At 70.8% G+C, this 42,754-nt stretch carries 35 protein-coding genes; 13 read left to right on the top strand and 22 right to left on the bottom strand.

Going from position 1 to position 42,754, the window contains the following annotated elements:
* Positions 1–94: 94 nt before the first annotated feature.
* The 3 genes from AAHM41_RS15205 to AAHM41_RS15195 form a co-directional block, all read right to left on the bottom strand.
* Complete coding sequence (locus tag AAHM41_RS15205; RefSeq protein ID WP_342237399.1) at positions 95–367, bottom strand: DUF4242 domain-containing protein; 273 nt, start codon at positions 365–367, stop codon at positions 95–97.
* Between the two features lie 87 nt (positions 368–454).
* Positions 455–3,070: an ATP-binding protein gene (locus AAHM41_RS15200; RefSeq protein WP_342237398.1), complete on the bottom strand. Its 2,616-nt coding sequence runs from the start codon at positions 3,068–3,070 to the stop codon at positions 455–457.
* A gap of 195 nt (positions 3,071–3,265) precedes the next feature.
* The gene (locus AAHM41_RS15195; protein ID WP_342237397.1) at positions 3,266–3,868 is read right to left on the bottom strand and encodes a DUF938 domain-containing protein; all 603 of its coding nucleotides are present in this window, start codon (positions 3,866–3,868) and stop codon (positions 3,266–3,268) included.
* A 132-nt stretch (positions 3,869–4,000) separates the two neighbouring features.
* Between AAHM41_RS15195 and pcaD the strand changes: the two genes are divergently transcribed.
* Positions 4,001–4,777 (top strand): 3-oxoadipate enol-lactonase, encoded by a 777-nt coding sequence (gene pcaD / locus AAHM41_RS15190; RefSeq protein ID WP_342237396.1) that lies wholly within the window; start codon positions 4,001–4,003, stop codon positions 4,775–4,777.
* Positions 4,778–4,779: 2 nt separating this feature from the next.
* Here pcaD and AAHM41_RS15185 read toward each other — a convergent pair whose 3' ends face one another.
* Entirely contained in the window at positions 4,780–6,357 is a 1,578-nt protein-coding gene (locus AAHM41_RS15185; protein WP_342237395.1) for a calcium-binding protein, read from the bottom strand.
* Positions 6,358–6,461: 104 nt separating this feature from the next.
* Entirely contained in the window at positions 6,462–7,088 is a 627-nt protein-coding gene (locus AAHM41_RS15180; RefSeq protein WP_342237394.1) for a LysE family translocator, read from the bottom strand.
* A 227-nt stretch (positions 7,089–7,315) separates the two neighbouring features.
* On the opposite strand from AAHM41_RS15180, the gene AAHM41_RS15175 reads away from it, so the two are divergent.
* Both AAHM41_RS15175 and AAHM41_RS15170 read left to right on the top strand, forming a co-directional pair.
* The gene (locus AAHM41_RS15175) at positions 7,316–8,191 is read left to right on the top strand and encodes a hypothetical protein (protein WP_342237393.1); all 876 of its coding nucleotides are present in this window, start codon (positions 7,316–7,318) and stop codon (positions 8,189–8,191) included.
* A 109-nt stretch (positions 8,192–8,300) separates the two neighbouring features.
* On the top strand, positions 8,301–8,462 hold the full coding sequence (locus AAHM41_RS15170) for a hypothetical protein (RefSeq protein WP_342237392.1): 162 nt from the start codon (positions 8,301–8,303) through the stop codon (positions 8,460–8,462).
* Here AAHM41_RS15170 and AAHM41_RS15165 read toward each other — a convergent pair.
* Genes AAHM41_RS15165 through rnd form a run of 3 tightly spaced genes read right to left on the bottom strand, consistent with a single transcriptional unit; the run spans position 8,459 to position 11,225 of the window.
* Positions 8,459–9,091 (bottom strand): glutathione S-transferase family protein, encoded by a 633-nt coding sequence (locus AAHM41_RS15165; protein ID WP_342237391.1) that lies wholly within the window; start codon positions 9,089–9,091, stop codon positions 8,459–8,461. The genes AAHM41_RS15170 and AAHM41_RS15165 overlap by 4 nt on opposite strands.
* Entirely contained in the window at positions 9,088–10,062 is a 975-nt protein-coding gene (locus AAHM41_RS15160; protein WP_342237390.1) for a M23 family metallopeptidase, read from the bottom strand. The genes AAHM41_RS15165 and AAHM41_RS15160 overlap by 4 nt, the downstream gene beginning before the upstream one ends.
* 14 nt (positions 10,063–10,076) lie before the next feature.
* A complete protein-coding gene (rnd, locus tag AAHM41_RS15155; protein ID WP_342237389.1) occupies positions 10,077–11,225 on the bottom strand; it encodes a ribonuclease D in 1,149 nt (382 codons plus the stop codon).
* Between the two features lie 186 nt (positions 11,226–11,411).
* Here rnd and AAHM41_RS15150 point away from each other — a divergent pair, with 186 nt between their 5' ends.
* Entirely contained in the window at positions 11,412–11,801 is a 390-nt protein-coding gene (locus AAHM41_RS15150; protein WP_342237388.1) for a hypothetical protein, read from the top strand.
* 37 nt (positions 11,802–11,838) lie between these two features.
* Positions 11,839–12,285 (top strand): hypothetical protein, encoded by a 447-nt coding sequence (locus AAHM41_RS15145; RefSeq protein WP_342237387.1) that lies wholly within the window; start codon positions 11,839–11,841, stop codon positions 12,283–12,285.
* A 35-nt stretch (positions 12,286–12,320) separates the two neighbouring features.
* Here AAHM41_RS15145 and nadC read toward each other — a convergent pair whose 3' ends face one another.
* Genes nadC through nadA form a run of 3 tightly spaced genes read right to left on the bottom strand, consistent with a single transcriptional unit; the run spans position 12,321 to position 15,720 of the window.
* Entirely contained in the window at positions 12,321–13,184 is an 864-nt protein-coding gene (gene nadC, locus AAHM41_RS15140; RefSeq protein ID WP_446719451.1) for a carboxylating nicotinate-nucleotide diphosphorylase, read from the bottom strand.
* A complete protein-coding gene (locus AAHM41_RS15135) occupies positions 13,181–14,722 on the bottom strand; it encodes an L-aspartate oxidase (RefSeq protein ID WP_342237385.1) in 1,542 nt (513 codons plus the stop codon). Before AAHM41_RS15135 ends, nadC begins: the two co-directional genes overlap by 4 nt.
* Entirely contained in the window at positions 14,722–15,720 is a 999-nt protein-coding gene (gene nadA / locus AAHM41_RS15130; protein WP_342237384.1) for a quinolinate synthase NadA, read from the bottom strand. Before nadA ends, AAHM41_RS15135 begins: the two co-directional genes overlap by 1 nt.
* Positions 15,721–15,958: 238 nt before the next feature.
* Between nadA and AAHM41_RS15125 the strand changes: the two genes are divergently transcribed.
* From AAHM41_RS15125 to AAHM41_RS15115, 3 genes are all read left to right on the top strand, one after another.
* Positions 15,959–17,524 (top strand): sensor histidine kinase, encoded by a 1,566-nt coding sequence (locus tag AAHM41_RS15125; protein WP_342237383.1) that lies wholly within the window; start codon positions 15,959–15,961, stop codon positions 17,522–17,524.
* Complete coding sequence (locus AAHM41_RS15120; RefSeq protein ID WP_342237382.1) at positions 17,521–18,150, top strand: response regulator transcription factor; 630 nt, start codon at positions 17,521–17,523, stop codon at positions 18,148–18,150. Before AAHM41_RS15125 ends, AAHM41_RS15120 begins: the two co-directional genes overlap by 4 nt.
* 97 nt (positions 18,151–18,247) lie before the next feature.
* Positions 18,248–18,898 (top strand): hypothetical protein, encoded by a 651-nt coding sequence (locus AAHM41_RS15115; RefSeq protein ID WP_342237381.1) that lies wholly within the window; start codon positions 18,248–18,250, stop codon positions 18,896–18,898.
* 175 nt (positions 18,899–19,073) lie between these two features.
* On the opposite strand, the gene AAHM41_RS15110 is transcribed toward AAHM41_RS15115, so the two are convergent.
* Genes AAHM41_RS15110 through AAHM41_RS15100 form a run of 3 tightly spaced genes read right to left on the bottom strand, consistent with a single transcriptional unit; the run spans position 19,074 to position 23,496 of the window.
* Positions 19,074–21,368, bottom strand: coding sequence for an FdhF/YdeP family oxidoreductase (locus tag AAHM41_RS15110; protein WP_342237380.1), 2,295 nt, complete (start codon positions 21,366–21,368; stop codon positions 19,074–19,076).
* 28 nt (positions 21,369–21,396) lie between these two features.
* On the bottom strand, positions 21,397–22,221 hold the full coding sequence (locus AAHM41_RS15105) for a formate/nitrite transporter family protein (protein WP_342237379.1): 825 nt from the start codon (positions 22,219–22,221) through the stop codon (positions 21,397–21,399).
* A gap of 51 nt (positions 22,222–22,272) precedes the next feature.
* Entirely contained in the window at positions 22,273–23,496 is a 1,224-nt protein-coding gene (locus tag AAHM41_RS15100; RefSeq protein ID WP_342237378.1) for an oxalate decarboxylase family bicupin, read from the bottom strand.
* 534 nt (positions 23,497–24,030) lie between these two features.
* On the opposite strand from AAHM41_RS15100, the gene AAHM41_RS15095 reads away from it, so the two are divergent.
* Positions 24,031–24,984 (top strand): aldo/keto reductase, encoded by a 954-nt coding sequence (locus AAHM41_RS15095; protein ID WP_342237377.1) that lies wholly within the window; start codon positions 24,031–24,033, stop codon positions 24,982–24,984.
* 85 nt (positions 24,985–25,069) lie between these two features.
* On the opposite strand, the gene AAHM41_RS15090 is transcribed toward AAHM41_RS15095, so the two are convergent.
* Positions 25,070–26,083 carry an NUDIX hydrolase gene (locus tag AAHM41_RS15090; RefSeq protein ID WP_342237376.1) on the bottom strand — a complete coding sequence of 338 codons (1,014 nt, stop codon included), beginning with the start codon at positions 26,081–26,083 and terminating at the stop codon, positions 25,070–25,072.
* A gap of 81 nt (positions 26,084–26,164) precedes the next feature.
* Positions 26,165–27,592: an MFS transporter gene (locus AAHM41_RS15085; RefSeq protein ID WP_342237375.1), complete on the bottom strand. Its 1,428-nt coding sequence runs from the start codon at positions 27,590–27,592 to the stop codon at positions 26,165–26,167.
* Between the two features lie 172 nt (positions 27,593–27,764).
* On the opposite strand from AAHM41_RS15085, the gene AAHM41_RS15080 reads away from it, so the two are divergent.
* Entirely contained in the window at positions 27,765–28,130 is a 366-nt protein-coding gene (locus AAHM41_RS15080) for a winged helix-turn-helix transcriptional regulator (RefSeq protein WP_342237374.1), read from the top strand.
* A 36-nt stretch (positions 28,131–28,166) separates the two neighbouring features.
* On the opposite strand, the gene AAHM41_RS15075 is transcribed toward AAHM41_RS15080, so the two are convergent.
* A complete protein-coding gene (locus AAHM41_RS15075; protein WP_342237373.1) occupies positions 28,167–28,790 on the bottom strand; it encodes a YcxB family protein in 624 nt (207 codons plus the stop codon).
* 217 nt (positions 28,791–29,007) lie between these two features.
* On the opposite strand from AAHM41_RS15075, the gene aspS reads away from it, so the two are divergent.
* Positions 29,008–30,807, top strand: a complete 1,800-nt coding sequence (gene aspS, locus AAHM41_RS15070) for an aspartate--tRNA ligase (RefSeq protein ID WP_342237372.1) — start codon at positions 29,008–29,010, stop codon at positions 30,805–30,807.
* Between the two features lie 54 nt (positions 30,808–30,861).
* Positions 30,862–31,671 carry an EipB family protein gene (locus AAHM41_RS15065; protein WP_342237371.1) on the top strand — a complete coding sequence of 270 codons (810 nt, stop codon included), beginning with the start codon at positions 30,862–30,864 and terminating at the stop codon, positions 31,669–31,671.
* A 3-nt stretch (positions 31,672–31,674) separates the two neighbouring features.
* Here AAHM41_RS15065 and AAHM41_RS15060 read toward each other — a convergent pair whose 3' ends face one another.
* Both AAHM41_RS15060 and AAHM41_RS15055 read right to left on the bottom strand, forming a co-directional pair.
* A complete protein-coding gene (locus tag AAHM41_RS15060) occupies positions 31,675–32,376 on the bottom strand; it encodes a superoxide dismutase (protein WP_342237370.1) in 702 nt (233 codons plus the stop codon).
* A 131-nt stretch (positions 32,377–32,507) separates the two neighbouring features.
* Complete coding sequence (locus AAHM41_RS15055; protein ID WP_342237369.1) at positions 32,508–33,806, bottom strand: DNA polymerase IV; 1,299 nt, start codon at positions 33,804–33,806, stop codon at positions 32,508–32,510.
* Between the two features lie 196 nt (positions 33,807–34,002).
* On the opposite strand from AAHM41_RS15055, the gene AAHM41_RS15050 reads away from it, so the two are divergent.
* Positions 34,003–34,368, top strand: a complete 366-nt coding sequence (locus AAHM41_RS15050) for a response regulator (RefSeq protein WP_342237368.1) — start codon at positions 34,003–34,005, stop codon at positions 34,366–34,368.
* Positions 34,369–34,466: 98 nt separating this feature from the next.
* On the opposite strand, the gene rpmG is transcribed toward AAHM41_RS15050, so the two are convergent.
* The 3 genes from rpmG to AAHM41_RS15035 all read right to left on the bottom strand — a co-directional run bounded on the left by rpmG (position 34,467) and on the right by AAHM41_RS15035 (position 42,375).
* Positions 34,467–34,634, bottom strand: coding sequence for a 50S ribosomal protein L33 (rpmG, locus tag AAHM41_RS15045; protein WP_342237367.1), 168 nt, complete (start codon positions 34,632–34,634; stop codon positions 34,467–34,469).
* Between the two features lie 215 nt (positions 34,635–34,849).
* Positions 34,850–35,707, bottom strand: a complete 858-nt coding sequence (locus AAHM41_RS15040) for a hypothetical protein (protein WP_342237366.1) — start codon at positions 35,705–35,707, stop codon at positions 34,850–34,852.
* 137 nt (positions 35,708–35,844) lie between these two features.
* The gene (locus tag AAHM41_RS15035) at positions 35,845–42,375 is read right to left on the bottom strand and encodes a hypothetical protein (protein WP_342237365.1); all 6,531 of its coding nucleotides are present in this window, start codon (positions 42,373–42,375) and stop codon (positions 35,845–35,847) included.
* Between the last annotated feature and the right edge of the window lie 379 nt (positions 42,376–42,754).

Raw genomic sequence — 42,754 nt, 5'->3', positions numbered from 1 at the left:
GTGCAAATAAATTAATTTTTTTTTTTTTGGTTTGGGGGGGGGCGGCCCCCCCCCCCCCCCCCCCGCCGCGATGTGTTCGGGACCGTCCCGATCGCTAGAGATGGAAATACGGGTCGAGCACGCGGACCTCGGTGATGCGCTCGACCGGCAGACCGTTGCGGTTCGCCGCTTGGCGGATCGCCTCCGGCGAGGGCGCGTCGTAGATGCAATAGGTCCGCTTCTTGTCCGGGGTCACATAGGACTGCACCCAGGTGACCCCGTCCCGGGCATTGTTGGCGATGACGGCGGCTGCCGTCTGCCGGCCCTGCTGGTCAGGGACCAGACCGAGACCGTCGGGGAACTGGCGTTCGATCAGATAGCGTGGCATGGCGATGTCTCTCCCTTGCGCGGTCTGGAACCGCTTCACCTCGCCACGTTATGGCCCGGGCGAAGCCTGCGCATCGGGAGGCCCTCCCTATTTTGCGGCGGCCCTCTCCCCATGTTGCGGCAGCAGCTGCTGCTCCAGGGCGATGCGGGCGGCCTCGCCGCGCGTGCAGGCGCCAAGCTTGGCCAGCACCGACGAGACATGGTGGTCGACGGTCTTGGGCGAGACATGGAGCCGGGCGCCGATCTGGCCGTTGCTGAGCCCCTGGGTCAGGCAATCCAGGATCTCGACCTCGCGCATGGTCAGGCCGAGCGGGTTCTGGCGCGTCGCGGCCCTGGGGCCGCGCGGAACCCGGCGGATTCCTTCGACACGCATCCGCTGGCGCAGCGCTGCGGCGGCCGGGGCGGCGCCGAGCCGGTCGAAGATCTCGAGCGCCGCCAGCCTGGCCGGCATGTCGCCATCGGCCAGCGCGCGGGCCTGCTCGTAGGGGCAGCCCAGCCGCTCCCAGGAAGCGGCGGCGCCCTGCCAGTCGCCTTTGACCTGCAGCAGGAAGGGAGGCGCGGCCCAGCGCGGCGGGTCGCTCCGGTCGCCGGCCCGCCAGCGCCAGAAGGAGAACTCCCCCGCATGCCAGCGATGGCCATGCCGGACCGCGAGGTCGTAGACCGCGGCCGCTTCCGCCATGGTGCGCTCGGGCTGATCGGCCAGCCAGGCGGCTTCCGCCCGCGCGGCCCGTGCCGGCGCCAGACGCTGCAGCGTGTCGGTCTGCAGCGCCAGGTCGAGGGCCTCGTCCAGCACCGCGGACACTCCCGGATCGCCGCGCCGCGCCCGCACCCGCCCGAGCGCGACGAGCGCCATGATGCGGCTGACCATGGCGACATGCGGGCGCTCGACCAGTGCCGTCGCGATCTCGGCGGCCTCATCCCACCGTCCCTGATAGAGCCGCGTCAAGGCGAGCCAGGACCGCATGTAATGGTTGGAATGGTCCAGGTCGCGCTCGGCGGTATAGGCAATGCCGGAGGCGAGATGGCCTTCGGCCTCGGCGAAACGGTACTGCTCGCCATAGCAGGAGCCGAGATCGGAATAGGACTGGCCGACCAGCGCATCCAGCCCGGCCTTCCGTGCCAAGGCGAGGCCACGCTCCAGATGCAGCCGGCCCCGCTCATTGCCGAAGACCAGCATGGCCGAGCCGACGACGTTCTCGGCCGCGGCGACGATGGCCTCGTCGCCGAGCCGCGTGGCCAGGTCGATCGCCTTGCGGCCCCAGCGCACCGCCGGCCGGCGGTCGCGATGCAGCATCCGCAGATGCGCCTGGATCCGATAGGCGTTGGCCAGCTGGCGGGTCGGCGGCATCGCCTCCAGTGTCTCGATGGCACGCCGGCTGGCCTCTTCCGCGGCGGCGTTCCGGCCGCTGCGGACCAGGGGCCAGGCCAGGGCGGCCAGGTTCTCGCCCTCCTTCAGCCGGTCCCCGGCCCGGCGCCACAAGGCGATAGCTTCGTCGCGCGTCCGGCAGGCCTCGACGAGGTCGTCGACGATGGCACATTCCTCGGCATAGGCCTCGAGCAGCCGCGCCCGCTCGGTCGGCGCCCGATCGGCGGCGAAGGCCAGCACGCGCCGATACTGGCTGGCGGCCGCGCCATGGGCGCCGGCGGCGGCCGCGGCCCGCGCCGCGGCGGGGCCGAATTCGAGGACGGCTGCGCCATCGCCCGCCCCCTCGGCGAAATGGGCCAGCTGGGCTTGGTCGCCGCGCCCGGCCTCGGCGGATTTCAGGGCGTCGAGCGCCGCCCGGCAGATCTCGCGCCGCCGGCCGGGATCGAGGCCGGCCAGCACGGCGTCCCGCACCAGCTCGTGCCGGAAGGCGACGCCGGTCTCGGCCAGGGCCAGCAGCCCCGCGGCGAGGCAGTCGGACAAGCCGTCCACGGCGCCGCGCTGCACCCGTTCGAGCATCGCGTGCTCGACCCGGCTGCCGATCACGGCGGCCGTCTCCAGCGTTGCCCGTGCGGCCGGCCGCAGCTTCGTCGCGCGCGCCAGCACCGCGTCGTAGACCGTCTGCGGAATGCCCCGCCCGGCATGGGCCAGGACCTCGCCCAGGAAGAACGGATTGCCGCCGGTCTGCCGGTGCAGCGTGCGGGCGTCGAACGGCAAGTCGGCGATCAACTGGCGCACGGCGTCGACCGTCAGGCTTCGCAGCTCGATGCGGCGGACGATCCGCGACATCGCCAGATCTCCCAGGAGCACACGCAGCGGGGCGCCCACCTCGTCGTCACGATAGGTCAGGATGATCAGGACGGGATGATCGGCAATGCGGCGACCGAGATATTTGATCAGGTCGAGCGTCGCCTCGTCGGCCCAATGGACGTCCTCGACCAGCAGGATGACGGGCTGCGCCTGTCCACGCAGCAGGTCGAGCATGGTGGAGAACAGGGCGGCACGCGGCGCCTCGGCCTCGAGCTGGGCCAGCAGCCGCCCGCCGGTCTGGCGGGCGATGTCGTAGAGCGGGCCGAGCGGCGACGGGGTGAACAGCGAGTCGCACTGGCCCGTGAGCAGCCTGGCCGTCCGTCCGGCCGTGGCGATGAAGCGATCGACGAAGCTGGTCTTGCCGATGCCGGCCTCGCCGCTGACCAGCGCGATGCGGCCCTCGCCGGCCGTCGCCTCCCCGAGGGCGACCGCCAGCGCCTGCAACTCGTGGTCGCGTTCGAGCAGTTCCATGGGCACGGCCCCGGCGTGGAAGCGGCCACTGTGCCTGAACTTCTGGGCAGGATCACGTCGAAGGCTTGGGCGCCGCTGCCGTGATCGCAGGACAATCTTCCAGTGCCTGACCGATCCGGCACGGCCGGCATCCATCGTCGGAATCATGTCTGGCTGAGGGAGAGGAGTCCGTCCTGCAGGGTTGTGATCCGGCCGTCAGAGCCGGCGGAACACGACGCTCAGGTTGTTCGCCGGCATCTCGGTGACGGCGGGGCCTGAGAAGCCCGCCGCAGCGGCGAGGGCGGCGACGGCCTCCAGGCCCCGCAGGCCCCAGGCCGGGTCGCGTCCGCGCAGGTCGCGGTCGAACGCCTCGTTGCTCGGCGCCGTGGGAACGCCGGCACGGCGATACGGGCCGTAGAGATACAAGGGGCCGCTCGGCGGCAGGATGGCCGCGGCGCCGCGCATCAGCCCTTCTGTCGCGGCCCAGGGCGAGATGTGGATCATGTTGATGCACAGGACCGCGTCCGCTGCCGTGACCGGCCAGGGCGGCGAGGCGGCGTCGAGCGCCAAAGGCGGGCGCAGATTGGCCAGGCCGCTTTCCGCCGCCCAGGCGGCGATGCTGCGCCGCGCCTCCGGATTCGGGTCGGAGGGCTGGAACACCAGCCCCGGCAGCGCCGCCGCGAAATGCAGGCTGTGCTCGCCGGAGCCGCTGGCGATCTCCAGCACCGTGCCGGTCCGGGGCAGCACGCCGCGCAGCACGGCGAGGATCGGGTCCCGGTTGCGCGCCGCCGCGGGTGCGTGTTGACGGTGGTCGGTCATCATCCTCTCCGTCGCGCTTCGCCCGCACCCGGTCGATGCGGCGTCGTCGACTTCCATAGCCCATCCGGCCACACTGCGTCGCGCGGCTCCGCGCTGCGACTCGTCGACCGGCCCTGGCCAGGAGATTCGACCATGCCCCACGTCACCGTCGACGGATGCCGGCTGCACTATCGTTTCGACGGGCCCGGGGATGGGCCGCCGCTGCTGCTGTCCCATGCCCTCGGCGTCGATCTCGAGATGTGGGAGCCGCAGATGCCACGTCTCGCCCGGCGCTTCCGGGTGCTGCGCCATGACCATCGCGGGCATGGCGGCAGCGACGCGCCGGCCGGCCCCTACAGCCTGGACCGGCTGGGGCAGGACACCATCGGGCTGCTCGACGCGCTCGGCATCGCCCGCACCGACGTCGTCGGCCTATCGCTCGGCGGCATGCTGGCGCTGTGGCTCGGCATCCATGCGCCGGACCGGGTCGGCCGGCTGGTGCCCAGTTGCACCACCGCCTATGCCGGCGGCGCCGAGCTGTGGGACCCGCGGATCGAGGCGGTGCGGCGGGACGGCATGGCGGCGCTGGTCGACGGCGTGATCGGGCGCTGGTTCAGCCCGGGCTTCCGCGAGCGGGCGCCGGAGGCGGTCGGCGGCATCCGCCGCAAGCTCCTGGCGACCTCGCCCGAAGGCTATGCCGCCACCTGCGCCGCGATCCGCGACATGGACCAGCGCGACGCGATCGGCCGGATCCGGGCGCCGACTCTGGTGCTGGCGGGCGCCCAGGATCAGGGCACGCCGCCGGAGCGGGGGCAGGAGATCGCGGCCGCGGTGCCGGGCGCCCGCTTCCTGGCCCTCGACGCCGCCCACATCGCCAATATCGAGCAGGCCGAGGCTTTCACCGCGGCGGTCGAGAGCTTCCTCGACTGACGTCAGAGCACGAAATCGCTCGCCCGCAAGGCGTGGTCGGCGATGACGGCAATGGCGAAATCGGGCTGCTTATCGCCTGCGATATCGCCGTAGACGACCTGGTAGCCCCCCGAGACCACCACCCGCAGCTCTCCTCCCTTTCCCGTGAACGCGCCGGTGCCGAAGGTGAAGCCGTTGTCCGTCGTCGCGTAGTTGCCGTCGGATTCGATGGGCGAGAGATCGATCTTGTCCCCTTGAGCCGTGGAGAAGTCGGCGATCACGTCCCGGTAGATCGCTGCCGTCAGGCTGTCGATCTTGTCGGTGTAGACGAAGCGATCCGCGCCGGAGCCGCCTTTCAGCACATCGGCGCCCATGCCGCCCTGAAGCACATCGTTGCCGGCGCCGCCCCAAAGCGTGTTCTTGGCCGAGTCCCCCGTGATCCGGTCGGCGAAGCTCGATCCGATGATCTGCTCGACGCTCGTCAGCACGTCGCCCGCCGCCTCGCCGGTGTTGTGTGCCACCACGCTGAGATCGACGGTCATGCCGGCGGCGGCCCGTTCATAGATCGCGGTGTCGATTCCGGCACCGCCGTCGAAGCGGTCGGCGCCGGGACCGCCATAGAGCAGGTCGTTGCCGTTCTCGCCGTTGAGCTGGTCGTTGCCGCCCTCGCCGTCGAGCCGGTCGTCCCCGGCTCCGCCATGCAGGGCATCGGCGCCGGCACCCCCCTTCAGCGTGTCCACTCCGCCAGCGCCGGAAAGTGCGTCGTCCCCGCCGCGGCCCCACAGGACATTGTCACTGACATCGCCGGCCAACTGGTCGGCATGCTCCGATCCCAGCACCTGTTCGATCCCGGACAGCGTGTCGTCCCGCGCGTCGCCGCTGTAGCCGCGGCCGTTGACGAGATTGACGATCACGCCGGCACTGCTGCCGATGTAGCTGGCCGTGTTGATGCCCGCGCCGCCGTTCAGCGTATCCGCGCCGGCCGCGCCTTCGAGGATGTCGTTGCCGTCTTCGCCCCTGAGGACATCGTCACCGGTGCCGCCATAGATCGCGTCGTCGTCGCCTCCGCCCCACACCGAGTCATTGTCCGCCCCGGCATCGATCGAATCGGCGCCGCTGCCGCCCGTGATCACATCGCGGCCGGCGTCGCCGACTAGGCGGTCGTCCCCGTCGACTCCATGCAGGGTATCATTGCCGACACCGCCATAGGCACGGTCACCGCCCTTGGATCCGACGAGGAGGTCATCCCCGGCCATGCCGAACATCGTCGTTGGGACGGTCGCGCCGAAGTTACCCTCGATTCCATCATTTCCTGCGGATCCGATGAACGTTTCGACCAAGTACAACTCGAAAGTGATGCGCTTGCCGTCGACCTCGCTCGAATAGATGGCCATCCAAAGCTGTTCGCCCGGATATGGGTTGTATCCGATCAGGCCCGTCATGAATTGGAGGTCAGGCGGCAGGCGGCTGAAATCGACGGTGTCGTTGCCAGCCCCGCCATTGACCACATAGCGGTTCTCCGAGCCGTCGGAAGGATCAAGATTCGAAAAATCCAGCTTGAAGCTGTCGTTGTCGGCGGTGCCGGTCAGATTGACGTACATATGTCCCCCTTCGAAATGCCGAAGCCAAAAATACGATTCGTGACTAGACAGTATTCCTCACATCAACCGCGATATGGAGATCCGGCGTTGTCGGAACCGGCCGCCTAACCCGCCGGCTTGCGGGCGGCGGCGAGCAGCAGGCCGAAGCCGATCATCAGGCCGCCGGAGATCCGGTTGAACCAGCGGAACGGGCGGGCGCTGCGGACGTAGCGGCCGAGCCGGGCGCCGATCAGGGCGTAGATCGTGATCGCCACCCCCTCCAGCACCAGGAAGCTGGCGCCGAGCAGGGTGAAGCTGGCGGCGTAGTCCTGCGGCACCACGAATTGCGGGAAGAAGGCGGTGAAGATCAGGATCGCCTTCGGATTGCCGGCCGCGACCCAGAATTCCTGCCGGATCAGGGCGCCGAGCGGCTGGGACGGGCCGGCGGCGCCTTGGTCCGGCGCCGGGGCGTCGGCCCGCAGCAGCCTGATGCCGAGCCAGATCAGATAGGCGGCGCCCAGCCATTTCACCACTGCGAAGGCGAGCTCCGAGGCGGTGAGCAGCGTGCCGAGGCCGAGCCCGGCGACGGCGATCATGATGGCGAAGGCGACCAGCCGGCCCGAGGCGGCGGCCACGGCGCGCAGCGTGCCGTCGCGGGCGCCGTTCGACAGCGACAGCAGGTTGTTCGGGCCGAACGCCATGTTCAGCGCGAAGCAGGCGGGCAGGAAGAGCAGATAGTCGTCGAGCGTCATGGTCCAGATCTCCGCCGGCACGGCCGGCCGCGGCAGCGTGCCAGAGATCGGGCGGCCGGGAAACCGCGGAGCAGAGCGGAGCGTGGCGCTAGGATTCGATTCCGCAAATATTGCATTTTCCTAAAATTGGACTCGATAGTTTCGAGGTTCCGGACCGAATTCGTTGCTCGATGACAGAGATTGGCGCCATACTTGGATCGAACCTTAAGGATTCGATGTGAGGTTTCGTGGCGATCTCTGTCTCCGGCATGGCGATGCGGGCCTATCTCGGCGGGGTCGAGCCGGTGCTGTTCCGGTTGCGCAAGGAGCAGCGCCTGCGGATCTGGGGGCTAGGCCCCGCCGATTTGCCGGAAGCGGCGCTGCGGCTGCGGACCGAGGACTGCGCCGGCGGGCATCTCTGCCACCACATGGTGTCGGCGCATCACGACTATCTGGCGAAATACACGCGGCGCGGGCCGGACGGCGTCGCCCGGCTGTGGCAGGGCACGCCCTGCCTGCTCGACCTGACCCCTTTCGCCGATGCCGAGGCCTATGAGAAGGAGATCCGCAAGCACTCCTTCGGCTATATCCTGCGCGAGACCCGCAAGGCCGCGAAGGCGGGCTATCACTGCCGGATCTTCGACCGCTTCGCCCAGGGCGACGACATGCGCGACATCGAGGCGTCGAAGCTGTTCCGCTCCGGCGGGCCGGTGCCGCAGGCCTTCGCCCAGCGCTTCGGCCGCGGCAGCGGCGTGAAGGGCGACCCCTGGCTCGACGCCCCCTGCCCGGAGCATTGGGCGGTCGACTGGGGCGTGTTCATCGACGACGGCGGGCGCGACCGGCTGGTCGGCACCATCGTGCTGCGCCGGATCGGCAACATCATCCGCATCGTCAGCTTCCTCGGCCATGCGGACCACCTGTCGTCCGGTGCGATGAAGCTGCTGTTCGTCGAGATCGCGCGCTGGCTGCTGCGCCGCGAGGACCCGCGGGTGCGGGGCGTGCGCTTCGTCCTCTACGGCGCGCTGGAGCAGGGCGGGTTGGGGCTGCTGCACTGGAAGCGCCGCCTGCTGGTCCGGCCCTTCGTCTTCGCCGACCCCGCGCCGGTCGGCGCCGTCCGGGCCTGATGCCACGGCAGTTGGCGCCACGATTATGGCGAAGGGCGACGCCGGATCGACCTGATGACGCCACTTTCCCCAGCTGAACTGGCCGTGATCGACATCACCGGGGATGATCATGGACCAGGACAGTTCGGCTGCGGTGCGGCCGGGGACGGATAACGCAGCCTCGCGCCCGCCGGCGGGGCCGGCCAGCCGTTCTGCCGAGAACGAGGCGCGGATCGTCGCCCATCTGCGCGCTGTGCTGCTGGGCTGCGGCCGCTCGCCGGTCTGGAGCTAGCCGGGGCCCAGCACCTCGGCGCTGGGCCGGGCGGCGATGCGGTCCCACCAGGCGGCCAGCCGCTGGTGCCGCGCCAGCAGGTCGCGGCCTTCCGGCGCCATGCGGAAATAGTCGAGGATCGGCGCCGCGTGCAGGTCGGCCAGGCTGAGCGCATCGCCCAGCAGCCAGGGGCCGTCGCCGAGGAAGCCCTCGAGCACGTCGAGGCATAGCCCGGCCCGGGGCAGCGCGGCGGCGATCAGGGCCTCGTCGCTCGGCCGGCCCGCCTTCGGCTTCGACACCCGTTCGACATAGATGTCCCAGACCAGCGGGCGGTAGGCGTAGCTGTCCAGCACGCCGATGATCTGGGTCAGCCGGGCCCGGCCGCGAGCGTCGGCAGGCTGCAGCGCCGGCCCCGGAAAGGCCTCGTCGACATAACGGGTGATCGCCGAGGTCTCGTACAGTGCGAAACCGTCATGCTCGAAGGCGGGGATGCGGCCGAAGGGGTGGCGGTCGAGATAGCCCGGCGGCGGCCCCTCGGGTGCGAAGATGTCGACCTCGACCAGGTCGAACGCCACGCCCTTCTCCTGCAGTGCCAGCAGCGCGACGCGGACATAGACGCTGTAGCGGGCGCCGTAGAGGATCGCGGTCACGGCATCTCCACCGTCCGCTCGGTGTCGATCACCAGGGTGCTGTTTCGCTCCAACTGATAGCGGCCGGTGTAGGTCCCCGGCTTCCAGCCTTCGGGCGGAGCGCGCCGGCCGCTGAACGCGGACCAGAGATTCTTCGATTCCGCCAGCACCGTCCGGTCCCGATGCACCGGCTTCCCATCCGGGCCGATGATGGTGACGATCTGGATGTCGCCGCCCCGTACGCCGAAGCTTTCGGCCCACAGCACCAGCGGGGCGTTCCGGCCGCCCTTGATGTCGGCATAGTCGCCGCGGCGGGCGGTCTCCCAATCGGCCGGGCCGGCGGCGAAGCCGGCGATCAGCAGGGCGGTCGGGATGTAGGGGACGTCAGCGGCCCACAGCGGATTGCCGGTCTTCTCGCAGCCCGAGCCGATCGGCAGCGCGGTGAAGGGGTCGATGAAGGTCTCGCCCCTGAACACGCTGAACTCGACATGCGGGAACTCGGTGTTGCCGGACAGGCCGACCTGGCCCAGCTTCTGGCCGGTCTTGACCGTGTCGCCCGGCTTCACCTGGACGCTGCCCTGCCTCATATGGGCGTAGCGCGTATGCCAGCCGCCACCATGGTCGATGGTGACGCCATTGCCCGCCTCCTTGCCCTTGACCGCGTCGACCCCGCGTTCCTTGATCGAGATGTCCGGCTCGCCGTCGCGGATTCCGACCACGGTGCCGTCCGCCGCCGCCAGGATATCGACACCCTTGCGCATGGCGGCCAGGTCGCGCAGGCGGATGTCGGTGCCGTTGTCGCCGCTGTAGCCCAGGCGGTCGCAGCGGAAATTGCCGAAGCGCGGCCCGGGCACGGCGTCGACGTAGTTCTGGATGAAGCAGTCCTGCCCCAGGGTGCAGGCGACCGGCCAGGCGAAGCGCGGCTCGGTCTCCTGCGCCGATGCTGCGGGCGCGACGAGAAGGACAAGTCCGATCAGGGCGCTCCGCAACATCCGATTTCTCCGCCTTAGAGCGTCACCACCCGGATCCGCCGGCCTTGCACCGCCAGGGCGATGCCGCCGCGCTTCAGCGCCAGCGCAGCCTCGCCGAACATCTCGCGGCGCCAGCCGTGCAGCGCCGGCACCTGGGCGTCGTCGTCCATGGCGATGGCCTCCAGGTCGTCGCTGCCGGCGACCAGCTTCTGGGCCACGCCCTCATCCTCGCATTTCATCTTCAACAGCACGCGCATCAGCTCGACCAGCGGCGCGATGCCGGGCGGGGTCGGCGGGCGCTGCGCCAGCTTCGGCGCCTGATCGGGCGGCGTCGCCAGGCCGCGCTCGACCGCCGCGATCAGGCCTGTGCCCTGCCAGCCCTCGGCCATGTTGCGGCTCATGCCGCGGATCCGGGCCATGGCATCGAGGTCGCGCGGGGTGTGCGCCGCGATCTCCAGCAGGGCCTCGTCCTTCAGGATGCGGCCGCGCGGGATGTCGCGCTTCTGCGCCTCGCGTTCGCGCCAGGCCGCCACCTCGCGCAGGATCGCCAGGAACTTGCCCGAGGCGTTGCGCGGCTTCAGCCGCAGCCAGGCCTGGTCGGGCTCGGTGCGGTAGGTGGCCGGGTCGCACAGGATCGCCATCTCCTCGGCGAGCCAGGCTTCGCGGCCGGACTTGGTCAGCTGCTTCCGCAGCGCCTCATAGGCCGGGCGCAGATGGATGACGTCGGCCAGCGCGTACTCGATCTGGCGCTCGGTCAGCGGCCGGTGCGACCAGTCGGTGAAGCGCGAGGATTTGTCGATTCGGGCATTGGCCAGCTTGCCGACGAGGTTCTCGTAGCTGACCGATTCGCCGAAGCCGCAGACCATGGCCGCGACCTGGGTGTCGAACAGCGGCGTCGGCACCCGGCCGGTCAGATGGTCGAAGATCTCCACATCCTGGCGGGCGGAGTGGAAGACCTTCAGCACCTTCGGGTCGTGGACCAGCGTGAACAGCGGCGCCAGGTCGATGCCCGGCGCCAGCGGGTCGATCGCCGCGGCCTCGTCCAGCCCGGCGATCTGCACCAGGCACAGCTTCGGCCAGAAGGTGTGCTCGCGCATGAACTCGGTGTCGATGGCGATGTAGTCGGCCGCTGCCATGCGGTCGCAGAAGGCGGCGAGTTCGGCGGTGGAGGTGATCAGAGTCATCCCCAGCGTTGTAGCGGATGAAACCCCCAGTTGCCGAGTGCTTTACGACAATCCGCCGAACGGAATGCCGCCGGCGGCGAATCCGGCTAGTCTCGACCGTGAACCGGGGTGGGGCCGGGGCGAGAACGAAGCCATGCTTTCGCCATGGCCGTTCGGGAGCGTGGAGGCGACGGCAAGGAGGGCCGCATGAGACGATCCCTGGCATCCACGATGGCGGCCGCGGTCCTGGCGCTGACGGCGCCTTTCGCCGGCGCGGCCGCGCCGGAGGCACCATCCGGCCTGTTCCGGGTCGGCGACACCGGCGTGCGCTGCCTGAAGCAGCCCTGCCCGTGGCGCGGCGTGGTGCCGGTCGACGACGAGAGCGTCGCCGCCGGGACCGTCCCCCCGGCCTATGCCGGCGACGCGCCGCCGGTGATCGCGACACGGGCCGAGCTGCTGGACCAGGTGCGGCGCGAGATCTGGCGCGCCTGGGCCGCGGGCGGCTGCCTGCTGGTCCGCGGCCGCTTCGAGCGCCGCGGCGCCGCGGCGGTGCCGGTGCTGTCGGTCGACCGGGTCATCGGGCCGTGCGGCCGGTAGCGGAACATCCGATGCCCGACCGCAGACGGAGACGATCGTGCCGACGACATTGAGAGTGATCGCCGTCCTGGAGCTTCTGGCGGGCCTCGCCCTGACGATCTGGTGCTGGTTCGGAGTGTCGGAGGGCTTCCTGGGACTTGCTTTCCTGCTCTCTGGGCTGATCTCCGCCGCCGTGTTCGTGGCGCTGGCGCAGATCCTGGAGAACTCGAACCTGATGCGGGAGGAACTCGGCTCGCTGCGGGATGAGTTGCGGCGGGAATTCGGGACGCAGCAAGAGGCCATGCGGATGCCGGACCGGGCTTCTTCATCGTCATCGCTGCCGCCGTCGATGGAGGCGATCAGGGAATCGGCCGATCCGGCCACCGGTCGACTCACATACATCTACAACGGTGTGAGCTACGACAGCCGCTTCTCTGCTGTGGAACAGCTCACCAAGGATGAGTGGCGTGCGCGTCACTCCCCAGGATCGCCTCCGTCCGATTGAGGGGATAGCCGGAGCAACCTGCCCGGCCGCTGGTCCTACCCCTCCCAGTCCAGGCCGAGGTCGAGGATCGGGGCGCTGTGGGTGATCCAGCCGGCGGAGATCAGGTCGACGCCCGACGTGGCGATCGCCGGCACCGTCTCCGCCGTCACCCGGCCGGACGCCTCGGTGACCGCCCGGCCGTCGACCCTTCGCACCGCCTCGCGCAGCTGGTCCGGGGTCATGTTGTCCAGCAGCACGGCGTCGACGCCCTCGGCCAGGGCCTCGTCGAGCTGGCCGAGCGTGTCGACCTCCACCTCGATCTTCACCAGATGCCCGACCGCGGCACGGGCCCGGGCGATCGCCGGCCGCACCCCGCCGGCCACGGCGATGTGGTTGTCCTTGATCAGCACCGCGTCGTCGAGGCCGAAGCGGTGGTTGACGCCGCCGCCGGCCCGCACCGCGTGCTTCTCCAGCGCCCGCAGGCCCGGCGTGGTCTTGCGGGTGCAGGCGATGCGCGCCTTGTGCGGCTGGGCGGCGGCGACCAGCGCGGCGGTGGCGGTGGCGACGCCGGACAGGCGGCACAGCAGGTTCAGCGCCACCCGTTCCGCCGCCAGGATCGGCCGGGCCGGGCCGTCGATCCGGATCACCGCATCGCCCGGCACCACCCGGCTGCCGTCCGGCAGCAGGATGGCGACGGTGATGGCGGGGTCGAGCAGGCGGAAGGCCAGGGCGGCGGCATCGGTGCCGGCCACGGTGCCAGGCTGGCGCGCCGCGATCACGCCGCGCATCCGGGCCTCGGCCGGGATCACCGCGGCGCTGGTGATGTCGCCGGCGCGGCCGAGGTCTTCGGCCAAGGCGGCGCGGACCACCGGCTCGACCAGCAGGACGGGGAGGGAGGGGAGATCCATGGTCGGCCTCACGGGCGGGCGGTGCCGATGCGGGGGGCATCGCCCTCCAGCACATCGGCGAGGGTGAGGAAGGAGGCGGCTGAGGCCGGGTCGGCCTCGGGCCGGTCGCTGCGGCACTGGGCGCCGCGGCTCTCGCGCCGGCGCAAGGCGGCGGTCGCGATCAGCAGCCCGGCCAAAGCGCGGTCGGACAGGGCCGAGGGCGCGGCATCGGCGAGGGGGCGCAGGGCCGTGACCGCGGCGATCAGCCCGGCGCCGTCGCGAACCACGCCGACATGCCGCTCCATCAGCCCCCGCAGGGTGGCGACGATGCCGGCATCCGGGACGGGGCGGCGGGCGGCGCCGAGCGGCAGCGGGCGCAGCGGCGGCCGGGCATCGCCGCCGCTTATGTCCGCGGCGATCCAGCCGGCATAGGCCAGCGCCTCCAACAGCGAGTTGCTGGCCAGGCGGTTGGCGCCGTGCAGCCCGGTCGCCGCCACCTCGCCCGCGGCCCAGAGGCCGGGGACGGAGCTGCGGCCGCTGCCGTCCACCGCCACGCCGCCCATGTGGTAATGGGCGGCCGGGCGGATCGGGATCGGCTGCCGGGCCGGGTCCAGCCCCGCCTCGCGGCACAGCGCGGTGACCTTGGCGAAGCGCTGCAGCCGGTCGCCCAGCGGACGCACATCCAGGAACACCGGCTCGCCGGCCATGACCCTGTGGAAGACGGCGCGGGCGATCACGTCGCGCGGGGCCAGATCGCCCTGGGGATGATCGGCCATCACCCGTTCGCCCGCGGCCGTGATCAGCGTCGCGCCCTCGCCGCGCAGCGCCTCGGTGGCCAACGGCATCGGGTCCCGGCCGACGGCCATGGCGGTCGGGTGGAACTGCACGAATTCCAGATCGCGCAGCACGGCCCCGGCCCGCGCCGCCAGGGCCAGGCCGGTGCCGGCCGCGCCGAGCGGGTTGGTGGTATGGGCGTACAGGCCGCCGACCCCGCCGGTGGCCAGCACCACGGCCCGGGCCGGGATCGCCACCGGCGCGCCGTTCTCCCAGGCCAGCACGCCGCACACGCCGGCCTCGTCGCGCAGCAGGGCGGTGGCGCGGGCGGGGCGGAGGGCGATCCGCGGATCGGCCTCGACGGCCTGCGCCAGGGTGTGCAGCACCGCGGCGCCGGTGCCGTCGCCGCCGGCATGGACGATGCGGCGGCGGGAATGCGCGGCCTCCAGACCGAGGGCGAAGCCACCATCATCCGATCGGTCGAAGGGGGCGCCGAGCCCGGCCAGCCAGGCGATGCAGTCGGGCGCCGCTTCGGTGACGCGCCGCGCCACCTCCGGGTCGCCCAGCCCGGCCGCGGCCGCCAGCGTGTCGGCGGCGTGCAGCGCCGGGTCGTCGTCGGGGCCCAGCGCCGCGGCGATGCCGCCCTGGGCCCAGCTGGTGGCGGCCTCGGCCCCGACCGGCGCGGCGGACAGCAGCAGGACGGGCAACGGCGCCAGCCGCAGCGCCGCGGCCAGGCCGGCGATGCCGGCGCCGATCACCACGACCCGATCCTGCGGGCGGGAAGAGATCGCGTCCATCAGCGCACCTCGAGCATGCGTTCGACCGCGGCGCGGGCGCGGCCGGCGACGGCCGGGTCCAGCTCCACCGCCTCGGTCATCGTCTCCAGCGCGTGCCGGATCTTGGGCAGGGTGATCCGCTTCATATGCGGGCACAGGTTGCAGGGCCGGATGAAGTCGATCTCCGGGAACTGCACGGCGACGTTGTCGCTCATCGAGCATTCTGTCACCAGCACCACCCGGCCGGGCCGCTTGGTCGCGACATAGTCGCTCATCGCCGCGGTCGACCCGGCGAAATCGGCCTCCGCCACCACCTCCGGCGGGCATTCCGGATGGGCCAGCACGACCACGCCGGGATGGGCCTCGCGCAGCTGCCGGACATCGTCCGGGCCGAACCGTTCATGCACCTCGCAGGCGCCCTGCCAGGCGATGATCTCGACCCTGGTCTCGGCCGCGACATTGGCCGCCAGATAGCCGTCCGGGATGAAGATCACGCGCGGCACGCCCAGGTTCTCCACCACCCTCACCGCGTTGCCGGAGGTGCAGCAGATGTCGCTCTCCGCCTTCACCGCGGCCGAGGTGTTGACATAGGTCACCACCGGCACGCCGGGGTAGCGGCGGCGCAGCAGGCGCACATCCTCCGGCGTGATCGATTCGGCCAGGGAGCAGCCGGCGGCGGCATCGGGGATCAGCACGGTTTTGGCCGGGTTCAGCAGCTTCGCGGTCTCGGCCATGAAATGCACGCCGCACAGCACGATCACCGAGGCCTCGACCCGCGCCGCCTCCCGCGCCAGGGCCAGGCTGTCGCCAGTGATGTCGGCGATGCCGTGGAAGATCTCCGGCGTCTGGTAGTTGTGCGCCAGGATCACCGCGTCGCGCTCCCGCTTCAGCCGCAGGATGGCGTCGATGTCGGGGGCGAAGCCCGGCCAGTCGAAGGCCGGGATGACGCGGGACAGCCGGTCGTACAGCGGCGCGGTGCGCGCGGCGACGGCTTCGGTGTAGTCGGTGGAGGCGGACATCGGGTTCTGCTCACTTCGAGAATTACGAGGACAGGCGCGGCCCGAATCGGTGTCGCTTCAGTTACTCTAATTCTCAGAATAAGAAAATCAAGACGGCTTCGCGGAGGACGACCCTGCGTCCCGCCGGGAGGTGTTGTCGCCCGCCGGGGGCGTGATCATCTCACGGCCAGGACGGGCGACTCGATCCGGCCCGAGGACAGAGCACCATGATCGCGACCGATCCCAGGCAGCGGCCCCGATGCCGATGACCGCCACCCCGACCGCGGCATCGGGGGGCCGCCCGGGCGCCGCCCTGCGGGCCTGGGCCGGGCGCGACCGGCTGCTGCCGCTGCTGACCGCGGCCCTGGCCCTCGCCATCTTCCTGTTCGACACCTTCAGCCCGATGAAGATCGCGGTGGCGGTGCTCTACGCCATCGTCATCCTGATGTCGGTCGGCTTCCTCGACCGCCGCGGCGTCCTGCTGGCGGCGCTGGGCTGCGGCGGGCTGACGGTCGTTGGCTTCCTGGCCGGGCTGCGGCACACCGGCCTCGAAGCCCATCTCCTGCGCGGCGTCGTCAGCCTGTCGGCCATCGCCATCGCCACCGTGCTGGCCCAGCGCGGCCAGGCGGCGACGGCGGTGCTGCGCGACAGCGAGCGGCGCTGGCGCGGCATCTTCCAGTCGGTCGGCGTGGCGATCTGGGAGGAGGATTTCACCCGGGTCCACCGCCTCTTCGAGGACTTGGCGCGCCAGGGCGTTACCGACCTCCGGCGCCGGCTGGAGGACGATCACCGCCTGGTCGAGCGCTGCATCGCCCTGGTGCGCACCGTCGACGCCAACGACGCCGCCGTCCGGCTGGTCGGCGCCGCGGATGCCGCCCAGGCGATCGCCGGACGCGCGCGCATCTTCCTGCCCGAGACCGTGCGGACCTGGCGCGACCTGCTGATCGCCCTGGCCGAAGGCCGGCCGTCCTTCGCCGGCGAGACCGTGCTGCAGACCATCGGCGGCGATCGCCGCTCGGTCCTGCTCACCGCCACCTTCCCGGCCGACGGCGTGCGGTCCACCGGCCTTTTGAGCGCCGTCGACATCACCGAGCGCCAGGCCCTGGCCGAGGCCCGGGCCGAGCTCGCGCATGTCTCGCGCGTGGTCACGCTCGGCGAGCTGACCGCATCGATCGCGCATGAGGTGAAGCAGCCGCTGGCCGCGATCGTCACCGACGCCCAGGCCTGCCTGCGCTGGCTCGACCGGCCGGTGCCGGCGCTCGACGAGGCGCGGGCCTGCGCCGGCCGGATCGCCGGTCAGGCCAACCGCGCCGACCACGTCGTGCAGCGGCTGCGCGACCTGACCCGGAAGGCGGAGCCGGAACGGGTGCCGGTCGATCCCAACGCCGTCGTCGACGAGGTGGTCGAGCTGATGTGGCGCGAGATCGCCGATCATGGCGTGGCGCTGCGGACGCGGTTCGCGCCCGGGCTGCCGCCGGTGGCGGGCGACCGCATCCAGCTGCAGCAGGTGCTGATCAACCTCGTGGTCAACGCCATCCAGGCGATGGCGACGGCCCCCCGCCGCGAGCTCACGATCGAGACCCTCGGCGGCCCGACGGGGGAGGTCGTGATCCTGGTCGCGGATAGCGGCGTCGGGCTGGAGCCGGAGGCGATGGCTGGCCTGTTCACCCCGTTCCGCACCACCAAGCCCGGCGGCATGGGCCTCGGGCTGTCGATCTGCCGCTCCATCGTCGAAGCCCATGGCGGGCGCATCTGGGCGTCACGAAACGCCGAGGCCGGGCTGACCCTCCACGTCGCCCTGCCGGCGGATCGGAGGGCGGCATGACCGGTGCCGTTGCCGAGGCGCCGCTGGTGCTGGTGCTGGATGACGAGGCGCCCGTCCGCACCGCGCTGGACAGCCTGCTGCGCTCGGTGGGCTTCCGCGTCGCCTGCTTCGCCTCGCCGGAGGAGTTGCTGCATGACGACCAGCTGTCGTCGGCGAACTGCCTGGTGCTCGACATCCGGCTGCAGATGGCCAGCGGGCTCGATGTCCAGGCGCAGCTGACCCAGGCCGGTATCGGCATCCCGGTGGTGTTCATGACCGGCCATGGCGACATCCCGATGAGCGTGCGGGCGATGAAGGCCGGCGCCATCGACTTCCTGCCCAAGCCGTTCCGCGACCAGGACATGCTCGACGCCGTCGCTGCCGCGATCGAGCGCGACCGCGAGCGGCGTGCGGCGGAGCAGCGCGTGGCCGAGGTCGCGGGACGGTACGGGACCCTGACCCCGCGCGAGCGGCAGATCATGGCCCTGGTCACCACCGGGCTGATGAACAAGGAGATCGCCGGCCAGCTCGGCCTCAGCGAGGTCACGGTCAAGATCCACCGCGGCCAGGTGATGCGGAAGATGGCGGTGCGGTCGGTCGCCGATCTGGTCCGCATCGCCGACACGCTGGACGGCCGGCCCGGCTAGATCGGGATGCGTTCCGGCCGGATCGGAAGACCCTGACGGATCGCTCTCATCCTACTGTAAACACATTGTGCAATTGTATTAACTGGCGACCTCGTTCATGCTATGTTCCACGGACAAGGCGCAGACCGATTCGGTTTCGGAGGCCCCGGCCACTCCCCAGGAGGAGCGGGCGGCGCGGCATCTGCGCATGCTCGCCCGGGCGGCCGAGATCCATATGGAGATCATGGAGGCGACCCGCACCGAGGCGGTGGAGGCGCCGCAGCCCGGCGCCGACTATGGCCAGCGGATCGCCGTCGTCGCCAAGTCGCTGCGGCTGACCCTGCTGCTGGAGGACAAGTTCGCCGGCCATCGCGACGAGCGGCGCAAGGCCGCGGCCAGGCGCGAATCGGCCCAGGAGGACTGGCATGATCTGCGGGTCAAGCTGGCGATGCTGGCGGCCGCCTATGAGGTGTCAGAGGACGATGAGGAGGTCGACCGCCGCGTCGCCGAGGTGTGCGAGCGGGTCGAGCGGGTGGAGGTGGCCGAGCTGATCGCAGCCAGCCGGCCGGAGGTCGCGGTGGCCGCCTTGTGCCGGCGCTGGGGCTTCCCGCCGCAGGTGGAGCGCTGGCTCGAGATGGCTGACGAGGCCATGGAGCATTACGGCTTCATACCGCCGGAGGACGGCGAGGACGATGATCCGGAGGATCCGCCCGAGCCCCGCTCCGCCGGCGGGGGCCGCCGCAAGCCGAAGCCGCCGGACACCGGCTGAGCCGCCGGCGAACTCACCCGCTTCACCAACCTTCAGCATTCGCGAACGCAGCCTTCCACACTCCCCCTCCCCCTGCGGGAGGGGGAGAGTAGAAGGGATGGATCGGCTCGAACGGGCGGTATTCCGGAAGGGTCTCGCCAGGCGGGAGAGGCAAGGTAGATTGGGCCAGGAGGACCTACCCGGCGCGGCGGATGACCACCGGGATCGACTTGTAGGTCGGCGTGCCGCTGCGCTCGTCATAGGAGTCGAGCGCGACCAGGCCGTTGGCCTCCGGGTAGTAGGCCGCGGCCGAGCCCCGGGCGATGTCGTAGGCCACGGCGGTGACGCCGCGCAGCACCCGGGGCGGCTCGCCGGAGTCGTTCGCCACCGCCTCGACATCGACCACATCGCCATGGCCGAGGCCGAACGCCGCCAGGTCCTCCCGGTTCAGGAACACCACGTCGCGGCGGCCGGTGATGCCGCGGTAGCGGTCGTTCAGGCCATAGATCGTGGTGTTGTACTGGTCGTGGCTGCGGATGGTGGTCAGGCGCAGCGCGTCGGCCCGGGCCACGCGCGGATCCTCCTCGACCCCGGCGCAGACCAGGAAGTTGGCCTTGCCCGACGGCGTCCGCCATTCGCGCTGCGACGCCGGCACGTTCAGCCGGAACCCGCCCGGCTTGGACACCCGCTCGTTGAAGTCGAAGAAGTCGGGGAACACCGCCTCGATCTTGTCGCGGATGCGGGCGTAGTCGGCGACCAGCCAGGCCCAGTCGACCTTGGTCTGGGGCAGCGTCGCCAGCGCCAGCCCGGCGATGATCGCCGGCTCCGACCGCAGCTGGTCCGAGGCCGGGGGCAGGGCGCCGCGCGAGGCATGCACCATCGACATCGAATCCTCGACCGTGACCGACTGGGCGCCGGTCTCCTGCAGGTCGCGCTCGGTCCGGCCCAGGCAGGGCAGGATGATCGATTCCTTGGCCAGCAGCAGGTGCGAGCGATTCAGCTTGGTGGCGATGTGCACCGCCAGGTCCAGCTGGCGCATGCCGGCGAACACCGCGTCGGGGTCCGACATGGCGACGGCGAGGTTGCCGCCGAGGCAGATGATCGCCTTGGACCGGCCGTCGATGATCGCCTGCACCGATTCCACCGCGTTGTGGCCCTTCTCGCGCGGCGGATCGAAACCGAAGACGCGCTCGATCGCGTCGAGGAACGGCTTGGACGGGATCTCGGTGATGCCGACGGTGCGGTCGCCCTGCACGTTGGAATGGCCGCGCAGCGGGCAGATGCCGGCGCCCGGCCGGCCGATATTGCCGCGCAGCAGCATCAGGTTGGCCAGCTGCTGCACGTTCGAGGTGCCGTGCCGGTGCTGGGTCAGCCCCATGCCGTAGCAGACGATGACGTTCTTCGCCTTGGCATAGACCGCAGCGGCGGATTCGATGGTGTCGCGGGCCAGGCCGGACTGGGCCTCGATCACCGCCCAGGACACCGATTCCAGATCCGCGGCCAGCGCCTCGAAGCCGGTGGTGTGTTCGGCGATGAACGTCCGATCCAGCAGCCCGGGCCCGCCCACGGCGAGATCCGCGGCGTCAGCGGCCAGCAGCGCCTTCATCATGCCCTTCAGCACGGCGACGTCGCCGCCGACCTTGACCTGGTGATAGGCCGAGGCGATCGGGGTCGAGCCGAGGGTCAGCATCTCCAGCGGGTTCTGCGGCGCGGCGAAGCGCTCCAGCCCGCGCTCGCGCAGCGGGTTGAACACCACGATCGGCACGCCGCGCTTCGCCGCCTCGCGCAAAGTCGTCAGCATGCGCGGATGGTTGGTGCCCGGGTTGTGGCCGATGCAGAAGATCGCGTCGCAGAGGTCGAAATCCTCCAGCGTCACCGTGCCCTTGCCGACGCCGATCGACACCGGCAGCCCGACGCTCGTCGCCTCGTGGCACATGTTCGAGCAGTCGGGGAAGTTGTTGGTGCCGTATTCCCGGACGAAGAGCTGGTACAGGAAGGCGGCCTCGTTCGAGGCCCGGCCGGAGGTGTAGAACTCCACCATGTTCGGGTCGGCATAGCCGCGCAATCGCTCGCCGATCCGGCGGAACGCCTCGTCCCAGCCGATCGCCACATAGCGGTCGGTCGCCCGGTCATAGGCCATCGGATGGGTCAGTCGGCCCTCGTCCTCCAGCTTATGGTCGGTCCAGCTCCACAGCTCCGCGACCGGGTGCGCGGCGAAGAACTCCGGCGTGACGCGCTTGCCCGTGGTCTCCCACGACACCGCCTTGGCGCCGTTCTCGCAGAACTCGAAGGACGAGGTGTGCTTCGGGTCGGGCCAGGCGCAGCCGGGGCAGTCGAAGCCCGAGGGCTGGTTCATCCGCCTCAGCGCGCGGGTGTCCTCGGCGATCGCCATCTGGTCCTTGATCGCCCGCGCCACGGCACCGAGGGCACCCCAGCCGCCGGCGGGGCCGCCATAGGGCTTCACGCCGGGAACGTCGTTGTCTTGCGCCATCGGGTGCTCCTCGGAACCGGGGCCGGTACTATACACGCGGCAGAGCGCTGGACGGATGGGCCGCCGGGGCGGGGACCGCGGCCTCGCGGTCGGCGCCGCGCTCCTGCAGCCAGTAGCCCAGACCGACCATCAGGCCGCCGCCGACGAGGTTGCCCAGCGTCACCCAGACCAGGTTGTGCACGGCGCCGCCGAAGGTGATGGTCTCCGGATGCTCGCCCAGCAGGGCCAGGGCGAAGACGAACATGTTGGCGACCGAATGCTCGAAGCCGCAGGCGACGAAGATCGCGATCGGCCAGAAGATCAGCGCGATCTTGGCGGCGTCGTTCTCGGTGCGGCCGCACATCCAGATCGCCAAGCAGACCAGCCAGTTGCACAGCAGGCCGCGGGCGAACAGCTCGTAGCCGGGCGCCGCGATCTTGGCGGCGACGACGGCGAAGAACTCGCCGCTGCCGTCGGTCAGCAGCACGCCGCCGCCGGCCATGTGTAGCAGCGCCGCCAGCACCACCGCGCCGACCAGGTTGCCGACCCAGCAGGCGATCCAGACCCGCAGCATGTCGCCCAGGCTGCTGTCGCCGCGCAGCACGGCGAAGGGCATGTACATGGCGGTGCCGGTGAACAGCTCCGACCCGGCGAAGACCACGATGGTCAGGGCCGAGGCGAAGACCGCGCCCATCACCAGATGCGCCCAGGACGGGTCGGCATGGGCGCCGACGGTGAACATGAAGATGTCGCCGAAGCCGATATAGGCGCCGGCCAGGGCCGATCCGATCAGGAAGGCCAGCAGATGGGCCCTGACCATGCCGGCCTTGTGCGCCCCGGCCTCGGCATATTTGGCAATGGTGTCGCGGTACATCGCCGATCGTCTCCTCTACGGCGCGGAAGATCGTTCAACCATCCTCGCCGGCTAGCCGGCGACGACCGGGGTCTTGTCCTTGCGCAGCGCGTCCATCACCGCCTTGTCGAGGTTGAGATGGCCCTGCACCAGCTCCGGCGGCGTCAGCGCCAGCCACTGGTTCAACGAGACATCGGCGTAGTAGCTGCTCTTGAACATCTCGAGGAAACGTAGCGTCGTGGTGCCGGTGTTCTCGATGTAATGGCCCATGGCGAAGGGCACGTAGCCGACATCGCCGGCCACGAAGTCGATGGTGCGGGCGGACCCGACCGCGCCGAACACGCCCATGCGGGCCTGGCCTTCGATATAGTACTGCCACTCGTCGGCGTTCGGGTGCCAGTGCAGCTCCCGCATCCCGCCCGGCTCGATCTCGACCAGCGCCGCCGCGATGGTCTTGGAGGCCGGGAACACCGAGGAGTCGGTGATGCGGACCGTACCGCCCTTGGTCTTGATCGGCTCCTGCGCCAGCATCTTGTGGCTGAAGACCTGCGGCACCTGCTTCGCGCCGGCGATCTTGTCGCCCACCAGCGGGCCCGGCACCGGCAGGTTGAAGATGTAGCGCTCATGCGGGTCCGGCGTGTGGCCGAAATACTTCGGATCGACACCGAAATTCTTGCCCAGCACGTCCGTCGGCACATGCTTGAACCAGTCGCTCAGCAGGAAGGTGCCGTCCTCGTCGAATTCGCCATCGTCGAAGACGAGCAGGAACTCGCAGCCGTCCTTCCCAAGGCCCTGGATCGAATGCGGGATGCCCGAGGGGAAGTACCAGAGGTCGCCGACGCCGACATCGTCGACGAAGTTGTTGCCCGCGGCGTCGACGGCGGAGATCCGCGCCTCGCCATACAGCATGTAGGCCCATTCCGCCTGCTTGTGCCAATGCAGCTCGCGCGTGCCGCCGGCGTTCAGGCGCATGTTCACGCCGGCGATGTTCTTGGAGACGCTGAGCTCGCGGATCGTGACCTGGCGGGTCCAGCCGCCCTCCTCCTGGCGCATATGCGAGTCGGAGAAGGAATAGCGCAGGTTCTGGAACGTGCCGCTGTCGGTCCGCGGCGGGTTCAGGAAGCTCGGATTCTCCTCGTCACGCATCAGATCGCGTGGGCCGGGATCGGTGCCGCCGCGGCCGGGGGTCATCGGCTGCGGCACGGTGGTGCCCTGGGCGTTCGCGCCGGTGGCGGCGACGGCCAGGCCGCCCGCGGCCATGGTGCCGAGCGCGGCGCGGCGGGTGAACAGGGTCATATCGTCCTCCAGTCTTTCGTGGTCCCGGCTTTTCAGGAGCCGGACCGCACGTCGCGGGGCACGGGCCGACGCGGCGGCGTCATCGGATCCACGCGTCGATCGTCTTCCCGGGAGGCGGGGAGGGGGAGGTTGCGGCGGTTATTGGCCGGGGCCTCACCCGCGCCTTCGGCCAAGGTCGATTGGCACGTTGGCTCGATGGTCGGGAAGGGCGAGCCGGGCGGCAGGTTTCGGTTGTCGGGGGCCGCCCCGGCCATCGCCGGTCCGACCGTCGATGTCCCGGAAGAAAACGCCCTTTGCGGGACCGGCACCATCATATTGGCGGTTGGCTTCGTAACCGTGAGCGGTGCCATGGCCCATACCTAGGTATAGGGCTGCCGGTCAGGCCATCAGGCCGTCCGCGGGCGTTGAGCATCGGCCGGCCCACCGCCTACAGTGGGGCAGGGGCAGAGGGGCGCCGCGGCACGCCCGAAGTTGTCCGCAGCCATCCGGCCGGCCGCAGGCGTTCCGGCCGGATGTGATCGCAGGAGAGAGACCGTGGAACTGCGCAATCTGGGCCGGTCCGGCATCCGGGTCGGGCCGCTGGCCCTCGGCACCAATGTCTTCGGCTGGACCGCGGACGAGGCCGCCTCGTTCCGGGTGCTCGACGCCTTCGTCGATGCCGGGCTGAACCTGATCGATACCGCCGACTGCTATTCCTCCTGGGCGCCCGGCAACAAGGGCGGCGAGTCGGAGACCATCATCGGCCGCTGGCTGAAGCGCGGCGGCAAGCGCGACCGGGTGGTGGTCGCGACCAAGGTCGGCTGGGAGATGCCGGGCCGGCCGCAGCGCAAGGACCTGTCGCCGGCCTGGATCCGCGAGGAGGTCGAGAATTCGCTGCGCCGGCTGCAGGTCGACGTGATCGACCTGTACCAGTCGCATCACGACGATCTGGAGACGCCGCAGGAGGAGACGCTGGCGGCCCATGCCGAGCTGATCAAGGCCGGCAAGGTGCGGGCGATCGGCGCCTCGAATTTTTCAGCCGAGCGGCTGGCCTCGGCCCTGAAGCTGAGCGAAGACAGGGGCCTGCCGCGCTACGAGACGATGCAGCCGCATTACAACCTCTACGAGCGGTCGCATTACGAGGGGCCGCTGGAGGACCTGTGCCGGCGCGAGGGCATCGGCGTCATCACCTATTTCTCGCTGGCCAGCGGCTTCCTGAGCGGCAAGTACCGCAGCGAGGCCGACCTGTCGAAGAGCGCGCGCGGCGGCGGCATGAAGGACCGGCTGAACCCGCGGGGCCTGCGCATCCTCGATACGCTCGACCGGGTGGCCAAGGCGCATGGCGTCCGCCCCGCCACGGTGGCGCTGGCCTGGTTGATCGCCCGCCCCGGCATCACCGCCCCGATCGCCAGCGCCACCAGCCCGGAGCAGCTGGAGGACCAGATCGCCGCAACCCGGCTGACCCTGGCCGCGGACGAGATCCGGCTGCTGGACGAGGCGGGGAAGTAGAGCAAACCTGCAACGGGACGTAGGTTGGGTTCGCAGTCGCGAACCCAACCTTGCTACGGAATTCCACCCAGCGGGCGGAGAGTGCTCACCCCGGCCGGCGTGACAGGGGCAGGCGGACCCCCGGCTCGGGCTGCTCCTGCAGGACCTCGCGGCGGAAGCGGACCAGACGGGCCGGGCGGCCGCCGGTGCCGCCGGCGACCTCGCCGGTCTCCTCCACCAGCCCCTGGCTGTCGACCAGGCGGCGGAAGTTCGGGGCGTGCAGGCGCAGCCCGGCCAGCGCCTCGACCGTGCGCTGCAGCTGCGACAGGGTGAAGGTCGGCGGCATCAGCTCGAACACCACCGGCCGGTACTTGATCTTGCCGCGCAGCCGGCCGATCGCGGTGGCCAGGATGCGGCGATGATCGGCCGCCATCGGTGCCCCCTCGGCCAGGGCCGGGCAGGCGGGACGATTACCGTCGCCCGGGGCGTCCTGATGCGCCTCGGCGGCCAGCCCGGCCTCGTACATCAGCTCGTAGCGCTCCAGCACCCGCTCCTCGCCCCAGGGCAGGCCGCCGAGGCCGAAGGCGAGGCGCAGCCGGGCCTCGCGCCGCCGCCGCTCCGGCTCGGCCGCTGCCGCCTCGACCCAGCCGGCCAGCGCCGTTTCGATCCGGTCCAACAGCTCCGGGCGGCCGCCGCGGCGGTCCTCCCAGGGGAAGTGGCGGTACCAGTCGCTCCATGAGGAGTCGCCGGCCGGCGCCGCCTCGCGCAGCAGCGCCAGATAGCCGACCGACAGCACCCGGCCCGGCCCGGCCAGGTGCCGGTCGCGGTCGCCGAAGGTGTAGAGCTGCTCGACATAGCCGAGCGGCTGCCCGGTCTGGGCCTCGACCCAGGCGCGCAACCCCAGCTCCAGCGTCCGGTGCTGCGGCTCCAGCGGGCCGGCGGGCAGGGCCTCGACCCCGCCCGGCCCGCGCAGCGCCAGCACCCGCGGCGTCTCCCCGGCCACCGCCACCACCACGGCGGACAGGTCGACCGTCACCCGGTCCTGGGCGGCCCGGCTCTGGGGCCCTCGGGCCTGGGGGGAATTCGGCGCCCGCTGCGCCCTGGCCGTCACGCCGGCCATCGTGGATCGGAAGCCTCGACTCGCATGCGGCCAGGATAGCATGCGCGGGCGTCCGTTCGGTGACGAGTCGCGACCGGCGCGTCAGCCTGCCTGCTGCGGCTGCAGCCGGGGCCGCCGCAGCCCGGTCGCGGTCACCAGCACGGCCAGCGCCGTGGCGGCGACCGGGACCAGCAGCGCGGCCTGCAGCGCCTCCAGCCGGCCGGCCGGCGACAGGTCCGCCCCCAGGCTGTAGACGCTGATCGCGCTGACCGCGGACAGGCCCAGCGCCGCGCCGAACTGGAAGGCGGTGTTGAACAGGCCGCCGGCCAGCCCCTGCTCGTCCGCGGCGATACCGTCCGTCGCCGCGATCGTCAGCGGGCCGTAGGCCAGGGCGAAGGCAAGGCCCAGCAGGATCATGGTCGGGAACATGCTGGCATAGGTCCAGTCCAGGCTGATGCGCAGGAACAGCGCGTAGGACAGGACGGCCAGCACCAGCCCGCCCAGCACCACCCGCGCATGGCCGAAGCGGGACACCAGCTTCGGCGTCAGCGTCGGCGCCAGGATCGCGTCGACGCTGATCACCAGCAGGGCGAAGCTCGTCTCCAGCGCCGTCCAGCCGCGCAGCTCCTGCAGATACAGCGACACCAGGAACTGGAAGCCGAAGAAGGCACCGGCGAACAGCAGCGCGCTGAGATTGGCGCGGACCAGCGACCCGGCGCGCAGGAGGCCGAGGCGGACCAGCGGCGTGTCCGTCCGTCGCTCGATCGCGACGAACAGCAGCGCCAGCACCAGGCTGGCGGCGAAGGCGGCCAGGGTCCAGGGCAGGCCCTCGCCGGGATGCTCCAGCCGGGTGACGGCATAGGCGGCGGCCAGCATGGCGCCGGTCAGGGTGACCGCGCCCGGCATGTCGAAGCGGCCGCCGGCGCGCCGGCCGTCATCCGCGATCAGCCGGGGCGCCAGGGCCAGGATCAGCGCCGACAGGATCACCGGCGCGAAGAACACCCAGCGCCAGCTGATCGCCAGCAGGAAGCCGCCGGCCACCAGCCCCAGCGAGAAGCCGGCGGAGGCGGTGGCGGCGTAGATCAGCACCGCCTTGTTGCGCTGCGGCCCCTCGGCGAAGTTGGTGGTGATCAAGGCCAGCCCGGCCGGCGTCATGAAGGCCGCGGCCACGCCGGTGACGAAGCGGGCTACCAGCAGCATCCAGCCTTCGGTGGCGAAGCCGCCGAGGCCGGAGAACACCAGGAAGACGCCCAGCGCGGCCAGGAACATCCGCCGCTTGCCGAACAGGTCGGCGGCGCGGCCGCCCAGCAGCATGAAGCCGGCGTAGCCGAGGACATAGGCGCTGACCACGGCGCTCAGCGTCGTGGTCGACAGGCCGAGCTCGGCCCGGATCGCCGGCAGGGCGACGTTCAGCATCGCCACGTCGATGCCTTCCAGGAAGATCGCGCCGCACAGGATCAGAAGGGCGCCCCGGGCACGGGCGCTCATGGGCACGGCCGCCGCATCGGCGGAGGGTGGGGAGGTCGACATGACCGGCTCCTCTCGGTTGGGTCTATATGGTGAGGAAACCGCATGCCAGTGAGTGCACGGCCTGTCAGTTCCCTATTGTAACCATGACGGAGATAAGGCATGCTCCGGCCCCATGGAAGAAGGCACTTCAAACTCACCGAGGCACTGCTGCCGCACCGATCTCGGCGACGACGTGGTGCAGTGGGATACCCGCGAGGATTGCGAGGTGCGGCAGATCCTCGACCGGATCGCCGACAAATGGTCGCTGCTGGTGATCTCGCTCCTGGAGAAGCGCACGCTGCGCTTCACCGAGCTGCGCAAGACCATCGACGGCGTCAGCCAGCGGATGCTGACCACGACGCTGCGCCAGCTCGAGCGCGACGGCATCGTCGAGCGGACGGTGCACCCGGTGGTCCCGCCGCGGGTCGACTACGCGCTGACGCCGCTCGGCTGCACGCTGCACGAGACGATCAAGGCGCTGGTGGTCTGGACCGAGAGCAACCAGGCCGAGATCGCCGCCGCCCGCGCCCGCTACGACACCCGCCAGGCGGAGCGTTAGCGCGGGACGCCACGGCCCTGGCCAGGGAAGACGAGGCTATAGCCGTTGGCCAGCCGCAGCCGGCTTGGGGAAAGGGAGGCCGCGCCCGGTTTCGAAACCGGTCCACTCCTTCAGGGCGACCGCCAACTCCGATCTTGCCGCTTGATCGAAGCACCGCTTCGGCAGGGTATGTGCGTAGTTCTCCTCATAGAGGAAGTAGTAGCGCTCGACGTCTTCCTTGATGTCGACGACGCCGTCCCAGGCCACGCGGGCCGTGAAGTTACCCGAGGCGATGTCGTAGCCGTCGCGGTCGAGCAGCATCGTGACCGGGCGGTCGATCATGACGCGGCTCTGGAAGAAGCCTCTCCAGAACCCGCGGACCAGGGATCGGGCGGGCCGGTACGTCAGGGCGGCGACAACGCCTCCGGCGAGCACAGAACCGACCACGATGGCGGCCGCGAGGCCGATGTCGCCGCGCTGCCAGGGGCCGTAAGCGAAAGCCGGGGCGATGAAAAAGACAGGAAGCAGGACGTAGGCTGCGTAGAGCCCGAATGTCGTTCGCGAAGACCTGAGCCGCCGCATGGCGTACATGTCTTCAAACTCCATCGTGAACTCGGCCCTGAAGAATCCAGGCTCCTGGGCTCGGCCGTGCCAAAGATGGGGTTTGTTGCTGGAGGACATCGGTTCTCCTCGTCACGAGAACGGCCGGCAGCGGCATTCTTGCAAGATCATCGTGTCCCACGATAGCACGGCCAAGCGCCGGCTCGGGTCTCTCCCGGAGGGGATATATACCGATCGGGGAGGGCAGGGGCGTCGAGCCGCGGCTTGACAGGCCGGCGCAGGCGGTGTCACTGACCGGCGTTTCACGCCCGCGTTTCCAAGGTCCGAGAGCGATCCCATGCACGCCTACCGCACCCACACCTGCGGCCAGCTCCGTCCCGAACAGGCCGGCGAGACCGTCCGCCTGTCGGGCTGGGTCCATCGCAAGCGCGACCATGGCAATCTCTTGTTCCTCGACCTGCGCGACCATTACGGCCTGACGCAATGCGTGGTCGACACCGACAGCCCGCATTTCGCGGCGGCCGAGGCGGTGCGGGTCGAAAGCGTCGTCACCATCACCGGCACCGTGGTCCGGCGCAGCGCCGAGACCGCCAACGACAAGCTGCCGACCGGCGGCATCGAGGTGCGGATCGACGACTTCGTGCTGCAGTCGGCCGCCCAGGTGATCCCGCTGCAGGTGGCGTCGGACGAGGATGCCGGCGAGGACATCCGCCTGCGCCACCGCTTCCTCGACCTGCGCCGGCAGAAGATGCAGCGCAACATCGTGCTGCGCAGCGAAGTCATCTCCTCGATCCGCCGCCGCATGATCAGCCAAGGCTTCCGTGAGTTCCAGACGCCGATCCTGACGGCGTCGAGTCCCGAGGGCGCGCGCGACTTCCTGGTGCCGGCGCGCCAGCACCCCGGCAAGTTCTACGCCCTGCCGCAGGCACCGCAGCAGTTCAAGCAGCTGCTGATGGTGGCCGGCTTCGACCGCTACTTCCAGATCGCGCCCTGCTTCCGCGACGAGGACAGCCGCGCCGACCGGTCCCCCGGCGAGTTCTACCAGCTCGATTTCGAGATGAGCTACGTCACCCAGGAGGACGTGTTCCAGGCGATCGAGCCGGTGCTGCGCGGCGTGTTCGAGGAGTTCTCGGACTTCACCGGGACGAAGCGGGCGGTCACCGCCGGCGCCTTCCCGCGCATCCCCTATGCCGAGTCGATGCTGAAATACGGCAACGACAAGCCGGACCTGCGCAACCCGCTGGTGATCACCGACGTCACCGCCGTCTTCGCCCGCGAGGACGTGACCTTCCGCGCCTTCAAGGGCGTGATCGAGAAGGGCGGCGTGGTGCGCGCCATCCGCGCGCCGAAGGTGGCCGACCGCCCGCGCAGCTTCTTCGACAAGCTGAACGGCTGGGCGCAGGAGCAAGGGGCGCCCGGCCTCGGCTACGTCGTGTTCGAGGCCGGCGCCGGCAAGGGCCCGATCGCCAAGTTCCTGGAGCCGGGCGCCCAGGCCGCGTTGCGCGAGGCCACCGGCGCCGGGGACGGCGACGCAGTGTTCTTCGTCGCCGACCTGGAGGCCGCGGCCGCCAAGCTGGCCGGTTTCGCCCGCACGAAGATCGGGCAGGAGCTGGAGCTGATCGACCCGGACCGCTACGAGTTCTGCTGGATCGTCGACTTCCCGATGTACGAGCTGAACGAGGAGACCGGGCAGATCGATTTCAGCCACAACCCGTTCTCGATGCCGCAGGGCGGGCTGGAGGCGCTGGAGACGCAGGATCCGCTGACCATCAACGCGTTCCAGTACGACATCGTCTGCAACGGCATCGAGCTGTCCTCGGGCGCGATCCGGAACCACAAGCCGGAGATCATGATCAAGGCCTTCGAGATCGCCGGCTATGGGCGCAACGAGCTCGAGGCCAAGTTCGGCGGCATGCTGTCGGCCTTCCGCTTCGGCGCCCCGCCGCATGGCGGCTCGGCCCCCGGCATCGACCGCATCGTCATGCTGCTGGCGGACGAGCCGAACATCCGCGAGGTCATCGCCTTCCCGATGAACCAGCGCGCCGAGGACCTGCTGATGGGCGCCCCGGCCGAGGTCGACGCGGCCCGGCTGAAGGAGCTGCACATCAAGCTGGACCTGCCGAAGAAGGCCGGCTGAGGCGCGAGGCGCCGTCGCGCTTGCGTCGGCCGGCGGCTCGGGCTCAGATGGGATATGTCCCGCATCGCACCATCCGCCGCCTTCGTCCTCCTGCTGCTGTCCGGCGCGGCCCAGGCCGCCCCGGCGGTGGCGCTGCAGCCGCACCGGGCGGTGTACTCCCTGACCCTCGACATGACGCGCGGGCAACGCAGCGTGATCTCGATCGAGGGCCAGATGGAGTATCGCTGGGCCACGGCCTGCGACGGCTCCAGCTTCGAGCAGAACTACCAGGTGGATATGGTCTATGCCTCGGGCGACACGCTGACCCGCAAGACCCGCTACGCCGGCTGGGAATCCGCCGACGGGCACGAGCTGACCTACAATCTCAGCTCCTCGACCAATGGCGAGGACAAGGAGGACATCCGCGGCACGGCGCGGCTGGATGGCGCGGCGGGCGGCGACGCCGTGTTCAAGACCCCGGCCGACCTGAAGCAGGCGCTGCCGGCCGGCAGCCTGTTCCCGACCACGCATATGCAGCGGCTGGTCGAGGCGATGCGGCAGGGCCGGCCGATCTTCACCGCCGGCTTCTTCGACGGCAGCTCCACCGACGGGCCGCAATATGTCAGCGTCGCGATCGGCCGCACCCAGCCGGGCGACCCGGCGGCCGACACGCTGCGCCGAGGCCCCTCGCACCCGATCGTCATGGCGTTCTTCACCGTCGGCAAGGCCGACAAGGACAAGAGCGCGGAGCAGCCCGAATACGAGCTGCACCAGCGCCTGTTCGAGAACGGCATCGCCGACCGCATCGTCATCGACTACGGCGACTTCGCCATGGCGGCGAAGCTGGACACGCTGGAGCCGATTGCCGCGCCGCGCTGCGATTGAGCGTCAGGCGCCCAGCCGGTCCGACACCACCGACCAGTTGACCAGGGTCTCCAGCACCGCTTTGACGTGGTCGGCGCGGCGGTTCTGGTAGTCGAGATAGTAGGCGTGCTCCCAGACGTCGATGCCGAACAGCGGCTGGCCGCCATGGGCGAAGGGTGAGTCGGCGTTCGAGGTGCCGACCAGCTCCAGCTTGCCGGCATCGGCCACCAGCCAGACCCAGCCGCTGCCGAACACCTTGCCGGCGGCGTCGGTGGTGGCCTTGACCAGCCCGGCCTGGTCGCCGAAGGATTCGCCGATGGCGTCGGCCAGCCGGCCCTGCGGCGCCTTCGGCCCGCCGGGCGTGAACTGGTCCCAATACAGGTTGTGGTTCCAGGCCTGGCCGGCCTGGTTGAACACCGCCGCATCCTTGGCCGCGGCCGACTTCACCACCACCTCGGCCAGGGTCATCGATTCGTAGGGCGTGCCGGCCGCCAGCTTGTTCAGCGCGTCGAAATAGGCCTTGTGGTGCTTGCCGTAGTGCAGGCCGACGGTCTCGGCGCCGATGGTCGGCGCCAGCGCTTCCTCCTTGAACGGCAGCGGCGGCTGCTTGAACGGGCCGGACGCCGGGGCCGCCGCGGTCTGGGCCAAGGCCGGGGCGCCGATCCGGACGGCGGTGGCGGCGAGGGCGGCGGCACCGCCCAGCGTCAGGGCTTCACGTCGGTTCATCGCAAGGCTTCCTCGGTTGGGCGCCGGCCGCGCCGGCGGATCGCGTGACAGCAGATGGGGCGCAGTCTTCTCCCGACCAGGGGGCGGCGCCCAGCCCGCATCTGAGCCCGCGACGGAAGGACGCGACGGCCCTATCCCGGGCGGCGCGGCAGGCCGGAGCGGCCCTTGGTGATGGCGTCGGGGCCCAGCTTGCGGCGCATCTCGTCCATCGCCTCCTCGACCGCGCGGCGGCGGGCAGGGGCGGGGTCCAGCAGGTCCGGCGGGTCGGCCAGGCGGCCTTCGACCAGGTCGGTGCAGCCGATGCCGATCAGCCGGAAGGCCTCGCCGGACGCCGCCTGCTCCACCATCGGCACGGCGACGCGCCAGATGGTCTCGGCCAGCTGGGTCGGGTCGGCCAGGCGGTGGCTGCGGGTCAGCTGCCGGAAGCCGGCGGTCTTCAGCTTCAGCACCACGGTGCCGCCGGCCAGATCGTGCTTCTTCAGCCGGGCGGCGACGGTCTCGCACAGCGGCCACAGCTCGCGCAGCAGCGCCTGCGAATGCTGGATGTCGGTGGCGAAGGTGGTCTCGGCCGAGACGCTCTTGGTCTCGCCATCCGGGTCGACCGGCCGCTGGTCCTCGCCGCGGGCGTAGCGGTAGAGGCGCCGGCCGAACACGCCGAAGCGGCGAACCAGCGCGCCCTCGTCCAGCCGGCGCAGGTCGCCGACGGTGCGGATGCCGTCGCTGAACAGCTTCTCGCGCATCACCTTGCCGACGCCGGGGATGATGCCGGCCGGCTTGTCGGCCAGGAAGGCCATGGCGTCGGCCCGGCCGATCACGGCGAAGCCGCGCGGCTTGTCCAGGTCGGACGCGATCTTGGCCAGCATCTTGTTCGGCGCCAGGCCGATCGACAGGGTGACGCCGATCTCGCGCTCGACCCGGCGGGCGATGGCGGCACAGGTCTCGGCCGGGCTGCTTCCGTGCAGCGCCTGGGTGCCGGACAGGTCGAGGAAGGCCTCGTCCAGCGACAGCGGCTCGACCTTCGGCGTCGCGGCCAGGAACAGGGCCCGGATCTGCCGGCTGACCGCGGCGTATTTCGCCATGTCCGGGCGCAGCACCACGGCGTCGGGGCAGGCCTCCAGCGCCTTGAACATCGGCATCGCCGAGCGGACGCCGTAGAGCCGGGCGACGTAGCAGGCGGCGGAGACCACGCCGCGCACCCCGCCGCCGACGATCACCGGCCGGTCCGCCAGCTCCGGCCGGTCGCGCTTCTCCACCGTGGCGTAGAAGGCGTCGCAGTCGAGATGGGCGATGCTCAGCGCGTGCAGCTCGGCATGCCGGATCAGGCGCGGCGACCCGCAGCGGGTGCAGCGCCGCGCGCCCGGCGGCGGATGCGTGCCGCAGTCCCGGCACAGGCCGGGCAGCAGGCTGGCCCGGTCCGGCTTCGGGGTCATCGGGCTGGCCGCGATGCCAGGATGGGATCGGACATGGCGCCATTGTACCCGTTTTGTACCGGATACGCACGGGTCACCGGCGGTGGCGCTCCGGAACGGCGCTGCCGCAGACCGGCGCTGCAGCCTTTACAAGGGGGAGGGCCCGGCCGATTCTGCCTTCTGGGGGCATCGGACTCGGATGCCGGGGGGCGGGGCCATGCCGAAGACCGTGCTGATCGTCGAGGACAACGACCTCAACCGGAAGCTGTTCATCGACGTGCTCGAGGCCAATGGCTACGCCACGGTCGGCACCGACAGCGCGTCGGAGGTGATGGCGCTGGCGCGGGCGCACCGGCCCGACCTGATCCTGCTCGACATCCAGCTGCCCGAGATCTCGGGGCTGGAGGTGACGAAATGGCTCAAGGCCGACCCGGAGCTGGCGGCGATCCCGGTGATCGCGGTGACGGCGCTGGCGATGAAGGGCGACGAGGCGATGGTGCGCGCCGGCGGCTGCGACGACTACATCTCGAAGCCGATCAGCGTCGCCGGTTTCATTGCCACGGTGCGCCGCCATCTCGATTGAGGCCGGCTGAACGCAGGCAAGCAAAAAGCCCCGCCGCCGGCGGGGCCTGATCGGTCAAGCGAAGAGCGGCATCCGGTCGGGCGACCGGACGGCGTTCCTTACTTGATCTTGCCTTCCTTGAACTCGACATGCTTGCGCACGACCGGGTCGTACTTCTTCAGCGTCAGCTTCTCGGTCTTGGTCTTCGGGTTCTTCGTGGTGACGTAGAAGAAACCGGTGTCCGCGGTGCTGTTCAGGCGGATCTTGATGGTGCTCGGCTTGGCCATGATGCTGGTCCCAATATGACTCTGCTCGGCGCCGCATCACGGGCCGGGAAGCGCGCACCATAACGTCCGCGCCGCCCGAGTCAAGTGCGCTGGTGTCTCGTCCTCCCTTTGGCCGTCATTCCCGCGCAAGCGGGACTCTCCTTCCGTTGGGCTGGGACGAGATCCCCGCTTTCGCGGGGATGACGAGGTTTTGGGAGGTGGGAACGCCCGGCCGGTCACCCGGTGTCGGGCGGCTTCGGCTCCCGGTAGGCGGCGTCGAAGTCGATGCCGAGCGAGGCGCAGAGGCGGCGGGCGGCCCGCATCGGGGGCTCGGCGTCGATCAACGCCTCGACGTCGGGCTCCTGGAGCCGGGCCTCCAGCCCGGCCCGGAGGGCGGGGACCCGGTCGGGGGCGATGCCGTCGAGCGTGTGCTGCATCAGCTCGTGCAGCCGGGCCCGGCGCCGCTTGCGGATCGTGGCCGGGGTGGTGGCGGCCGGCGGCGGAAAGGGCTGGTCCGACCAGTCGGTGGCCCGGCGGCTCCATTGCTCGGACAGGCGGAGGCCGCAGGCCAGGCCGGCGATGACCGAGCCGACCGGCCGGTCCTCGACCCGGTCCTCCTCGTCGCCGTAGAGCTCGTCGAGCTGGTCGCGCATCTCGGTGATGCGGAATTCGGCCTCCTCGAGATCCCGGGTCGACCCGGCGGCATCCCAGATCAGGGCGAAGAGGGTCTCGGTGACATGGCTACGCTGGCGGGCGCGGCGGGCCTTGCGGTCGGCCTTGTCGCCGCCGCAGAGGTCGGCGGCGGCGCGGGCCCGCAGCGCCAGGGCCCGCTGCACCGTGCGGGCATGGCGGGCGAAGGCCAGGCCGTGGTCCACGGTCGCCGGGGCAGCGGCCCGGCGCGCCTCAGCCTCGGGCGGCCCGGCCTCGGGTGGCTCGGCCTCAGGCCGCTCGGCCTGGGCGATGGCCTTGGCACCCTCGGCCTCGACCAGCCGCATGCCGATCTCGGCGATGCGCGTCAGCATGCCGATCTGCTGCAGCGCGAGGCTGCGGCAATGGGCCTGGACGTCGAGATCGGAGTCCGCACCTCTTTTCATAGAACATATCATGAACGAGATCGGGCGAGCGCGCAATAAGACATTGCGTTCACGACCGATCCTCGGGCCAGGGCGGAGTGGCAGGCCGGGTCGCGGCCCTCGGATCAAGTCCGGGGGCGCGCCGAGCCCGCCTTGGGCTACAGCAGGAAGTCGCTTGCGGTCAGGGCGTGGTCGGAGGTGACGTTGATGGCGAGGTCGGGCGCCTTGTCGCCATTGGCGTCGACATAGACCACCTGGATCGCCCCTGCCGTTACCACCCGCAACTCGCCGGCCTGGCCGGTGAACCCGCCGGTGCCGAAGGTGAAGGCGGTGTCGCCGTTTTCGGAGTTTCCATCGGCGTCGATCGCCGACAAGTCGATCTTGTCGCCGGTCGTGAAGTCCCGGATCGTGTCCTTGCCGAGGCCGGAGACCGCGCTGTCGGACAAGGCCGTGTAGACGAAGCGGTCGGCGCCGGCCCCGCCCTTCAGCGCATCGCCGCCGTCGCCACCGGTGAGCACGTCGTCGCCGGCCATGCCCCAGAGCGTGTTGGCGTTGGCGTCGCCGGTCAGGGTGTCGGCGAAGCCCGAGCCGATCGCCTGCTCGATGCTGCTGAGCGTGTCGCCCGCGGCGTCGTCGCCGGAGACGGCGCCCGTCCCGAGATCGACCGACACGCCGGCGGCCGAGCCGAGATAGCTCGCGGTGTCGACGCCCGACCCGCCGATCAGCGCATCGGCCCCGCCGGCCCCTTCAAGCGTGTCGTTGCCGTCGCCGCCGTCGAGCTGGTCGTCGCCTGCGCCGCCATAGACATTGTCATCGCCGGCCTCGCCGAAGACTAGGTCGTTCTCGCGGCCGGCGTCCACCGAGTCGTTGTCGTTGCCGCCATGGATGGTGTCGACCCCGGCGCCGCCGACCAGCCGGTCGGCACCGTCGCCGCCGGAGAGGTTGTCGCTGCCGTCCTCGCCGGAGAGCACGTCGTCGCCGCCATTACCGGCGAGGGTGTCATCGCCGAGCTCGCCGCCGATGATGTTGCGGGCGTTGTCGCCGGTCAGCTGGTCGTCGTGGCTCGACCCGTACAGGTTCTCGATGCTGGTCAGCACGTCGCCCCCGGCGTCGCCGCCGGTGGCAGTGTGGTTCAGCAGGTCGACATTCACCGCCGCTGCCGAGCCCTGGTAATTGGCGAAGTCCGAGCCGGCGCCGCCGTCGAGGGCGTCGGCGCCCGCGCCGCCGCGGAGTTGGTCGCCGCCGCCGCCGCCGCTCAGCGCATTGACGTTGCCGTCGCCGTACAGCCGGTCGACGAAGCTCGACCCGAAGATGTTCTCGATGTTGGTCAGCGTGTCGCCCTGGGCATCGCCGCCCGTGCCGGTGCCGACCGTGAGGTCGACGACCACCCCGGCGGATGACGCGGCATAGAAAGCGATGTCCACCCCGGCGCCGCCGTCCAGCGCATCGGCCCCAGCGCCGCCGACGAGCAGGTCGTCCCCGCCGGCTCCGGTGAGGGTGTTGGCCCCGGCATTGCCGGTCAGGGTGTCGGCGAAGTTCGAGCCGGAGAGATTCTCGATGCTGTTGAAGGTGTCGCCAGCGGCATCGCCGCCCGTGGCGGTGTTGGTCGCGAGGTTGACCGTGACGCCCGCGGCGGAGGCGGCATAGGAGGCGGTGTCGCTGCCGGCCCCGCCTCGCAAGGTGTCCGCGCCGCCGCGGCCCGCCAGAACGTCGTCACCGGCGCCGCCGTCCAGGACATTGGCCCCGGCCTCGCCATTGATCGTATCGGCGAAGGCCGAGCCGACGATGTTCTCGATGCTGCTGAAGCTGTCGCCCTGGGCATCGCCGCCCGACGTGGTGCCGGTCGTGAGGCTGAGCGAGACGCCCGCGGCCGAGGCGGCGTAGGAGGCGGTGTCGCTGCCGTTGCCGCCTTGCAGCGCGTCGGCGCCGCCGAGGCCCTGGAGCGTGTCGTTGCCGTCGCCCCCGGCCAGGGTGTTGGCCCCGGCGTCGCCGGTCAGGGTGTCGGCCAAGGCCGATCCGGTCAGGTTCTCGATGCCGGACAGGGTGTCGCCCGCCGCGTCGCCGCCCGAGGCGGCGCCGTTGACCGTGACCACGACCGCGGCCGCCGAGGCGGCATAGGAGGCGGTGTCGATGCCGTTGCCGCCCTGCAGCGTGTCGGCGCCGCCGAGGCCCTGGAGGGTGTCGTTGCCGTCACCCCCGGCCAGGGTGTTGGCCCCGGCGTCGCCGGTCAGGGTGTCGGCCAAGGCCGATCCGGTCAGGTTCTCGATGCCGGACAGGATGTCGCCTGCAGCGTTGCCGCCCGAGGCGGCGCCGTTGACCGTGACCACGACCGCGGCACTGGACCCGGCGTAGCTCGCCGTGTCGGTGCCGGCGCCACCGGTCAGCACGTTCACAGCAGTGCTGCCGACCAGCGTGTCGTTGAAGGCCGAGCCGATGATGTTCTCGATCGCCGTCAGCGTGTCGCCCTGGGCATCGCCGCCCGTGCCGGTGCCGGCCGCGAGGTTGACCGTGACGCCCACGGCCGAGGCGGCATAGGTTGCCGTGTCGATGCCCGTGCCGCCATTCAGCGCGTCGGCCCCGGCACCGCCGACGAGCAGGTCGTCCCCGCCGGCGCCGCTGAGGGCGTTGGCCCCGGCATTGCCGGTCAGGGTGTCGGCCTGGTTCGAGCCGGAGAGGTTCTCGATGCTGTTGAAGGTATCGCCCTCGGCATCGCCGCCGGTGGCGGTGTTGGTGGCGAGGTTGACCATGACGCCCGCCGACGCGATGTAGTCGGCCGTGTCGCTGCCGGCCCCGCCTTGCAGGATGTCCGCGCCGCCGCGGCCCGCCAGCAGGTCGTCGCCGGCGCCGCCATCCAGGACATTCGCCCCGGCCCCGCCATTGATCGTATCGGCGAAGGCCGAGCCGATGATGTTCTCGATGCTGCTGAAGCTGTCGCCCGCGGCGTCGCCGCCCGAGGTGGTGCCGCTCGAGAGGCTGAGCGAGACGCCTGCGGCGGAGGCGGCGTAGGAGGCGGTGTCGGTGCCGTTGCCGCCCTGCAGCGCATCGGCGCCGCCGAGGCCCTGGAGCGTGTCATTGCCGTCGCCGCCGGCCAGGACATTGGCCCCGGCGTCGCCGGTCAGCGTGTCATTCAGCGCCGATCCAATCAGGTTCTCGATGGCCGTCAGGGTATCGCCCGCGGCATCGCCGCCCGAGGCGGCGCCGTTGACCGTGACCACGACCGCGGCGGCCGAGGCGGCGTAGGAGGCGGTATCGGTGCCGGCGCCGCCCTGCAGCGCATCGGCGCCGCCGAGGCCCTGGAGCGTGTCGTTGCCGTTGCCGCCGGCCAGGGTGTTGGCTCCGGCGTCGCCGGTCAGCGTGTCGGCGAAGGCCGATCCGGTCAGGTTCTCGATGCCGGACAGGGTGTCGCCCGCGGCGTCGCCGCCCGAGGCGGCACCGTTGACCGTGACCACGACCGCGGCGGCCGAGGCGGCGTAGGAGGCGGTGTCGATGCCGTTGCCGTCCTGCAGCGCATCGGCGCCGCCGAGGCCCTGGAGCGTGTCGTTGCCGTCGCCCCCGGCCAGGATGTTGGCCACGGCGCTGCCGGTCAGCGTGTCGGCGAAGGCCGAGCCGACCAGGATCTCGATGGTCGCCAGCGTGTCGCCCTGGGCGTCGCCGCCCGTGCCGGTCCCGGTCAGCAGGTTGACCGCGACCGCGGCGGCCGAGGCGGCGTAGGTCGTCGTGTCGATGCCGGCGCCGCCGTTCAGCGCATCGGCGCCGGCGCCGCCGACGAGCAGGTCGTCCCCGCCGGCGCCGCTGAGGGCGTTGGCCCCGGCATTGCCGGTCAGGGTGTCGGCCAGGTTCGAGCCGGAGAGGTTCTCGATGCTGCTGAAGGTGTCGCCCTGGGCATCGCCGCCGGTTGCGGTGCCGGCCGCGAGGTTGACCGTGACGCCCGCGGCGGAGGCGGCATAGTCGAGCGTGTCGCTGCCGGTCCCGCCTTGCAGGGTGTCGGCGCCGCCGCGGCCCGACAGCACATCATCGCCGGCGCCGCCATCCAGGACATTGACCCCGGCACTGCCGTTGATCTGGTCGGCGAAAGCCGAGCCGATGATGTTCTCGACGCCGCTGAAGCTGTCGCCCTGGGCATCGCCGCCCAGGGCGGTGTTGGTCGAGAGGCTGACCGCGATGCCCGCGGCCGAGGCGGCATAGGTCGCCGTGTCGGTGCCCGCGCCGCCGATCAGCGTGTCCGCCCCGGCGCCGCCGTTGAGCAGGTCATCCCCGGCGACGCCGTCGAGGATGTTGGCCCCGGCGTTGCCGGTCAGGGTGTCGGCCTGGTTCGAGCCGGAGAGATTCTCGATGCTGTCGAAGCTGTCGCCGGTGGCATCGCCGCCCGTGGCGGTGTTGGCGGCGAGGTTGATCGTGACGCTGCCGGTCGCGATGTAATAGGCCGTATCGCTGCCGGCCCCGCCGCGCAGGACGTCCGCACCGGCGCGGCCCGCGAGCCTGTCGTCGCCGGCACCGCCATCCAGCACATTCGCCCCGGCCTGGCCGTTGATGTCGTCGGCGAAGGCCGAGCCGAGGACGTTCTCGATGCTGCTGAAGCTGTCGCCCGCGGCATCGCCGCCCGAGGTGACGCCGCTCGTGAGGCTGAGATTGACGCCCGCGGCGGAGGCGGCATAGGAGGCGGTATCGGTGCCGTTGCCGCCCTGCAGCACGTCGGCGCCGGCGCCGCCCTGAAGCGTATCGTTGCCGTCGCCGCCGGCCAGGATGTTGGCCACGGCGCTGCCGGTCAGCGTGTCGGCGAAGGCCGAGCCGACCAGGGTCTCGATGCCGGTCAGCGTGTCGCCCTGGGCGTCGCCGCCCGTGCCGGTCCCGGTCAGCAGGTTGACCGCGACCGCGGCGGCCGAGGCGGCGTAGGAGGCGGTGTCGCTGCCGGCCCCGCCCTGCAGGTTGTCGGCGCCGGCGCCGCCCTGGAGCGTGTCGTTGCCGTCGCCGCCGGCCAGGATGTTGGCCACGGCGCTGCCGGTCAGCGTGTCGGCCAGGGCCGAGCCGACCAGGGTCTCGATGCTCGCCAGCGTGTCGCCCTGGGCGTCGCCGCCCGTTCCGGCCCCGGTCAGCAGGTTGACCACGACCGCGGCCGCCGAGGCGGCATAGGAGGCGGTGTCGCTGCCGGCCCCGCCCTGCAGCGCGTCGGCGCCGCCGAGGCCCTGGAGCGTATCGTTGCCGTCGCCGCCGCCGAGGGTGTTGCCATAGGTGTTGCCGGTCAGGATGTCGGCGAAGGCCGATCCAACGAGATTCTCGATCCCGTGATAATGATCGCCTTCGGCATCGCCGCCCGTGCCGGTGCTGTTCGTCAGATTGGCCTGCACGCCGGCGCTCGAGGTGTCGTAGGTGACCGTATCGAAGCTAAAGCCGCCAAACCCGTCGCCTTCGAAGGTGTCGCTGCCAGCTCCGCCGGAGAGCAGGTCGTCGCCGCCGCCGCCTGTGAGATCGTCGTTCCCGCCCAGGCCGCGGAGCGTGTCGTTGCCGCTGCCGCCGGCGAGGATATTGGCCCCGGCGGTGCCGATCAGCGTGTCGGCGAGGTTCGAGCCGATGAGATTCTCGATGGAGGTCAGCGTGTCGCCCTGGGCGTCGCCCCCGGTGCCGGTGCCGGCCGTCAGATTGACGGTCACCCCGGCGGCGGACGCGGCGTAGGTCGCCGTGTCGACGCTGAAGCTGCCGTTCAGCACGTCGGCGCCGGCTCCGCCGTCGAGCAGGTCGCTGCCGCCGCCGCCATTGAGAGTGTTGGCCCCGGCGTCGCCGGTCAGGATGTCGGCCTGGCTCGAACCGGTGAGGTTCTCGATGCTGGTGAAGGTGTCGCCCGTAGCCTCGCCCCCGGACGCGGTGCTGGTGGCCAGGTTGACGGTCACCCCGACGCTGGAACCACCATAGGTGATGGTGTCGATACCGGTGCCGCCGTTCAGCACGTCGCCGAGGTTGCCGCCTTCGAGAACGTCGTTGCCGGCACCGCCATTGAGCGTGTCCGTGCCGCTGCCGCCGATGCCGGCGAAATTATCGCCGTACAGCGAGTCGTTGGCATCGAGGCCATTGAGGGTGTCGTTGCCGCCGCCCCCGGCCAGGATGGTGCTGACGGCCTGGTTGGCGGTCTGGATGTCGTTGAAGCCCGAGCCCAGGATCCACTCGATGCCGGAGAGGGTGGCGCCCCCGGTCCCGGTCCCGGTCAGGGTCCCGGCGACCAGGTTGACGGTGAGGGCCGAACCCCAGACGCGGAGGTCGAAGATGTCGGCGCTGCCGGCGCCGCCATCCAGCGTGTCGCCGCCGCCGCTGAGCTGGACGTAGTCGTCGCCGGTGCCGCCGCTGATCACGTTGTGGCCGCTGTCGCCGGCCAGCTGGTCGTTGAAGGCGCTGCCGATCAGGTTCTCGAAGCCGCTCATGGTGTCGCCCTGGGCCTCGCCCCCTCCGGCGGCGGCGTTCAGGGCCACCTGAACGCCCGAGGTGGCGTTGGCGTAGGTGAGCGTGTCGATGCCGGCGCCGCCGCTCATGGCGTCGGCGCCCGCGCCTCCCCAGATGACGTCGTTGCCGCCGAGGCCGGACAGCGTGTCATTGCCGGCGCCGCCATTGATGATATCGATGCCGTCGGGGTTGGCCGGATTGCCCGGATCGGTCCCGGTGAGGGTGTCGTTGCCGGCGGTGCCGTTGAGGGTCTGGGTCACGGGTCGTCCTCCTGCCTTCGGAGCGCCGCCGCCGAATATTTGGAGGAGCGGCCGAGCTGTGAAATGCGCCCGGCTGGCCCGGGACTCAGAATGAGAAAAATTTAGCAGACGTTTTGCATACTCAGGTAGGGCAAAATCGTCAGGATTGATCGTTCATTGCCGTGGAGGCGACGAGTATCCGGACGCTGGAGCATGATGGTTCGAGGTTTAGATCGCCCCAATGTGCTCGGCAGGGGCAACAGGATTTCGGGCGTATCGCGTTGCCTCTCCCGCCTGGTGGGACCTTTCGGAATAGGAGAGCCCGCTCCTTTTTAGTCCCCCTCCCCTTGCGGGAGGGGGCAGGGGGAGGGGTCTGGGCGCGGCCCCCCGCGGATGGGGA

Source organism: Inquilinus sp. OTU3971, assembly GCF_038440215.1.
Note: the sequence above shows the minus strand (reverse complement) of the source record. Positions and strands in the feature narration are given on the sequence as shown.

Coding starts and splice junctions, on each gene's coding strand:
- AAHM41_RS15205 (WP_342237399.1), bottom strand. CDS start 367: ATGCCACGCTATCTGATCGAACGCCAGTTCCCCGACGGTCTCGGTCTG.
- AAHM41_RS15200 (WP_342237398.1), bottom strand. CDS start 3,070: ATGGAACTGCTCGAACGCGACCACGAGTTGCAGGCGCTGGCGGTCGCC.
- AAHM41_RS15195 (WP_342237397.1), bottom strand. CDS start 3,868: ATGACCGACCACCGTCAACACGCACCCGCGGCGGCGCGCAACCGGGAC.
- pcaD (WP_342237396.1), top strand. CDS start 4,001: ATGCCCCACGTCACCGTCGACGGATGCCGGCTGCACTATCGTTTCGAC.
- AAHM41_RS15185 (WP_342237395.1), bottom strand. CDS start 6,357: ATGTACGTCAATCTGACCGGCACCGCCGACAACGACAGCTTCAAGCTG.
- AAHM41_RS15180 (WP_342237394.1), bottom strand. CDS start 7,088: ATGACGCTCGACGACTATCTGCTCTTCCTGCCCGCCTGCTTCGCGCTG.
- AAHM41_RS15170 (WP_342237392.1), top strand. CDS start 8,301: ATGGACCAGGACAGTTCGGCTGCGGTGCGGCCGGGGACGGATAACGCA.
- AAHM41_RS15160 (WP_342237390.1), bottom strand. CDS start 10,062: ATGTTGCGGAGCGCCCTGATCGGACTTGTCCTTCTCGTCGCGCCCGCA.
- rnd (WP_342237389.1), bottom strand. CDS start 11,225: ATGACTCTGATCACCTCCACCGCCGAACTCGCCGCCTTCTGCGACCGC.
- AAHM41_RS15150 (WP_342237388.1), top strand. CDS start 11,412: ATGAGACGATCCCTGGCATCCACGATGGCGGCCGCGGTCCTGGCGCTG.
- AAHM41_RS15135 (WP_342237385.1), bottom strand. CDS start 14,722: ATGGACGCGATCTCTTCCCGCCCGCAGGATCGGGTCGTGGTGATCGGC.
- nadA (WP_342237384.1), bottom strand. CDS start 15,720: ATGTCCGCCTCCACCGACTACACCGAAGCCGTCGCCGCGCGCACCGCG.
- AAHM41_RS15125 (WP_342237383.1), top strand. CDS start 15,959: ATGCCGATGACCGCCACCCCGACCGCGGCATCGGGGGGCCGCCCGGGC.
- AAHM41_RS15120 (WP_342237382.1), top strand. CDS start 17,521: ATGACCGGTGCCGTTGCCGAGGCGCCGCTGGTGCTGGTGCTGGATGAC.
- AAHM41_RS15115 (WP_342237381.1), top strand. CDS start 18,248: ATGCTATGTTCCACGGACAAGGCGCAGACCGATTCGGTTTCGGAGGCC.
- AAHM41_RS15110 (WP_342237380.1), bottom strand. CDS start 21,368: ATGGCGCAAGACAACGACGTTCCCGGCGTGAAGCCCTATGGCGGCCCC.
- AAHM41_RS15105 (WP_342237379.1), bottom strand. CDS start 22,221: ATGTACCGCGACACCATTGCCAAATATGCCGAGGCCGGGGCGCACAAG.
- AAHM41_RS15100 (WP_342237378.1), bottom strand. CDS start 23,496: ATGACCCTGTTCACCCGCCGCGCCGCGCTCGGCACCATGGCCGCGGGC.
- AAHM41_RS15090 (WP_342237376.1), bottom strand. CDS start 26,083: ATGGCCGGCGTGACGGCCAGGGCGCAGCGGGCGCCGAATTCCCCCCAG.
- AAHM41_RS15085 (WP_342237375.1), bottom strand. CDS start 27,592: ATGTCGACCTCCCCACCCTCCGCCGATGCGGCGGCCGTGCCCATGAGC.
- AAHM41_RS15075 (WP_342237373.1), bottom strand. CDS start 28,790: ATGTCCTCCAGCAACAAACCCCATCTTTGGCACGGCCGAGCCCAGGAG.
- aspS (WP_342237372.1), top strand. CDS start 29,008: ATGCACGCCTACCGCACCCACACCTGCGGCCAGCTCCGTCCCGAACAG.
- AAHM41_RS15065 (WP_342237371.1), top strand. CDS start 30,862: ATGTCCCGCATCGCACCATCCGCCGCCTTCGTCCTCCTGCTGCTGTCC.
- AAHM41_RS15060 (WP_342237370.1), bottom strand. CDS start 32,376: ATGAACCGACGTGAAGCCCTGACGCTGGGCGGTGCCGCCGCCCTCGCC.
- AAHM41_RS15055 (WP_342237369.1), bottom strand. CDS start 33,806: ATGACCCCGAAGCCGGACCGGGCCAGCCTGCTGCCCGGCCTGTGCCGG.
- AAHM41_RS15050 (WP_342237368.1), top strand. CDS start 34,003: ATGCCGAAGACCGTGCTGATCGTCGAGGACAACGACCTCAACCGGAAG.
- rpmG (WP_342237367.1), bottom strand. CDS start 34,634: ATGGCCAAGCCGAGCACCATCAAGATCCGCCTGAACAGCACCGCGGAC.
- AAHM41_RS15040 (WP_342237366.1), bottom strand. CDS start 35,707: ATGAAAAGAGGTGCGGACTCCGATCTCGACGTCCAGGCCCATTGCCGC.